At 66.5% G+C, this 47,026-nt stretch carries 55 protein-coding genes and 1 tRNA gene; 30 read left to right on the forward strand and 26 right to left on the reverse strand.

The window, feature by feature from the left end; all coding sequences use genetic code 11:
• The first annotated feature begins 271 nt into the window (after positions 1–271).
• From C464_RS11610 to C464_RS11625, 4 genes are read left to right on the forward strand one after another with little or no spacing between them, the layout of a single operon-like run.
• Positions 272–859, forward strand: a complete 588-nt coding sequence (locus C464_RS11610; RefSeq protein ID WP_006113896.1) for a hypothetical protein — start codon at positions 272–274, stop codon at positions 857–859.
• Positions 856–1,689, forward strand: a complete 834-nt coding sequence (locus C464_RS11615) for an RNA methyltransferase (protein ID WP_006113897.1) — start codon at positions 856–858, stop codon at positions 1,687–1,689. Before C464_RS11610 ends, C464_RS11615 begins: the two co-directional genes overlap by 4 nt.
• A gap of 2 nt (positions 1,690–1,691) precedes the next feature.
• A complete protein-coding gene (locus tag C464_RS11620; protein WP_006113898.1) occupies positions 1,692–2,381 on the forward strand; it encodes an AzlC family ABC transporter permease in 690 nt (229 codons plus the stop codon).
• The gene (locus C464_RS11625) at positions 2,378–2,734 is read left to right on the forward strand and encodes an AzlD domain-containing protein (protein ID WP_006113899.1); all 357 of its coding nucleotides are present in this window, start codon (positions 2,378–2,380) and stop codon (positions 2,732–2,734) included. The genes C464_RS11620 and C464_RS11625 overlap by 4 nt, the downstream gene beginning before the upstream one ends.
• 34 nt (positions 2,735–2,768) lie before the next feature.
• Here the strand turns inward: C464_RS11625 and C464_RS11630 are convergent, their stop codons facing one another.
• On the reverse strand, positions 2,769–3,101 hold the full coding sequence (locus C464_RS11630; protein ID WP_006113900.1) for a hypothetical protein: 333 nt from the start codon (positions 3,099–3,101) through the stop codon (positions 2,769–2,771).
• Between the two features lie 100 nt (positions 3,102–3,201).
• Entirely contained in the window at positions 3,202–5,133 is a 1,932-nt protein-coding gene (locus C464_RS11635; protein ID WP_006113901.1) for an aldehyde ferredoxin oxidoreductase family protein, read from the reverse strand.
• A 185-nt stretch (positions 5,134–5,318) separates the two neighbouring features.
• On the opposite strand from C464_RS11635, the gene C464_RS11640 reads away from it, so the two are divergent.
• Complete coding sequence (locus C464_RS11640) at positions 5,319–5,786, forward strand: hypothetical protein (RefSeq protein ID WP_006113902.1); 468 nt, start codon at positions 5,319–5,321, stop codon at positions 5,784–5,786.
• 21 nt (positions 5,787–5,807) lie between these two features.
• Here the strand turns inward: C464_RS11640 and C464_RS11645 are convergent, their stop codons facing one another.
• Positions 5,808–6,134 carry a hypothetical protein gene (locus C464_RS11645; protein WP_006113903.1) on the reverse strand — a complete coding sequence of 109 codons (327 nt, stop codon included), beginning with the start codon at positions 6,132–6,134 and terminating at the stop codon, positions 5,808–5,810.
• A gap of 259 nt (positions 6,135–6,393) precedes the next feature.
• Between C464_RS11645 and C464_RS11650 the strand changes: the two genes are divergently transcribed.
• Together C464_RS11650 and C464_RS11655 are read left to right on the forward strand one after the other, a co-directional pair.
• Positions 6,394–7,488 (forward strand): archaeosine biosynthesis radical SAM protein RaSEA, encoded by a 1,095-nt coding sequence (locus C464_RS11650; RefSeq protein WP_006113904.1) that lies wholly within the window; start codon positions 6,394–6,396, stop codon positions 7,486–7,488.
• 240 nt (positions 7,489–7,728) lie between these two features.
• Complete coding sequence (locus tag C464_RS11655) at positions 7,729–7,932, forward strand: hypothetical protein (protein WP_006113905.1); 204 nt, start codon at positions 7,729–7,731, stop codon at positions 7,930–7,932.
• Positions 7,933–7,959: 27 nt separating this feature from the next.
• Here the strand turns inward: C464_RS11655 and C464_RS11660 are convergent, their stop codons facing one another.
• Complete coding sequence (locus tag C464_RS11660; RefSeq protein ID WP_006113906.1) at positions 7,960–8,709, reverse strand: 5-formyltetrahydrofolate cyclo-ligase; 750 nt, start codon at positions 8,707–8,709, stop codon at positions 7,960–7,962.
• Between the two features lie 86 nt (positions 8,710–8,795).
• Between C464_RS11660 and C464_RS11665 the strand changes: the two genes are divergently transcribed.
• Positions 8,796–9,491 (forward strand): DUF4013 domain-containing protein, encoded by a 696-nt coding sequence (locus C464_RS11665; RefSeq protein WP_006113907.1) that lies wholly within the window; start codon positions 8,796–8,798, stop codon positions 9,489–9,491.
• Between the two features lie 53 nt (positions 9,492–9,544).
• Positions 9,545–10,165 carry a GTP-binding protein EngB gene (gene engB / locus C464_RS11670; protein ID WP_006113908.1) on the forward strand — a complete coding sequence of 207 codons (621 nt, stop codon included), beginning with the start codon at positions 9,545–9,547 and terminating at the stop codon, positions 10,163–10,165.
• 479 nt (positions 10,166–10,644) lie between these two features.
• Here the strand turns inward: engB and C464_RS11675 are convergent, their stop codons facing one another.
• Both C464_RS11675 and C464_RS11680 read right to left on the reverse strand, forming a co-directional pair.
• A complete protein-coding gene (locus C464_RS11675) occupies positions 10,645–11,691 on the reverse strand; it encodes an enolase-like domain-containing protein (RefSeq protein ID WP_006113909.1) in 1,047 nt (348 codons plus the stop codon).
• Positions 11,692–11,750: 59 nt separating this feature from the next.
• On the reverse strand, positions 11,751–12,458 hold the full coding sequence (locus C464_RS11680; protein WP_006113910.1) for a DUF1405 domain-containing protein: 708 nt from the start codon (positions 12,456–12,458) through the stop codon (positions 11,751–11,753).
• Positions 12,459–12,570: 112 nt separating this feature from the next.
• Between C464_RS11680 and C464_RS11685 the strand changes: the two genes are divergently transcribed.
• The 5 genes from C464_RS11685 to C464_RS11705 all read left to right on the forward strand — a co-directional run bounded on the left by C464_RS11685 (position 12,571) and on the right by C464_RS11705 (position 15,924).
• Positions 12,571–13,200, forward strand: coding sequence for an FxsA family protein (locus C464_RS11685; protein WP_006113911.1), 630 nt, complete (start codon positions 12,571–12,573; stop codon positions 13,198–13,200).
• 94 nt (positions 13,201–13,294) lie between these two features.
• Positions 13,295–13,368: transfer RNA gene (locus C464_RS11690), tRNA-Ile, on the forward strand.
• Positions 13,369–13,543: 175 nt separating this feature from the next.
• The gene (locus tag C464_RS11695) at positions 13,544–13,783 is read left to right on the forward strand and encodes a DUF7563 family protein (RefSeq protein ID WP_080510435.1); all 240 of its coding nucleotides are present in this window, start codon (positions 13,544–13,546) and stop codon (positions 13,781–13,783) included.
• A gap of 112 nt (positions 13,784–13,895) precedes the next feature.
• The gene (locus C464_RS11700) at positions 13,896–14,201 is read left to right on the forward strand and encodes a hypothetical protein (RefSeq protein ID WP_006113913.1); all 306 of its coding nucleotides are present in this window, start codon (positions 13,896–13,898) and stop codon (positions 14,199–14,201) included.
• Positions 14,202–14,307: 106 nt separating this feature from the next.
• Positions 14,308–15,924, forward strand: coding sequence for a DUF7845 domain-containing protein (locus tag C464_RS11705; protein ID WP_049911108.1), 1,617 nt, complete (start codon positions 14,308–14,310; stop codon positions 15,922–15,924).
• Between the two features lie 438 nt (positions 15,925–16,362).
• Here C464_RS11705 and C464_RS11710 read toward each other — a convergent pair whose 3' ends face one another.
• The 12 genes from C464_RS11710 to C464_RS11770 all read right to left on the reverse strand — a co-directional run bounded on the left by C464_RS11710 (position 16,363) and on the right by C464_RS11770 (position 27,244).
• Positions 16,363–17,742: a hypothetical protein gene (locus C464_RS11710; RefSeq protein ID WP_006113915.1), complete on the reverse strand. Its 1,380-nt coding sequence runs from the start codon at positions 17,740–17,742 to the stop codon at positions 16,363–16,365.
• Positions 17,739–20,012 carry an AAA family ATPase gene (locus tag C464_RS11715; RefSeq protein WP_161781678.1) on the reverse strand — a complete coding sequence of 758 codons (2,274 nt, stop codon included), beginning with the start codon at positions 20,010–20,012 and terminating at the stop codon, positions 17,739–17,741. The genes C464_RS11710 and C464_RS11715 overlap by 4 nt, the downstream gene beginning before the upstream one ends.
• 225 nt (positions 20,013–20,237) lie before the next feature.
• Positions 20,238–21,017 (reverse strand): DUF4145 domain-containing protein, encoded by a 780-nt coding sequence (locus C464_RS11725; protein ID WP_006113918.1) that lies wholly within the window; start codon positions 21,015–21,017, stop codon positions 20,238–20,240.
• 249 nt (positions 21,018–21,266) lie between these two features.
• Entirely contained in the window at positions 21,267–21,665 is a 399-nt protein-coding gene (locus C464_RS11730; protein ID WP_006113919.1) for a hypothetical protein, read from the reverse strand.
• A gap of 189 nt (positions 21,666–21,854) precedes the next feature.
• Complete coding sequence (locus tag C464_RS11735; RefSeq protein WP_006113920.1) at positions 21,855–22,946, reverse strand: P-loop NTPase family protein; 1,092 nt, start codon at positions 22,944–22,946, stop codon at positions 21,855–21,857.
• On the reverse strand, positions 22,939–23,706 hold the full coding sequence (locus C464_RS11740; RefSeq protein WP_152420932.1) for a hypothetical protein: 768 nt from the start codon (positions 23,704–23,706) through the stop codon (positions 22,939–22,941). The genes C464_RS11735 and C464_RS11740 overlap by 8 nt, the downstream gene beginning before the upstream one ends.
• Positions 23,703–24,269 (reverse strand): hypothetical protein, encoded by a 567-nt coding sequence (locus tag C464_RS11745; protein WP_006113922.1) that lies wholly within the window; start codon positions 24,267–24,269, stop codon positions 23,703–23,705. Before C464_RS11745 ends, C464_RS11740 begins: the two co-directional genes overlap by 4 nt.
• A 2-nt stretch (positions 24,270–24,271) precedes the next feature.
• Positions 24,272–24,451, reverse strand: a complete 180-nt coding sequence (locus C464_RS11750) for a hypothetical protein (RefSeq protein ID WP_049911110.1) — start codon at positions 24,449–24,451, stop codon at positions 24,272–24,274.
• A gap of 1 nt (position 24,452) precedes the next feature.
• A complete protein-coding gene (locus C464_RS18530; protein ID WP_152420933.1) occupies positions 24,453–25,988 on the reverse strand; it encodes a hypothetical protein in 1,536 nt (511 codons plus the stop codon).
• A gap of 64 nt (positions 25,989–26,052) precedes the next feature.
• A complete protein-coding gene (locus C464_RS11760) occupies positions 26,053–26,580 on the reverse strand; it encodes a hypothetical protein (protein WP_006113924.1) in 528 nt (175 codons plus the stop codon).
• The gene (locus tag C464_RS11765) at positions 26,577–26,837 is read right to left on the reverse strand and encodes a DUF378 domain-containing protein (RefSeq protein ID WP_006113925.1); all 261 of its coding nucleotides are present in this window, start codon (positions 26,835–26,837) and stop codon (positions 26,577–26,579) included. The genes C464_RS11760 and C464_RS11765 overlap by 4 nt, the downstream gene beginning before the upstream one ends.
• The gene (locus tag C464_RS11770) at positions 26,834–27,244 is read right to left on the reverse strand and encodes a hypothetical protein (RefSeq protein ID WP_006113926.1); all 411 of its coding nucleotides are present in this window, start codon (positions 27,242–27,244) and stop codon (positions 26,834–26,836) included. Before C464_RS11770 ends, C464_RS11765 begins: the two co-directional genes overlap by 4 nt.
• Positions 27,245–27,357: 113 nt before the next feature.
• On the opposite strand from C464_RS11770, the gene C464_RS11775 reads away from it, so the two are divergent.
• Together C464_RS11775 and C464_RS17485 are read left to right on the forward strand one after the other, a co-directional pair.
• Complete coding sequence (locus C464_RS11775; RefSeq protein WP_006113927.1) at positions 27,358–27,567, forward strand: hypothetical protein; 210 nt, start codon at positions 27,358–27,360, stop codon at positions 27,565–27,567.
• Between the two features lie 239 nt (positions 27,568–27,806).
• Positions 27,807–28,064 carry a DUF7386 family protein gene (locus C464_RS17485; RefSeq protein ID WP_080510433.1) on the forward strand — a complete coding sequence of 86 codons (258 nt, stop codon included), beginning with the start codon at positions 27,807–27,809 and terminating at the stop codon, positions 28,062–28,064.
• A 6-nt stretch (positions 28,065–28,070) separates the two neighbouring features.
• Here C464_RS17485 and C464_RS11780 read toward each other — a convergent pair whose 3' ends face one another.
• Entirely contained in the window at positions 28,071–28,499 is a 429-nt protein-coding gene (locus C464_RS11780) for a type IV pilin (protein ID WP_006113928.1), read from the reverse strand.
• Positions 28,500–28,700: 201 nt separating this feature from the next.
• Between C464_RS11780 and C464_RS11785 the strand changes: the two genes are divergently transcribed.
• Entirely contained in the window at positions 28,701–29,477 is a 777-nt protein-coding gene (locus tag C464_RS11785; RefSeq protein WP_006113929.1) for a hypothetical protein, read from the forward strand.
• Positions 29,478–29,494: 17 nt separating this feature from the next.
• Here C464_RS11785 and C464_RS11790 read toward each other — a convergent pair whose 3' ends face one another.
• Complete coding sequence (locus C464_RS11790) at positions 29,495–29,758, reverse strand: helix-turn-helix transcriptional regulator (RefSeq protein ID WP_006113930.1); 264 nt, start codon at positions 29,756–29,758, stop codon at positions 29,495–29,497.
• A 713-nt stretch (positions 29,759–30,471) separates the two neighbouring features.
• Here C464_RS11790 and C464_RS11795 point away from each other — a divergent pair.
• From C464_RS11795 to C464_RS11805, 3 genes are all read left to right on the forward strand, one after another.
• Positions 30,472–31,419, forward strand: a complete 948-nt coding sequence (locus tag C464_RS11795) for a tyrosine-type recombinase/integrase (protein ID WP_239640226.1) — start codon at positions 30,472–30,474, stop codon at positions 31,417–31,419.
• A gap of 392 nt (positions 31,420–31,811) precedes the next feature.
• A complete protein-coding gene (locus C464_RS11800) occupies positions 31,812–33,158 on the forward strand; it encodes a protein kinase domain-containing protein (RefSeq protein WP_006113932.1) in 1,347 nt (448 codons plus the stop codon).
• Positions 33,151–33,969 carry a hypothetical protein gene (locus C464_RS11805; RefSeq protein WP_006113933.1) on the forward strand — a complete coding sequence of 273 codons (819 nt, stop codon included), beginning with the start codon at positions 33,151–33,153 and terminating at the stop codon, positions 33,967–33,969. The genes C464_RS11800 and C464_RS11805 overlap by 8 nt, the downstream gene beginning before the upstream one ends.
• Before the next feature lie 54 nt (positions 33,970–34,023).
• On the opposite strand, the gene C464_RS11810 is transcribed toward C464_RS11805, so the two are convergent.
• Positions 34,024–35,028, reverse strand: coding sequence for a Gfo/Idh/MocA family protein (locus tag C464_RS11810; RefSeq protein WP_006113934.1), 1,005 nt, complete (start codon positions 35,026–35,028; stop codon positions 34,024–34,026).
• A 172-nt stretch (positions 35,029–35,200) separates the two neighbouring features.
• Here C464_RS11810 and C464_RS11815 point away from each other — a divergent pair, with 172 nt between their 5' ends.
• The 3 genes from C464_RS11815 to C464_RS11825 all read left to right on the forward strand — a co-directional run bounded on the left by C464_RS11815 (position 35,201) and on the right by C464_RS11825 (position 37,196).
• The gene (locus C464_RS11815; RefSeq protein WP_049911112.1) at positions 35,201–35,812 is read left to right on the forward strand and encodes a peptide-methionine (S)-S-oxide reductase MsrA; all 612 of its coding nucleotides are present in this window, start codon (positions 35,201–35,203) and stop codon (positions 35,810–35,812) included.
• A 54-nt stretch (positions 35,813–35,866) separates the two neighbouring features.
• A complete protein-coding gene (locus C464_RS11820) occupies positions 35,867–36,544 on the forward strand; it encodes an MBL fold metallo-hydrolase (protein ID WP_006113936.1) in 678 nt (225 codons plus the stop codon).
• Between the two features lie 76 nt (positions 36,545–36,620).
• On the forward strand, positions 36,621–37,196 hold the full coding sequence (locus C464_RS11825) for a GNAT family N-acetyltransferase (RefSeq protein WP_006113937.1): 576 nt from the start codon (positions 36,621–36,623) through the stop codon (positions 37,194–37,196).
• Positions 37,197–37,250: 54 nt separating this feature from the next.
• Here C464_RS11825 and trpB read toward each other — a convergent pair whose 3' ends face one another.
• Positions 37,251–38,414 carry a tryptophan synthase subunit beta gene (trpB, locus tag C464_RS11830; RefSeq protein WP_006113938.1) on the reverse strand — a complete coding sequence of 388 codons (1,164 nt, stop codon included), beginning with the start codon at positions 38,412–38,414 and terminating at the stop codon, positions 37,251–37,253.
• 113 nt (positions 38,415–38,527) lie between these two features.
• On the opposite strand from trpB, the gene C464_RS11835 reads away from it, so the two are divergent.
• The 6 genes from C464_RS11835 to C464_RS11860 all read left to right on the forward strand — a co-directional run bounded on the left by C464_RS11835 (position 38,528) and on the right by C464_RS11860 (position 42,795).
• Complete coding sequence (locus C464_RS11835) at positions 38,528–39,727, forward strand: threonine synthase (protein WP_006113939.1); 1,200 nt, start codon at positions 38,528–38,530, stop codon at positions 39,725–39,727.
• Between the two features lie 114 nt (positions 39,728–39,841).
• The gene (locus C464_RS11840; RefSeq protein WP_006113940.1) at positions 39,842–40,093 is read left to right on the forward strand and encodes an AbrB/MazE/SpoVT family DNA-binding domain-containing protein; all 252 of its coding nucleotides are present in this window, start codon (positions 39,842–39,844) and stop codon (positions 40,091–40,093) included.
• The gene (locus C464_RS11845; RefSeq protein ID WP_006113941.1) at positions 40,094–40,528 is read left to right on the forward strand and encodes a PIN domain-containing protein; all 435 of its coding nucleotides are present in this window, start codon (positions 40,094–40,096) and stop codon (positions 40,526–40,528) included.
• A 124-nt stretch (positions 40,529–40,652) separates the two neighbouring features.
• A complete protein-coding gene (gene dhaK / locus C464_RS11850; protein ID WP_006113942.1) occupies positions 40,653–41,651 on the forward strand; it encodes a dihydroxyacetone kinase subunit DhaK in 999 nt (332 codons plus the stop codon).
• Positions 41,648–42,385: a dihydroxyacetone kinase subunit DhaL gene (gene dhaL / locus C464_RS11855; protein ID WP_006113943.1), complete on the forward strand. Its 738-nt coding sequence runs from the start codon at positions 41,648–41,650 to the stop codon at positions 42,383–42,385. The genes dhaK and dhaL overlap by 4 nt, the downstream gene beginning before the upstream one ends.
• The gene (locus C464_RS11860) at positions 42,385–42,795 is read left to right on the forward strand and encodes a PTS sugar transporter subunit IIA domain-containing protein (protein WP_006113944.1); all 411 of its coding nucleotides are present in this window, start codon (positions 42,385–42,387) and stop codon (positions 42,793–42,795) included. Before dhaL ends, C464_RS11860 begins: the two co-directional genes overlap by 1 nt.
• 31 nt (positions 42,796–42,826) lie before the next feature.
• Here C464_RS11860 and ptsP read toward each other — a convergent pair whose 3' ends face one another.
• The 4 genes from ptsP to C464_RS11880 all read right to left on the reverse strand — a co-directional run bounded on the left by ptsP (position 42,827) and on the right by C464_RS11880 (position 46,535).
• Entirely contained in the window at positions 42,827–44,596 is a 1,770-nt protein-coding gene (gene ptsP / locus C464_RS11865) for a phosphoenolpyruvate--protein phosphotransferase (protein ID WP_006113945.1), read from the reverse strand.
• Positions 44,593–44,925 carry an HPr family phosphocarrier protein gene (locus tag C464_RS11870; protein ID WP_006113946.1) on the reverse strand — a complete coding sequence of 111 codons (333 nt, stop codon included), beginning with the start codon at positions 44,923–44,925 and terminating at the stop codon, positions 44,593–44,595. The genes ptsP and C464_RS11870 overlap by 4 nt, the downstream gene beginning before the upstream one ends.
• A gap of 42 nt (positions 44,926–44,967) precedes the next feature.
• Complete coding sequence (locus tag C464_RS11875; protein WP_006113947.1) at positions 44,968–46,170, reverse strand: redox-regulated ATPase YchF; 1,203 nt, start codon at positions 46,168–46,170, stop codon at positions 44,968–44,970.
• A gap of 107 nt (positions 46,171–46,277) precedes the next feature.
• Entirely contained in the window at positions 46,278–46,535 is a 258-nt protein-coding gene (locus tag C464_RS11880; protein WP_006113948.1) for a DUF5789 family protein, read from the reverse strand.
• A gap of 179 nt (positions 46,536–46,714) precedes the next feature.
• Between C464_RS11880 and C464_RS11885 the strand changes: the two genes are divergently transcribed.
• Positions 46,715–47,026: universal stress protein (locus C464_RS11885; RefSeq protein WP_161781679.1), on the forward strand; the 312-nt coding region annotated here is incomplete at its 3' end.

Here is a 47,026-nt window from a genome sequence, read left to right on the forward strand (position 1 = left end):
CGGCGTCGCCATTTCCGGTGTTCCCGTCACCCGCTCCCGCCGCGTCGTCGCCCCCGAGACAGCCCGCCGCGGCGCCCGCCGTCGCGGCCGCGGTCAGTCCGAGGAGTCGCCGCCGTCTCATACCTTCGGGGACGGGGGCCGGCGTGATAAGCGGCGTCGTCGACAGTCCCTCGGGCTCGGCGCGGTCGGACTCCGGGCCGCCGACGCGGCGTAGCGACCCCTCGTGCCGGGAAGGACGCGCTTTTATCGCCGCCGGAGCGTAGCGTGAGACATGGCGAAAGTGAGCATCGGCCTCCGCGGGTGGCGCTTCGAGGAGGACGAGATATTCACCGACGACGAGGAGCTGAAGCCCCTCGACGAGATCCCGGAAGACCCGCGAGAGCGGCTCTTGCGGCTCGTCAGCCTCGTCGAGGAGCCCTGCGACGTCTGCTACCTCGAACACGGCGACGAGGAGATCCGCCGGTGTAACGAGGCGGAGATCGTGTACGGCGAGCCCGACGGGGAGGTGCTGCTCTGCCCCGAACACGAGCCCGACCTGCTCTACTGGTTCCGCGAGGCGGGCGGCAGCGACCACAAGGGGTCCGTCGAGTTCGCCGACCGCTTCCACGAGTGGGTCGCCGCCGGCAACGAGGCCCCGGAGGGATACGCCTCGGTCGAGCACGTCGAGGAGGACCCGGACGGGCTGCCCGACCTCCCCGACCAGCAGGAGGTCCAAGAGCGGCTCGAAGAGGACTTCGATGGCGACCGGATCGACATCCTCGAACTCGCCGGCCAGGAGCGGTCCGACGAGGAACTGACCGAGGAGGAGCTCGCCGACTCCGACCTCGACCTCTCGACCGACTACCCGTCTGGCCGATGAGCGGCGACGAGGAGGGCGAAGCGGACGCGACCGGCGACGAGCCGGAGCCCGCGCAGTCGCGGCGGAAACCCGTCGTCGTGGTCGTCGAGCCGGAGACGCCGGGCAACGTCGGCACCATCGCGCGGGCGATGAAGAACTTCGGGCTCACGGACCTCAAGCTCGTGAACCCGCCGGAGATAGCGGAGGACGGCGAAGCGTACGGCTTCGCCGGCCACGCCCGGGAGGACGTGCTGCCGAACGCCGACGAGGTGAGCTTCGACGAAGTCGTCGCGAACTACCACACCGTCGGCACCACCGCGATCACCGGCGAGGACGACCGGAGCCACGAGCGCTACCCGTTCAAGACGCCCGTCGAGCTGCGCGAGTCGCTGAAGACGGTCGACGCGCCCACGGCCATCGTCTTCGGCCGCGAGGGGCGCGGGCTCAACAACGAGGAGCTGTCGCGGCTCGACGAGGTGTGTTCGATCCCGGCCGACGAGGACTACCCCGTGCTCAACCTCGGGCAGGCCGCGACGGTGCTGCTGTACGAGCTCCGCGACCTCACGGTCGACGAGACGCAACAGCCCGACACCGAGGTCACCCGCGCCCCGGAGGCGGACGTCGAGCGCTTCCACGAGTTCTACGGCGAGTTCCTCGCGGCGACCGGCCAGCGAGAGCACGTCCGCGACAAGAACGAGCTGCTGATGCGCCGGCTGCTCGGGCGCGCGCACCCCACCGAGCGCGAGATCCACACCCTGCTCGGCACGTTCCGGAAGGCGAACGCGAAGCTGGAACACGCCGACCACCTCGCGGCGAAGTACGACGAGCCGCCGTATCCCACGGAGCGGTAGCCGTGCGCGGCCCCGCCCTCGACGAGGACCTCGCGGCCGGCGTGCGCGACGTCTCGCCGCTCATGCTCGGGATCGTCCCGTTCGCGCTCGTGGCCGGCATCGCCGCGGTCGACGCCGGCCTCGGCCTGGCCGAGGCGGTCGGGATGTCCGTGATCGTGTTCGCGGGAGCCTCCCAGCTGGCGGCGCTCGAACTGCTCGGCGAGAACGCGCCGCTCGCCGTCGTCGTCGGGACGGCCGTCGTCATCAACCTCCGGATGCTGATGTACTCCGCGTCCATCGCCCCGCACTTCGCCGAGTACGGCCGCCGGCTCCGCGCGGGGCTCGCGTACCTCCTCACCGACCAGGCGTACGCCCTCTCAGTCGCCGAGTTCGACGAGAACTCGGACCGCAGCCGGTGGCGCTACTACCTCGGCGCGGCCGCGTCGCTGTGGATCGTCTGGCAGGTCGGGACCGTCGCCGGCGTCGTCCTCGGCGCGGGCGTCCCCGACGCGTGGGGGCTCACGTTCGCGGTCCCGCTCGTGTTCCTCGCGCTCCTCGTCCCCGCGATGAAGGACCGGCCGACCACCGTCGCGGGCGTCGCCGGCGGCGCGGTCGCGGTCGTCGCCGCGGGCCTACCGTACGAACTCGGCCTGCTCGTCGGCGCGCTCTCCGGGATCGCGGCCGGACTGATAGTCGAGGTGACCGGGTCGTGACGGGCGCGCTCGGCTCGGTCGTCGCCTCCCCGCGCGCCTGGGTCGCCATCGTCGCGATCGGGGCCCTCACCTACGGGATCCGGCTCTCGTTCATCCACCTCTTCGGCCGGATCGACGGCGTCCCGACCCGCGTTCAGCGACCGCTGCGGTACGTCCCGCCGGCGGTCCTCGCGGCGCTCGTACTCCCCAAATTGGTGACGCTGGGCCCGTCCGTCCCCGCGACCCTGCTCGACGAGCGGCTCGTCGCGGGCCTCGTCGCCGGCGCGGTCGCGTGGCGGACGGAGGACGTGTTCGCGACCATCGCGACCGGGATGGGCGTGTTGTGGCTGTTCCGGTTCGTCGTGTTCGCGTGAGGTCGGGAGCGGCGGAAGACCGGCGACTGGGTCGTCAGCGCTCGCGCTCCGTGCGTCGGTCCGACGAGCGCTCGCGTGCGTCCGAGTCGTCGCGGTCGACGGGCCGATCGAACCGAGCGTCGGGGTCGGCCTCGCGCTCGCGGACGGCGGCGATCCGCTGGGCGGCGTCGGCGAGCGAGTCGAGCGCGGCGAACACCCGGTACGAGACGTACGGGCCGACGGTGGAGAGGAGGACGATCCAGACGCCGAACAGGATCTGCCCGATAATGATGAGCGAGTAGACGAGCGAGAGCAGACTCACGGCCGCGAGGACGGCTCCGACGCGCGTGCGGAGGGCCTCGGCGGGCGAGAGCGGGTCGTGCGCCATAGGCGGGGCTACCGACAGAAGTCATAAAAATAAACTGCCGAGCGACGGGAGGCGGCGCGTCCCGGGCGCGGGGCCGACCGCGCTCGCGACGCGTTCTCGCTCAGTCGTCGGCGGGGGCCGCGGAGTCGCCGGTGGAAACGCCGGTTCCGGGGCCGATGTCAATGCCGAGTTCGGCGAGCTTCTCGTCCGGGACGACGCCGTCGACCCAGTCGCGGGTCTCGTAGTACTCGGCCTTCAGCTGGTCGAGTTCGACGAGTTCGCCCTCGCTGGCACCCGTGCCGGGGATGGCGTCCGGGTGCCCCTCGATGAACCGGTTCGGCAGCGTGTCGTCCGCGCCGTCGAAGCCGGCGAGGTTGTTGTAGTAGCGTTCGAGGTTGTAGACGCGCTCGCCCGCCTCGAACAGTTCGTCCTCCGAGAGGTCTTGGCCGGTCATGCCGTTGTACTGGAGCACGTACTCCTCGATCCCCTCCGCGAACGCGCTGAACTTACAGATGTCGAACGAGTCCGACACCGCGTGGAGGTCCTGGAAGGTGGCGGTGAGTTCGCCCTTCCCCTCCCACTCGTACGGGTCGACCTTCTCCGGGATCCCGAGGATCTCGGCGGCCGGCGTGTAGCCGCGCAGGTGGCACGCGCCGCGGTTCGAGGTGGCGTACGCGATCGCCATCCCCTTCATACAGCGCGGGTCGTAGGCGGCCATCGTCTGGCCCTTCACCGAGAGCTTGTTGCCGTGCGCGCCCTTCGCGTCGGCGACGCGCTCGGGGCCCTCCGCGAGGAGGTCGCCGAGGTCCGACGAGCGGTGGCCGATCTCGTCGAGGAGGTCGATCATCGTCTCGGAGTCGCCCCAGTCGAGGTGGCCGACGCCGTCGAGTTTGCCCTCCTCGCTCATCTCCATCGCCATCGCCATCATGTTGCCGGCCTCGATGGTGTCGATGCCGAGGTCGTTACACTGCTCCAACATCACGGCGATCTCGTCGCGGTCGGAGTGACCCGAGTTCGGGCCGAGCGCCCACGCGGACTCGTACTCGTACGACTCCGTGCGGACGTTCATGTCCTCGCCCTTGTGGGTGACGTCGACCTCGACTTCCTTCTTACACGCCACCGGACAGGAGTGACACGTCGGCTCGTCGACGAGGATGTTCTCGCGGACGTTCTCGCCGGAGACCTGCTCCGCCTCGACGTCAACGCCCTCCGCGTCGTGGTACGCCTCGGTCGAGGTGTACTTCGCGTTCTTCGTCGGGAGGCCGTCCATCTCCTCGGTCGCGTTCATCAGGACGTTCGTCCCGTACATCGAGAGGCCGCCCTCGTTGGGCGCGGTGACGTCGGACTCGCGGATGACCTCCATCGCCTGCTGGTACCCCTCTTGGAACGTTTCGGGGTCGGCGGGCCGGGGCATGTCGGTGCCCGACTTCACGACGACCGCCTTCACGTTCTTCGCGCCCATGACGGCGCCGGTGCCGCCGCGGCCCGAGGCGCGGTCGTCCTCGTTGATGACGCAGCCGTAGCGCACCTGATTCTCGCCGCCCTGCCCGATCGCCATCACCGAGATGTTCCGACCGACCTTCCCGTCGACCTCCTCGCCGATCTGGTCGATCGTGTCGTGGACGCCCTGCCCCCAGAGGTGGGAGGCGTCGCGTACCTCCACCTCGCCGTCCTCGACGAACAGGTAGACCGGCTCGTCGCTCTCGCCGTCGAGCAGGACCCCGTCGAGGCCCGCCCACTTGAGCCGCGCCCCGGACCAGCCGCCGTGGTGCGAGTCGGTGACGGTCCGCGTGAGCGGGGACTTCGTCACGAGGGCGATCCGACCGCTCATCACGGTCTGCGTGCCGGTGAGCGGCCCGGTCATGAACGCCAGTCGGTTCTCCGGTCCCAGCGGGTCCACGTCGGGGCCCTTGTCGAAGACGTACTTGACGCCGAGCCCGCGCGCGCCGATGTACTTCTCCGCGTCCTCGTCGTCGATCCCGCGATAGTTGACCTCGCCGCCGCTGAGATCGACCTGTGCCACACGGTCTCTGTAGCCGCCCATTTCAGTCATGTAATGCTCTATCATTATATTAGGACCGTATCGGGTTAGTTGTTGATTCGGGACCGTAACTGATACCGGTTACCGACTCCGGCTCCCCTCCCGCCCGACGGGACGCCGCGTCCGTCGGTTTCGACGCGCGGGGGCCGACCCGTCGAAGCGGGAGATTAACCCGAATCCGGACCGAGGAGGAGACCGTGAACAGCCGCGACGAGGAGGGCGACGGACGCGGGCGAGACCCGCGCGAGCGGTCGATCGACGGCGACGGACTCGGTGCCCTCGCCGGAGTCGCGGGGCTCGTCCTCGCGGCGTCGGTGGTCCCGGTTCCGGCCGGGCCGGACACCGGCGGAGAGACGCTCGCTCGCCTCCCGGCGTGGATCGGGCTCACCGCGCCCTTTCACCTGATCGGGTACGCCGCCCTCGCCGCGCTCGCGGGCCGAGCGGTCGCCGGACGGGGGCGGGCGACGGTGAGGGCCGCCGCCGTCGGCGTCGCGGTCGCGACCGCGTTCGGGTTCGGCGTAGAGCTCGTTCAGGCCCCGATCCCGTGGCGGTCCTTCGCGTGGAGCGACGCCGCGGTCAACGCCGTCGGCGCGGCGGTCGGTGCGGGGACTTTCGGAGCGTGGCGAACGGTCCGCGGAGCCGGGGACCGAGAGGGATCGCGCTGACGGGGAGCGGCGGCGCGGTCGTCAGCGCCCGGGCGGGCCGGCGCGACCGCGACCCCGGCGGCGCACCGTCGCCGCGACATCCGCGTTGAGCCGCGACCGCTCGAAGTAGATCTGCTCGAACTCGCTCGACTTCGTCCCGCGGGTCGCTTCGGGCGGGTACGCGATCTCGTCGTCGACGAGGGTCGTCGCGAGCCACGGGAACTCGGAGCCGGCCGTCACGTCCGAGACCGCGTCGAGCCCGTAGTCGAACTCGTGGTTCCCGATCACGTCGGCGTCGGGTTCGACCTCGTTGAGTACGTCAACCGGGGCGCGCCACTGCGAGACGGGGCTGAGCGCGTGCGGTCCCACCTGGTCGCCGCCCCCGACCCCGAGAGGAGCGATCCGCCGAGCACGATTCCACCCGCTCGCAGTACGTCACGCCGTCCGTAGTCACGGTCCCGTGACATCGATTTATTTCGATTACTGAAATTTATAAATCTTTTATGAAGCAGAATATATTTATCAGTACGTCTTTCCTTGATAAGAGTCCGCAACCGGTCGACCGGGGACCGACGAGCGGGTCGTCGATGACGACACCGCTTTACGCGCTCGCCCGCTTTCCTCGATAATGAGCCAGCCGAGCCCCGAGGCGTACGAGCAGGGGCGCGGGATGGACGCGCACAACAACGTGATGCGCGACATCCGCGCCGAGCGCTCGGAGACGTACGACCCCACGGAGCCGACCCGCGTCTGGATCGACGAGGACAACACGCCGGACGGCGTCGTGAACTCCCTCACGATCATCTTGAACACCGGCGGCTGTCGCTGGGCGCGCGCCGGCGGCTGTACGATGTGCGGCTACGTCGCGGAGTCCGTCGAAGGCGGGAGCGTCGCCCACGAGGACCTCATGACCCAGATCGACGCGTGTCTCGACCACGAGGCCGAGGCGGCCGACGAGCCGGCCGAACTGATCAAGATCTACACCTCCGGCTCCTTCCTCGACGAGCGCGAGGTCCCCGCGGAGACGCGGCGGGCGATCGCCGGGACGTTCGCCGACCGCGACCGGATCGTCGTCGAGTCGCTGCCGGACTTCGTCGACCGCGAGAAGATCGCCGACTTCGCGGACCACGGGATCGCGACCGACGTGGCGGTCGGGCTGGAGACGGCGACCGACCGTGTCCGCCACGACTGCGTGAACAAGTACTTCGACTTCGCCGACTTCGAGGCCGCCTGCGCGGAGGCGGCCGCGGCCGACGGCGAGTTCGCGGCCGACGTGGGGATCAAGGCGTACCTCCTGATGAAGCCGCCTTTCCTCTCGGAGCCCGAGGCCGCCGCCGACATGATCGACTCGATCCGGCGGTGCGCCGCCGTCGACGGCTGTCACACCGTCTCGATGAATCCGACGAACGTCCAGCGTTACACGATGGTCGACGAGCTGTTCTTCGAGGGCGGCTACCGGCCGCCGTGGCTCTGGTCGGTCGCGCACGTGCTGGAGGAGACCGCCGACGTCGACGCCATCGTCGTCTCCGACCCCGTCGGTCACGGCTCCGACCGCGGCGCGCACAACTGCGGCGAGTGCGACGACCGCGTCCAGACCGCGGTCAAGGACTTCGACAAGCGGCAGGACCCGAGCGTGTTCGAGCAGGTGTCCTGCGAGTGCGAGGCCACCTGGGAGTACGTGATGGCCGAGGAGACGAGCTACAACATGCCGCTGGCGCGGTAGGCCGCGACCGTCACTCCGCGTGCGACGGCCGCGGAACCCCCTCCCCCCGGGCGTGGCCCACCGATTTCCCGCCGGTCTGCGCGGAACGATTGTGAACGATGGCGATCAGGTTTTTCCTGATTTACTAAACGAATGATCGAGTATAGCTGGTATCGAGGTACACCCCGGCGTGTCAACGGCGACCATACCAAACGATCAGGTCGAACAAGACCCTTATACCTCGGACGCCTACCGCTAAACATGAACGCAGACGCCGGCGGTTCCCCGCCCTCCCGCGGGAAGTCGGTCCTCTTCTGTCCGGAGTGTCGCTTCGAAAGCCCCCTGTCGGACGGGTGGCTCGTCGTCAGCGACGGCGACGAGCGGACGATCGTCTGTCCGAAGTGCGGCCACGTCGCCGACCACCGGTCGGCGCGATCAGCGCCGACGCCGCAACACGCCGACTGATACCCGCGGCGCAGGTCGCGACTGCCGCTATTCTCGTTCCGGGGCCCGTTCGGCGAGGACCGGTATCTCGGACAGTTTCTCCGCGTCGAGCGCGTCCCAGTCGACGCCGTCGGGTCGCGCGTACGACGTCTCCGTCCGGACCGTTCGCTCCGGCGTGACGACGAGGTCGAGCGGCACGTCGTGGGCGTCGGGCGTCGGCAGGTCGGCGTCGGCCCCGACCGCCGACTCCGGGCCGTCGAGGACGGAGAGCTCGTGGACGGTCGTCGCGACCGTCGTGTCGGCGTCGACCGCGTCGATCTCGCGGAGGACCGCCCACTCCAAGTCGCTGTACCCCTCCCCCTTGCCGATCCGAGCGCCGTCGGTCGCGACGCCGACGGAGCCGGCGACGATCAGGTCGACGCGTGCGACGTCCTCGGGCGCGGTCGGCGTTCCGTACTCCGAGATGCCGGAGACGGTCGTCGCGTCGTCGATCTCGTCGGGCGGGATCTCCGCCGGGTCGAGCCGGAGGAACGGGTTCGGGTCGCGGAGCCGCGGCTGCGCGACGTAGACGGTCTTGCCGGCGCGGAGCGCGGCCCGGCGGACCGGCAGCTGCGGCGCGTCGGGGTTGGCCTTCAGCGTCGCGGCCGCGTCCCACGCCGTGGTCGCCGCGAGCCGCTCCGCCGCGGCGTCCGCGCCGGCGAAGTTGGGGATCCGGTCGTGCGGCGGGAACGGGAACCGCGCCTGGTCGCCCTCGTCGAACGCGTCCCACACCGCCTCGCGGACGGCCTGTTTGTCCATGCGAGTCGGTCGGCCCTCGCGGACAAGTAGTCGGCGACGCGGCGCACGGCGAGCAGTTATATACCCGATCGCCGTCATCACGGCGTATGCTCGAAGACGGACTTTCCTATCCCGTGCGCGGCGACTGGGTCGGGCGCGTGGTCATCGGCGGCGTACTGGGGCTGCTCTCGGTGTTGGTGATCCCGACGTTCCTCGTGCTCGGGTACCTCGTGCGGGTGTTAGAGCGGACCGTCGCGGGAGGGGAGGAGCCGCCGGAGTTCGACGACTGGGGCGACCTGCTGGCGAAGGGCGTCGTCGCGACGCTGATCGCGTTCGCGTACTCGGTCGTCCCGGTCGTCCTCTACGGCGTCGTCGTCACCGTGATCGCCGGCATCGGATCGGGCGTCGGCGGCGACGTCGGCGCGCTCATCGGGGCGACCGGCGCGCTGCTCGCGCTGGCGTTCCTCCCGGTGTTGGCCCTGATATACTACGCGGTCCCGGCGGCCCTCACGGCGTACGCGGCCCGCGGCGAGGCGAGCGCGGCGTTCGACGTCGACCTCCTCAGGCCGACGCTGTTCAGCGTCGAGTACCTCGTCGCGGTGCTGTCGCCGATCCTCGTCGCGCTCGGGGTGTTCGTCGTCTCGATCGTGCTCCTCGTGACCGTCGTCGGCGCGGTGCTCGTCCCGTTCGTCCAGTTCTACGGACAGGTCGCCGTGTTCCGGATGTTCGGCGCTGCGTTCGCGGCCCAGACCGACGGGGTCGACGCCGGACGGGAGGGCGTCGGCGACGCCGCGACCGTCTGAGACCGCGCCGACGCGACGCGCCACTTAAACCGCTCTGCCGACCACGTACGCGTATGTTCGAAGACCGGCCGGACCGCGACGCCGAGGTCGTCCTCGTTGGACGGTCGAACGTCGGCAAGTCCACGCTGATGCGCGAGCTGACGGGCCACGACTTCTCGACCGGCGGCAAGCCGGGCGTCACCCGCCAGCCGAACCACTTCGACTGGGCGAGCGAGGGGTTCATGTTCACGGACCTGCCCGGCTTCGGGTTCATGTCCGGCGTCGAAGAAGAGCACCGCGAGCAGATCAAGACCGACATCGTCCGCTATCTGGAGGACAACGCGGACTCCATCCTCGCCGGCGTCGTCGTGATGGACGGCAAGGCCGCAGTCGACATCATCGACCGCCACGCCGAGCGGGGGAACGTCCCCCACGACGTGGAGATGTTCGGCTTCCTGGAGGACGTGGGCGTCGAGCCCATCGTCGCCGTCAACAAGACCGACAAGATCGACGACATCGACGAGCGGCTCGACGCGATCTGCGACCGGCTCGGCCTCTACCCGCCGTGGCAGCAGTGGTCCGACCGCGTGGCCCCGATCTGCGCGAAGCGCGGCGACGTCGAGGCGCTAGAGGAGTGCCTCCGGACGCGCTTCCACGAGCACAACCGCGACGACCTGCTGAAGTTCGTTTCATAACTATCAGTGTGCGACGGTTGGGTCGGTCGCTCAGTGAGTTCAGTCGTCTTTTTCTGATCGGTCAACTGTAGATCGGTGGAGAGCACCTCCAAAGCCCCAGCCGCGAGGACTCGCGCACCTCGTTGCGCTCCTCGCTCGTTCGCTCCGCTCACTCGCTGCGGTGCTTACGTCGGTGTNTCCAAAGCCCCAGCCGCGAGGACTCGCGCACCTCGTTGCGCTCCTCGCTCGTTCGCTCCGCTCACTCGCTGCGGTGCTTACGTCGGTGTGCTTCGCCCTCGCGGCTGCCCCTTTGAGTCCCGCCCGCCCGACCGCACGCCACCGCACCTCGCACCTCCCCAGCCTCGTCAGTCGCCGTCGCGTTGCTCCGGCGACTGACTCCCTCGCGCGTACGACTCGCGGCCTTCGGCCGCTCGTCGGCACGCGCCACCGTAGATCGATTTATAAATCGTTGACCGAGTCACCGGCTCGACTTGCTCGGCTCAGAACTCGAAGCCGACCGCGTCGTCGCTCGGACGGAGCGGGCTCTTCGGGTACGGCGGCTCGGCGTCGGGGTCGTTGAACGCGCGGGGCGCGACGTCGTTCGGCCCGTCCGGGTAACAGAGCGCGGCGAGCGTCTGGATCGCCGTGCGGCCGCTGGCGAGCTCGAACTGCCCGCCCCCGTACAGTTGGATCCCCTCCCGTTCGCAGTAGGCGATCGTCTCGAACAGCGATTCGAGGGTGCCGAACCGCGAGGGCTTGACGTTACACCACCCCGGCTCGACCGGGAGCGATTCGAGGCTCTCGACGCCGTCGATCGGGTAGTCGAACGAGAGCCGGTCGGCCTGCGGCTCGACGAGCGCGCTCGTCGCGGGCGTGAACGCGGGGTCCTCCACGACCGCGGCCGGGAACGCCGCGAACACGTCGCGGTACAGCTCCGGGTCGGGCTCGACGTCGACCTCGGTCCCCTCGTACCACCCCTTGAGGTCGAGGACGCGCACGGCGTCGGTCTTCCGGAGCGTCTCGAACGCCGCCTCGGGCCACTCCGGCGTCGGATCGAGTTTGAACTCCAAGTCGGCGTCGCGCGCGAGCAGTTCCTCGACGCGGTCGGTCGACGGCGGGTCGCCGAGGCGCGTCGACACGACGAACCGGACCGGGTCGGGGTCGAGGCGGAGCCGGTCGCCCAGCGTCACCCCGCGCTGGCGGAGCGCGAGGTCGAGCGCCGCGCTCTCGACCGCCCAGCGCCGGTAGTTGCGTGCGGTCTCGTTCTCCGGCGGCGTGCCGTGGAAGAGGTCGATCTCGTCGAGCCGGTCGGAGAGGGCGTCGATGGTCCACTCGCCCTCGAGATCGATCGGGTCGGTCCCGGCGAGCGCGTCGTGGTCTGCGGTCTCGTAGGTCACGTCCTCGCCGCGCCCCACGACGCCGTCGCCCGAGAGGCGGTACTCCGTCGTCGTCCGCTCGAAGCCGCTCGTCGTGGCGGCGACGTGCCGCCGGCGGGCGACGGACTCGATCGTCACCGACAGGCCCGCGATCCGGTCGTAGAGGCTCATACGTGGGGGGAGGTAGCCCGATCACTTAAATCGGTGAGCGGGAATCGGGGGCGGACCGACTACGTCGCGAGGTCGCTCGCGCGGCGTCGCAGCGTCGCGATCCGCGTACCGAGCGTCCAGAACAGCGGGACCACGGTGAGCACGACCGCGCCCGCGGCCGCGACTTGGAGGACGGTCGTGGTGAACCACGGCTCGCCGTCGGCGTACGGGAGCGCGGTGTGGGTCACCTCGCCGATCACGGGGACGAAGTAGTCCATCAGCAGGTCGACGGCGTACCACGCGGTCGCGAACGCCACCGCGCGGAGCGGGAAGTCCGTGATCCGGTGAAGGACGAACGCCTGAACGACCATCGCGAGGTGGCTCACCAGGAGGAACGCGTACAGCGCCGGGCCGTTGACGGCGAGGAACTCCGGCCAGAAGACGACGAGGACGTACGGGGTCCAGAGCCCGAGCTTGACGTTGCCGAAGAACGCGAGCGCTGCGAGGGTGTCGCTCGACCGCCCGAGCGCCCACGCGCCGAGCGCGAGCGCGATGAGCAGCGTCGCGCCCGGACTGTCGGGGATGAAGAGCCACATCTCGGTCGGGAGGGCCCGAAACTGGAACCGGTAGTACCAGAAGCCGAACGCGGTGCCGACGAGGTTGATGATGACGATGACCCACGCGAACCGGAACGCGACGTCTTCCAACCGCTTCGGGAGCGGCGCGACCCACCGCGGCAGCGACTCGCGGTCCGGCGGGTCGCGTCCGAGCGCGCCGACGATGTCCATACCGCCGGCTCGGACCGGGCGGGCAAAGCGGTGGCGGTCGCGGCGGGCGCGACCGGCGACGCGGGCGACCGCGACGAAAAGGGCTATGCGTGCCCGGCGGGAAAGCAGGGGCATGCGCCCGCGAACGCTGCTCGCGCTGCTGCTCGTCGTCCCCCTCGTGGACGCGCTGTTCCTGATCGTGGTCGCGACGCGGCTCGGGTGGGCCGTCACGGTCGCGCTCGTCGTGTTGACGGCCGTCCTCGGGATGCTCCTCCTGCGCGCCGAAGGGCGCGCGACCCTCGCCCGCATCCAGCGCAAGCTGGCGCGGGGGTCGCCGCCGACCGACGAACTACTCGACGGCGGGCTGCTCATCGCCGCGGGCGCGTTCCTGCTCACGCCCGGGCTCGTCACCGACGCCGTCGGGTTCCTGCTCGCGCTCCCGCTCTCGCGGGTCCCGATCCGGATGGCCCTGAAGAAGTACGTCGTCGTCCCGTACCTCGAGCGCGAGACGGACGGCTTCTTCTCCGGGAACGTCTACGTCGGCGGCTTCCCCGGCGACGGGGAGGGGGGCTTCTCGATGGGCAACGGGTTCCCCGGCGGCGGTCCCGACGGCGGCCCGGACGGGTTCCCCGGCGGAAACGGCGCGGACGCCGACGGGAGCGTCGGCGGCGACGCGAACGCCGGCGGCGGGTCGTCGAGCGACGACGACGTCGTCGACGTGGACTTCACCGTCGAAGAGGAGGAGCGGAAGGGAACCGACTGACGGCGCGGACCCCCGTGAAACCGCCACACGGCGGGCGGCTCGCGAAAGGAAACCCTTAAAATCCTACCCGCGCAACGACTGAATGCGCTCACCTGGGCCAATAGCTCAGTCAGGTTGAGCGCTCGGCTGATAACCGGGAGGTCCACGGTTCAAATCCGTGTTGGCCCACCTTAATTGAACTCGGGCTTCGCCCGAGTAAATTGGTGGGCTGGGACTCCCCAGCCACCCAATTTCGTTCCTTTACCCCTCTAGAGATACCGTTAGCGTGTCTTGTCCGGGCTAAAATTAAGCCGGTAGTCACCTCCGTCTCCCGATCTGCGTTATCCGAGGTGGTGTCGGCATGATGTTGCTCCGATCTCACAGTAGCCGGAGCGACTGCCTTCGCTGCGACGCCCACGTGCCGGTGGACTTCCGTCGCGTCCACGGCGACGAGGACGACCGCGCGCACCGCTGTCCCGAGTGCGACTCGTGGGTGCGTATCTGTGAGGGAAGCGCGGCCGGGAAGGATGTCGACACACCGGACCCGCAGACGAGCCCCGCCCGCAACGCGGGCGAACCGTGGGACGGGGGGCTGTCGGGATGAGCCCGTTCGTCCGCGCGAGCCGGTTGTACGATCCGGCAGAGGGGCCGCGTTCGCACGTCCGTGACGCCGCCCGGCTTCGCTGGGAGCGTGACGCCGAACGGGGGCGATCGGCGTGAGTTCCGACCGGAGCGGCGAGGTCGCCGCGATCTTCACGTCGCACGGTGTTCTCGACGCGTCGACGACGATCCTCGCGGCCCGAGCGGTCGGGCCGAGCGCTGAGGCGAACCCGATCATCCGCGAGTTGCTTACGATGGGCGAGCTGCCCGCGGCGGTCGCGATGCTCGCGGTCGTCGGCTTGTGTTGCGGTATGTGGCCGGTCGCGGCCGACGCCCTGGAGGCGCCCGAGTGGGTCGGGCTCGGGATCGCGACGATCGGCGCCGCGGTCGCCGCGGTGAATCTGGTGGTGGTGTTCGCGTGACGCGGTCCTGTGAGACGTGCGGCCGTGAGCGCCCGTCAGTTCGTGTCCGTATCAACGGCCGGACCGAGTGCGCCGGTTGCTACCTCAACCGCACGGAGTGTTCGCGATGAAGGCCGTCGAGACGGCCCCGCACGAGTACATGGCGAACTACGTGTACTCCGGGCTCGGGGCGTGGTTCGGCGCCGCGCGGCTCGTCGACGCTACCGGGAGCCGGCGCGGGAGCTTCACGCTCGACGGCGAGAAGTGGCGAGTGACTCTCTCTTACCAGGAGTCGGGGCTCGCCCCGCCGGACGGCGGCGAGACGCCGGACGGGACGCGCGTTGACTTCGACACGCTCCGAGAGTTCCGGCTGAACGCGGTCGCCGACGACGAGGTCGGCGAGCGGAAGGTGAAGGCGCTCATCCAGCCGCGGTGGCGCGGGCTGGAATCTACCGAGGGTAAGTCGGTCGCGCGGCCGATGTGGGATCTCGGCGACGCCGTGAACGTTCGCGTGAACGCGTCGAACGTCGAGTTCGGCGCGGTGGAGTCGATCATCCGGCGCGCGGCGGGTGCGGTGACGCTCGACTCGACGTACTTCGAGAACCGCAACGACGAGTACAGCGTCGTGATCGACGCGGCGCGGTACGTCCGCGTTGACCGGGACGTGTCCGGGCCGATTCACGGCCGCGAGGGACCCCTCGCGCGGATGGGCCACCTGCTCGAAAGCGACCGGTCCGGATATCGGAAGATCGTTCAGGACGACACCGAGCGGGCCGGGTACTACCACACGGTGACGCTCGGGCCGAAGCGCGTCCGTGAGTGCTTCCCCGACCACCGGATCCCGAAGGAGTTCAAGCACTACTACGCCCGAAACGCCGAGTCGCTGCCGGACAAGCATCCGCTCGCGCATCCGAAGATCGAGGCGTCGTATCAATCGAGTCGGTGGGACGAGACGCTCCGGCCGGTCGACCACGACGAGATCGCCGACGAGCTCGAGGAAGCGATTCTCGCGACGCTAAACGAGGCGGGACTCCCCACGCAGCCGCTCGACGACGACGGACCGGGCGGCGGTCGCACGTTCGTCGAGGACGCGTACTTCGAGGCGGAGACGGTCGACCGCTCCCGAGTCCTGCCGCTGAACCTCGAACGCGTCGAGAGTGATCAGCGGAATGTGGTCGTGCGCCAGCTCGCGGACGGACTCTCGCCGGTCGAGTGGGACTCGCTGAAGACGCTCGTTGCGGACGGCGGCGACGTGTCACCGGCGGAGATCGCCGAGGACCACGACTGGCATCCGGACAGCGTACGCCGGGGACTCCGGCGGATCGAGGACATGGTCGTTCGCGAGCAGGGTTCGGTGGCGTTGCGGTCGCACTACGTCGCGGAGCAGGTCGTTGAGGCGCTCGACGCGGCGCGTGAGGGCGTGCGGAACGCAATGGGGGCTGCGGCGAACGCGGTTCAAAACGCCGAGCGGGAGTCGCTCGACGAGCGCACGGACGAACTGATCGCGTTCTGCCAAGCGAACGGGATCCACATCGACCAGCGCGAGGCGAACCTCCGGGTCAGGATGGGGAATCTCGCGGACGAGTCCTGGTCGGAACTGGTGACGCGGCTCAAGCGGTTCTGGGTCGGTGCGGGTCGCGATCCCGAGCGGCTGAAAGAGGCGGTGTCGCACTACCGCGACGAGTCGGGACCGAAGATCCGGCCGGTGCGGAGCGCCTGGGGGAAGGGTCAGACGCTCAGATAGCGCGGCCCATTTTGAGTGGCAACACTATCCAGAAGCTCTTTTTGCGGCCGTTCTCGCCACGATCAACCCTCTCGACCGGCGGTCCGCGACGATCTCGACCGCAACACAAGCGCGGATCCGGTCTCGACGAGCTGCTCGCCGACGCCGAACCGACACCGGGGGGTCGGTTGGCGGTTAGGGGTGTGGCTAAGGCCACACAGCTAAGGTACCACCTCTGTTTTCACGAGATTGGCCGCGCGGCGCCTCGCGACGCTCGAAAGCTTTGGCTTTGTTGAAATCCTCAACCGGTAATATGCTCCCAGCGTTCTGCTGAATAGAGAGCGCCAGTCACACATTTCTCAGTGAGATGCCCAGTCTCGCAAGAGACGGTTGTCATCTATCGTAGTCGACGTAGTTCACCCCTGGGTGAAGCGCAGACGAGCCGAAGATCCGTTTGTATCAGGACAACACTTCTTCGACAACGGTACGAAACGGCTGGTGGTCAGCTTCAGTGCTTGTGTCTAGCGCACCGATCTTTGTGAAAGATGTCCCGGCGATTTTTCCATCGGTTGTTGTACTACCGATACAGAACAGTGTACTTGCGCCGCCTGTATCCGGTAAGTAATCCGTGACGTATGAGAGGAATCGCTGTGCACCGCCGAGATCGATGTCAGTCGCATTCTGGAACTTCGCGTCAGCGATCCACCGAATGTCGCCGTCTATCTCAATCATAAAGTCAGGGGCACCCGCGCGACGATTTGGGGCAGGCCTTAGTAACGGCTTGATATAGCGACTGTCGCTCGTTTTGCTCCGGTCGTAGTGTAGCGTGATGCGGTCATCAAAAATGAACCGCTTCGGGAACGTAGTACCAGCATCCGGCCTAGTTTCTTGGCCAAATCGGCCACGGAGCGCGTTGAGGATTTGAACGAGACACCACAGCTCAAACACCTTACTTGCGGGCTTGATGGCGGCGTCATATCGCTTAGACGGATCAAGTTCCGTACTCAGCCGTTGCTTGTAGGCCGCCCAGAGGTTCGCCAAGTCGGCGATTTGGTCCGTAGCCTCATCTTGGAGTGTTGCGATTTCGTCGGCATCAAGGAACAACTCCGTCGCTGGTTGTCGAGTCAGTTGCGCTGGGAGTCGCTCTCGGCAAACACCATCGTGATAGGCGATCCGTTGACGGACTTGTGGGGTGTCAATATCGAACGTGTCGCGCAGATCTCGGAGTCGTTCACGAAGTACGTAGTTGAACTGGTACAGCAACCTGGTACCCAACGTTTCAATCGAGAAGTGTACCGACGTACTTGCGGTGACGCGGCGGCCCTGAGATCGCTTTACAACGGTCGTTGCGAAATCCGGCGTTCCACGGAGTTCATGCCCCACATAGGTCTCGGGCTCTACAGTAATGGGCAGTCTGGCCGCCAGCAGCGGCTCCGTAAGTTCGAGACAGCTCTCAGAATAGCGAAGATATAACGCCCGGGCATCTTCAAGTACATCGGGCGCAAACGGCAAGACAGCTTCAGCGGTGTTCAAGCCGATTGATTCGATGAATCCGCGTGACTCGGTTAAAAACCGATTGTACGTCTCCTCGCTGACTTTGTCAGGCACCACGTCGACGCCCCCGGGGTAGCTCCCTACCCAGCCATGTGGCATAAACCGGTTGTCCCGGCGAATGGTCGGTGGATCTTCCTCGATGCCCTGACTACGTCGAACAGCATCTACCGTGTCGCGCACGTTCGTGAGATACGACTGGAGTTGGGCCCAGTTATCGTCCGCGATGCTGTGGTTTGGCCCACTGCGTGTATGGGCACCGTACGTCTCGAAGGTGACTTGGCTCATAGTACGCTGTAGGAGTCCGCAGCTTCCTCCAGTTCTGCGTGGAATTCTGGCAGGCCCAGTGACCCGATCCACGTAGTGAAGTCGCTGTATCGACCTGCGGGTGTGCTCTCGCCGTCGGCGGTCGTCGAGAGAGTTTCTGCTTTCCGGAGTTCGGACATAAACACGTCAATCTGCGGGAGCAGATACGCGATCAGCGCTCGATCAACAGTCTGCCGGGTGATGTCCCCGTCACTGAGTAGTTGTGCTGCGGTAAGATAACGAATAATATCGATGGCGAGGGCCTGTCCGATGTCGACGATATCGTACTCGGCACCACTGAGCTGATAGGTGATGGCGAGAACGACGTCGAGCGGATCAGCGTCGTCCCACCCGTAGTCGATCGCTAGTACGTTGTCCAGTGCGTTGCTGACGACGGACTCCATCGCGAACGCCGGATCGATCGTCGCGGCATCACGGGTAGGCATACGATGACTGTCCCAGGTATCGACGAGTAGCCGTTGGCGAGTGAGATCATCGACGACGGCTCCAGTGACGATCTCGTGAATTTCGTCGTGATTGGGAATTTTTCGGGGGCTCGTTGTTGGGTCAGATTGGTCTGGGTCGCCACCACTTGTATACAATGGTGGGACTTGAACAAACGCGAACCGACGCCGAAACGCATACCCCAGCGAAAACAGCTTCGCCCGGTCGGATGTGTTCATCGTTGCGAGCAACCGGAACGATAGCGGGAGGGTCACCTCGTCAGTCCCAAATTTCAGGCGCTGGCTCGTGCGGTAGTCGAGATCGAGAAGCGTGAACACGTCGCCGAACGCTTGATCCAGATTCGCTCGGTTGAGTTCGTCAACAAGCAACCAATGCGGGTCACCGCTCAGGGTGAGTCCTTCAACACACTGTTGGGCGGCACTGGAAAGGACTCCCGCTTTAGCGGTCCACTCTTGTTCCGGTGTGTCAGGACCTGCCGGTTCATACCCACCCACCACATCGTAGTTCGACCACTCGGCGTTCGCGGTGGCCGTGTCCTGTCCAATATCCAGTGCGTCGGTCAGTTTGCTCGCTGCGCGAGTTTTGCCTGTGCCTGGGGGCCCGTAGAAAACGACGTTACGACCGGCGACAAGATGGGCAGTTGCTTCGCGATATACGCGCTTTTGTAGGTGTTCATCGCTTGCGACGCCATCCACGCGTGTAGCGGTATCACGTCCGTATGCCGCAGCTTGATACTGTTCGTACTGATCTGTTGGGAGATTTGAAATCGGTGCATCTCTCTTGTCGAACGGCTCCTCGAGGAAATCACTCAGATTACTAGAGTTGGTAAAGGCCGCAATGTCGACTTTCGGCGTCTCTCGAATATCGAAGATTGTCGCTAAATCGTACGTGGTTCCCTCGATTACCTTTCCCTCGATGTTGGCGAGGCGACCCTGCTTGACCACTGTCCCGTTGTCATGGATGAGGACCCGGGCATCGTTCTCGGCATTCTTCAATAGGTCCGAATATTCTGATCCGCGGGCAAGTCGGAAGTAGCCGATGCGTGGGTCTTGGCCTTCCTTGTACCGTTCGAAAGAAGCTGTGTCTGCGGTGATGCCAGTGACATCGGTGTACTTCGCAGCAATCGCCCAGTGACCCTGGTCGAGGATATGGTCACTGTCGAGTAGCAGTCCAGATCCGGGGTCGGGTGAAAGCGTCCGCACACCGTTTTTCGAGATCTCTTCGTGGACTGCCGCTTGGCCACCTAGTTCGGCCATTGTCTCTACAGAGAGTTGCTCAAAGTCATCTCCCATCGAGAACCAACTCGTGGGGAACGCAAAGTTCTCGTCTGCTTCTTGAATAAATGATTCAAACTCGGTCGTCGGGTAGCCTAATCGCTCAATCGGTGTTTTTGAGAGCCAAATGTACTCGAAGGAATCGTCACGCCAGATATGTTGTGACAGGTCTTTGCGGAGTTGCCGCGGGACCTCGCTCCCCAACGTCAGGTCAACCTGCATACAATGGTCCAGTTCTCCGTTACTGGTGTCGATGAAGACGGCAAGATCGCCAGGAGCCATCTGCTCAAAGTGATCTTTGTGCTTTTCTTTGGCTCCCCAGACCGTCACGGTATTGCTGTTGAGAAGTTCACAAAGGTTATCGGCCGTACTTGTAGCGAAATCTTGGTTGCGGTAGTCTTCGATGCGTGCTTGGAGTTCAGCACGAGCTGGTGCGCTGAGATAGTTTGAGAGACTAAAACCGACGTGTTGTTGGTAGGGAGCCTTCCGTCCGCGAGTAAAGAAAATCGCCATTACTGTCATTCAACGAGAGCGACCACTTGTACATTCGCATTACACAGCCGCTAGATCTAGGAGACTTGAGTCAGGCGGTCTAGTTGAAATCCACTAATCGATGGTAGGTTTCCGGAGCCGTGCTGAATACAGGGCGCGAATGTGGTACGAACCAAGGCCAGTTTAGGTCGAATAGCAATCGGTCAATATAGTCAGGGAGTTCAATGAAAGGGACAAAATTCAGGTTCAGCTGTAACTCCAGCTATACTCACGTTGATACTTTTCCCGAGGGATATCAGACCACTCCCGCTCATCCTCATCCCACTCAAATCCAAATTCATCTTCGATGACTCGGAACACGTTACCCCAGCTAAGATTTGGTTCAACCGGCCATGAAGTGATTCCTAAATCACGGAGTACATCGTCAAGTAGCGTGATGGCTACAATTCCAGCGAATTCGTGAATCACGAAGCTCCATTCAGTTTCCAGCCAAAAGTTGTGGGCCGCGTCATTCCGCACGTCTCTGAGGAATTGAGCAAGTCGCTCTTGTTGCTCAGAGAATACCTCCTCATCGCGCGCAGTTTGAATCCGATAATACAAATTAGAGTCCTGCTCGTCATTCTGCTCCTTCAGATACTGGCCGAGATACGAGCATAGATGAATATTCGCCTGTATAAACTGATTGTTGCTAACTAGACGGTCCATCTCGCAAATCTCGACCATAGTAATTATTTGATGTCGTTTGTCGGTGCCAAAATACTGGAACATATTGCCGACGACCCAGACTAACGCGAACTCAAGTCCTTTTGTCCGCAGTTCATACCGCATTTGTTCGAATATCTCGCTGAAGGAACCTGAGGCAACTATCACTTCTCCTCGGCCAACGTCGAACTGACGCTCAGCATCCTGAAGATCGTCCTCCGAATGGTGATAGCAATATACTAACGCGTTGATAAGAAATCTCTTATTGTTGGTCTCAATCCCTTCTTGTAATCGCTCCCTCAGCTCGTCTTCGTCGATGCTCATTATTACGAGTTTGAGAAAGCGAGTGTAATAACAACTGCTCCAATTTGGCTTCTTCTCGTAAATTCGCACACCTGCTTACTGGCCGTTCCACAACTCAGTACCTAGAATAAACAATAGCCACCTGCGGACTACATCCTCTGTATCTCGCACACCAACCTATCAAATCCTAAGGATTTCAATAGAGCTAATTCCCTATATTCAGCAACCGGTGCCCGTCGCTATCGGAGAATCTCGATAGAGTATAGAAAATTATATTTGAAGTCTCCTTGCGTTGATTTGCGCCTCCCGCGAGTGACTCCGATAGTGCGTCTCACCGGGATTCGTCCAGTTCGTGATCTCTAAATCCCGAGCCCGAACCGTCCGCGACGACACGACAGCTATCTCTCTGCCTTTTGCTCGGTACCATACGAACGCGTACCCACCGTCAGCGTCCGCGAGCGTCTCGTGCTGGTCCTCCCAGAACTTGAACGTCGGTCGGACGCCGTTCACCATCGACCCCTTCACGTCCCACGGCCGGCCGTTCTCGTCGCTCGCGTCGAACTTGAGCCCGTCCACCACCGGATAGTCGAGCGTGAGCGGGTAGCGGTCCGTCGCCCACAGCTCGACGAGCTTCCCGTACCGACCGACGATCGCCGGGTCGTAGCTCACGACGATCCTTGTTTGGGTTGCGGTTGGTCGCGGCGCCGACCGCCGTCGACGAACGAATCTTGACCGAATTCCGGTCGCGCAGCCCCCCGCGGATTCGGACACCCCGCCCAGATCGCACGCGTATAAACAGAGGTATGCGCCGGGGCGGGCGGCTGAATGAACGAACGAATCCCCGCCGCGTCTATCGATTCACGCGACGGCATCGTTCACTACCTCGCCGTGGTCGCCGTCCCTGTATTCAGCCATGCGGTCGGAGACCCACGCCGCGGAGTAGCCGACGAGGTCGCCCGCGTCGGCGTACGTCATGCCGTGGTTCTCCACCGCGCGGATCGCTTTGCTCACCGCTTCCTCGCGTCGGACCGAGTCGGCGTCGACGCTCTCGCTCTCGTCGTCCTCGTCGACGAGTTTGATCGCGAACTCGCTCGGCTCATGTTCCGGGTAGTTCGCGGCCGTGTCGGTCAGACCCTTGTAGTCGCTCCCCTCTTCCCAGTCGTCCTTGCCTCCCTCGCTCTCCAAGAGACGAGCGCGACCGGGGTCCGACCGCGAGGGCTTCTCGATCGCGAGCGACGCGACCCGGCGGATCGACTTCGCCGTTTTCGTCCGCGTGTGCCCGACGAGCAGCACACTCCCACGCTTCGGGTGCGGCCCGTGTTTGGACTCCTTCTTGCGGATGAAGAGCAGCGAGTCCGAGAACTGCTCGGCCGCCTTGTTCCCCGAGCCGAACCCGGAGAGTTCCTGTGCAATCTCGTCGAGGACCGCCAGCACCGGCCCCTCGAGCTCCGCCATCGCTTCGAGCATCTCGCGGTCGGAGCGCACGACGCGGTCGAAGCCGTCCCACGACGTGTTTCCGATGAGTGCGCCGCCGGTTCGAATCCGCCACGCCATCGCCACGTCGAGCGTGGTCGCGGTCTTGCCCGAGCCGGGGGCCCCGAACACGAGCCCGATCGCACCCTCGTGCGAGAGCTCGTCGGCAGCATCGCGGTAGAGGTCGCCGCCCTCGCGTTCCTGCCCGGTAAGCCCGGTCGCGGACTTCATCTGCGAGACCGAGCCGTGTCGGACCGCCTCGTCGATCGTCTCGGTCGCGGCGTTCGATATGATGAGCCGGCCGATCCGCGTCTCCTCGATCGGCTCGTCGAGCAGCCCGTCGTAGTAGTTGAGGACTGCGAGCGTCCGGCGGTCGTCGACGAGCCCGGCGTATCCGCGGACGTGTTCCCCAGGATCCTCGCCGCGGAGCGCGCTCGCGAGTTCGGCGGCCGCGTACGCGCCGGTCTTATCACCCATCGTCCACCTCCAGCGCCTCGGTCTCGTCGAGCAGCTCGAAGCCGATCGTGTCTCCGTGTCCGTTCCGCTCCGTGTCGATATCGTCTCCTTTCATGCTCTGTGGTTTCAGATCGTCTGGTAGTTCCTCGTCGAGAATCGCCGAGACGGTCGCCTCTTCACCGTCGAACGACGGCGTGAGCGTCGGATCGAGGATCGCCTCTTGATCCTTGAGCCGACGCTTGTCGAGCGTCCGGGCGATCGACCGGAGCCGCCGCTTGAGGCGTCGCGCTTCCCGTGCGTCTGGCTCGAACTCCTCGCGGAGTTCGGCGACCGCTTCGAGCGCGTCGACAACTTGGACGTTGCCAGCGAGCTCCGACCCGGCGACGGACTCCCGCCAGTTGGCGACGGCGACGTTCTCCTCGGGCCGGTACTCGCGGCACTCGTAGACGCGCTTTGCGACGGGCCACTCGAAGAGGCTCCCGGCGTGGACAACCATGTCCGCGAACTGGTCCTCGCTAAGCTCGTAGACGGCACCGCCGGTGTCGTCGTTCGCCTCGAACGCGACGAGATAGATTCCTTCCTCTTCGGGGAGCAGGTCGACCACGTAGCCGCCGGCGACATACCCACCGATCGCGATCGCAACCGCGGCGGTCGCAACGACACCAGCTCCGTCGATCTCCCACGGGTAGGGATATCGCCCACTCTCGGCACCGGCGATGAGCAGCAACACAAGCCCACCGGCGAGAATCGGTCGGTTGCGGGCCGCCTCGACCGGATTCATAGGACCCTCTCAACCGACTTCTCTTCATCCTCGCGACGCTGTCGGACCACACGGTAGGTGAGCCCCGCCCCGCCAACACCCGACAGGAGGATGAGGATCTGTGCTCGTTCGTAACTGATTGGCGGCCGATCGGGCGTTGTCTGCCCCGTCGAGACGTACGCGAACCGATTGTTCGCGATGCTGCCGGGCGTCGTCATGGTGACGGCCGCCTGTCCGGCCCGGAGTGGCACCGAGACGAATACCTCGGTCTGTCCCTCCGGGAGACGGTGCTGGTAGATTCGACCGGACCCCGAGCCCTCACCGAACTGAACCGCCTCGGTGAGGGTGATCCGCGTGGAGTCGTCCGTCTCGAAGAGCAGCCTGAAACCTTCGCGGTCGCGGTCGTAACTCCACTCGACGAGCCGCGTCTCCGCGTCGATTTCCTGTGCGTACGTCTCGGGCTCGCCGACGTTCACGGAGGTGTTTGTTTCGAGTCCGGGCTCGTCGTCCTGCGCGGCGACGCCACCTACCGCAACACAAGCTGCGAGGCTCACCGCAACACAAAAAATCAGGATACGGCGCATGGTCAGACCCCCGGAACGAACGACCGAACCATCGATTCGAACCAGTTGATCGCGAGTCCGACCGGGTCGTAACCGAGTGCGACCATGCCGATCCCAATGACGACGACTGCGAACCCGAGCTTCAGGATCGGCTCGATCGCGAAACCGAGAATCGACAGATACGGTGCGAACGGGTTGATCATGTCAGGTTCCCTCCTGTGAAAAGAGCGCGTACAAAACTCCGGCCCCCCCGACGACAGCGGCAATAACTCCTATGTCGGGCGATTCACCGTTGAGGAACCCGCCGCCTCCCCCTCCGTCGTCTAGTGCAGCCGCGTCTCTCTGTTTTTCTAGTTCTTGTCGGAGTTCGCTTACCTGCTCTAATTCTTTCTGAATATCGGCTATCTCGGTGCTGTATGTCTGCTGGTTTTTGCTCTCGTAGTTGGCCGCATTGTAGGAGTTCCCTTCCCCGTCGGTGATAGACCGGATTATGAACGGTTCTTTCAGCTCCACGAGCGCGCCACCTCCTTCTGTGACGTTCCCGGTCGTTCCGGTGGTGTTCGTGGTGTTGGTGTCTCCACCTAGATCTGCGTCTGTATCTGTGACGTTGTAGGCGAGATACACCGTCCCGTTGATATCGGACGCAGGGTCATACTGAACATCTCTCTGTAGGGAGTTGAGCGAATCATCATTATGATATATCGCTCCCTCCACAGTCACGCCCGTTTCCAGTAGCTCTACCTCTAGGGCGAATTCGGAGGTTTTCAGACCCAGACTCGCTAAGGACGCTCCGGCGAAACTGAATCCGTCTTGCGTCTGTGAGTCACCGAGAAGGTCATTAGGGGAGATAAGGTCGCTAGTAGCAATCTCCCCAGATTGATACTTTGACGCGACACCATCTACCCACGTCCCCATCTCTGACGCGATGTCATCATGAAGTGTAACGATTTGGCTCCAAATTGACTGATATTGTCTTATATCAAAGAAGTCTTGTCCGGGGCCTGTTCCTATGTCTTTAACGTAAATAGACTCGTTTGTACCGTTCGTGAATCCAGTCTTTTGATGTACACCATCACTAGTGGGCTCGATTTCTGCTGCCGAGATCTCCTTTGAGGAACCATCTACGAGCGTCTCGGTCATCGTCGTGATGGATACATTCGCTACGCCGTACGTTGCCGGGTCCACGGCTTGATAATTGATACTGAACACATCCGAGATGGCTACTCCCTCCTTAGAACTGGCCGCGTCATTCCAATTGACCAATTTGGAAGCCTGTGCTTCGACGTGAGCAATCAGATTCACCTGTTGCGTTTTGAAGAACTTACTAACTTCGTCCTTAGCAGCGGTTTTTGCTGTCGTTGCGGTTCCGTCGGACGTATTCAACTCGTCAATTGCTGCCTTCTTCGCGTTAGCGATTACGTGGTTACTGGATGCACTCAGAAGGTTAGACATATTCCCCAGAACCGCTGTGTCTGCCTGTTTGAGGCTTAGAGCATTGGTCCGGAGTTGTGAAAGGAAGGAATCTGCCGCCAAACCCGTATATTCCTCATTAGAACTCCCGGTGAAAGGCGTAATATCGTTTCTAACGATATAGTCAATCGCGTATCCCGCGGCGAATCCACCACCAACGATCAACGCCGGAGCGATGGCAAACGCTGAGCCAACCGGAGAGACGCCCATCTTAGACGCCCCACTTCCCATGGCCGCGGTCGCTCCGATACCCACCGCCGTCTTTCGCATTACCCCTCGGCGAGTCAACCCGGAATCTGCTTGTGTTGCGGTCGAGGCGTTATCTCGATCCATTCTAATCACGCCCCAGAATGAAGTAAGCACCCACGATGACTAACATCCCGAGGACGGGAACCCCACCGACGCTACCGGAGAGAATCCCGCCGCCGCCGGAGGTACGTTCGAGCGTCCCCCAGTCCGTCGAAGCGATAAGCGACGAGTCCCCGGCGGTCGAGACATCAACCCGGATTGAGTCGTAATCCCGATCCGAATCCGACACCGTGAACGTCGAACTAGAAATGTTGCCCGCGGTCACGGATAGCGTCTCTTGAGCGAGAACGGTCCCATTACCGGCCGTTTCTCCCTCTGCGAGCCCTTCATACGCCACATCTACCGACACCGGACCGGACCCGTTCATATCCGCTACCCCGGTCAGATCAACATACGCTGATTCGGTCGAATTGGTCGGTGTAAACGAATCATCGACGAGGACTCCCGTATCAGACTGTGCCGCCGCACCGCCGGAGAACGCCACTCCGGCCGCAGAGACGAACATCACCAGAACGAGCACGAGAGTCCCGATGTTGCTTGTGTTGCGGTTCATGAATCATCCCCACGAACGGAGTCGATGACATCCGTCACGTCGTAGACGCCCATGTGGTCGGCGAGCGTGACCACGCCGGCGACTGCGACAGCAGCGTAAACGACAGTCGCCGCGGTCGGCGAAGAGAGCGCGGCGGCGAGCTCGTCGACGGCGTTGTAGTCGAAGAACTCCAGTAGGCCCCAGTTGATCGAGCCGATCGACGTGAGGATCCAAATGACTCCCGCGATCGTGTCCTCTCCGTCCCAGATGGAACTCATAGCATCCACCCCAGAGCGAACTGCCCGGCCGTAACTGCGATCACGTAGAGGAGCCCCCACAGGTCGGAGGACTGAAAGAAGCTGCCGACTGTGTCCGGAAGCGCGATGAACGCAACTGGGAGCACGAGCGTCCCCACCGCCGCAGCCATATACCACCCCTGAAGGCCTTGGATATCGTCAGAGAGCGACTGAAACTCGGTGTTGTCGTTCGTCAGGATGGTCCCGACGATCGAGCCGTATCCGAGAATCCACGCGGTCGAGAGGCCGATTCCACCGATCGTGAACTGAACGGCGGAGAAATCCACGTCGAACAGTTGGAACGTTGCGATACCGACGAGCATGAACGCCGAAGCGAGGCCCGTAACCACGAGGGACGCGTCGACGGCGTCGAATTCCATTTTCGCCATGCGAGCAGCCGGGCCACGGTGATCCACATATACTCCCGCATTCAGTACGGTCTGTGCCCGTCACGTGTCACTTGGAGGTATCTTTAAGTACACCACCGTGCCCGCGAGAGTCGATGGGCTTCAAAAGTCTCGTCGACCGCGATGGCAGCGGAACCGTAACGATCGACAAACAGCACCTCGAACTCGACGGATTAGTCGCCGAAGACGGTTCGATCAAAGAGGCCGACGCTCACACGCAACGAGTCGGTGAGCGCGCGTACCTAGTGCGCTTCCCCGAGGACGGCGAAGTACCGACGCTGCTAGAACTCGTGGGGCGAGCGTGAAACCTTCGGGAAGGGGGTTCTCGACGCGAGTCCACAGGGTCCGACGTGGATGTATTCACGATCTGCGATCTATGTACCTCGCTCGGCGTGACCGGCGCGCGAGGTACATAGAAATTGGTTGGGTTGCGGGTGACCGCCGTGGTAATCGTGGTCGATCCGTGGGTGCCACTTCAATACGGACCAGTTCGGTCACTCCAGAACGACGGGATCGTGACCCCCGTACATACGATGTGGTATAAATGAGCCGTCGAACCAGCCTCAAGCTAACCGATGAACGCGAACGCCAGCTCGAAAAGGCGAGTAAGATCGTAGCGAGCGGTCCCGACGACGACCCGCCGATGAGTGTCGTGATCGACGCCGCCCTCGCACATCTGATTCAGTCAAAAGAGAACATCCGCGAGGCTCGCGAGGAATTAGATCCGGCGGCAATTCAGCGGTTCAATACAGATGTACTCGGATTGCGGTACAGAACAAGAATAGAAAGTCGTTGGAGATAGCTGTGGTCAGTCTACGAGGTCGGTAGTCCCCTCAAAGATCACGTTGCCACTCGGATCGTGAATGAGCTGGACCGTCGAATCTGAGCCGCCATTGAACGAACTGGAATTGTCAAACTGTACCGTTACCCCGGTTTCCCAATTTTCGGAAGAAAGATCTGTGCTAACTCCAGTACGCCGTTCTCCGTCAACGGATAAGACGAGATCGTCGATCGGAATTGCCTGACCACCAGTCTTTGTGATATTCACCGTTGTATCGTTTGAGCTTTCGATATCGAAACTCGCCTGCGGCGCTGTATCTCCTAACTGGTCGCCGAGTCCGAGGACGAAAGTCCCGATAACGGCCGCCAGGATGACGGTGATTGCGACCATGAGTATGACGCCGATGACGGGACTTACTGCCCTGTCGTCCGCGTTGGATTGGTTGCTTGGTTTCATAGTTTGAACCCAGCGGCCACCGACGAACGAGACGCCGAGATTCGGGCGCCGTTGTCGACGCCAGAGAAATCTTTGCCCCGTTCAGATCGGTTGCTGGTTACTCGCAGAGAGGTAGGTCTTCCTTATGTACTTACTGGCATGAGTATCAGCGGAGAAAATTGGACAAGTAGGTTCACGTTAACTGACGTATCTATCGTAATTATGGAACCCACGGCGCCCTCCCTCTCTCGGACTTACAGCGATCGCGTGTATCCGGACCCGTGGGAGAAGGTTCTCGACTATCGTCGCGTCCGCGAGTACGCCGCTGAACACCCAAACGCCGGCCGGGTCCGTGTTGGACGAGCGCTTGACCTTCCCTCCGCACGCGTCCGCGGCTGGCTCAAAGACGCTGTGCCCGATCCGGTTCGGGGAATTAATGCTGCGATCGACCGTGGCTGGCTCGACCCGGATCCCGAGAGCGAGACGGCTGCCGAGCTCGTTGACCTGCTCGCGCACGTCCTCGCCGGGGGGAGCATCGCGGCCAAGACTTACACCCCTGCGGTGACGCCCGGGAAGCGAGTGAGCGCTGCGGAGGTCCGGAAAGCCTTCGAGCGCGTCGGCGTAGAAACGCGCACCCGTAACGCGGACACGCCCAACCGGGCGACCGAGATCGTTCCCACGTGCGACGGGACGGTTCTTGGCCGTTGTCTCGTCGCAATGGGCGCACCAACGGGAGTGAAAACATCGCTCGATCACCTTCCAGCGGTCGTGTGGGACGTTCCTCAACAGGTTCGTCGGTCATTCGCACGGATCTACGTTCGACACCGCGGGCTGAAATACGCTGATAAGTCGACCACACAGGTACAAGTCGAACGACCGAGTTCGTTCATCGCGGAGCTCCGGGAGGTACTGAACGACGTACTAGATGAACGCGTTACCACGGCGGATACCGGGATCACTATTTCGGCGGCTGCTGCTCGGGAGCTCGGTGTCGAGTAGCGACGACACTTGTCTCACTATTCTTGGAGGTCGCTAGTATCGAGTTCGCCAGCGAGATAGGCGCGACCGCGTTCCGTGATCCGGTAGTACCCCCGCTTCTCGGAGGTCTTTTCGACGAGTCCATGTTCGTCGAGAATCGGGAGCCGTCGCTTCACCGTCGGATGAGAGACTCCGTCGATGTTGTGAGAAATCACCGCTGGGGGAAGATCTAGGTTGGACTCGTGGAGCAACTCCAAAATTACAGGGTCCGACTTGGTCATCCACGACACCAGCGGGCGCATACTCTCATGAATCGGTCCCGATGTGATAACACCACCTGAGATTTTCCCATATAATCCCATATGGCTCATATACAATACTGTATAGTATCAAAATATAAGTAGCCACTACTCTACATCCGGATCAACGGAAGCACTATCGCGGACCCGTCGCTCTCTGATGGGTCCGGCTCGAAGGAAAGCGGACCCCGCTGCTGGAGACAGCGGGTCCGCGTGGGCTTCCGTATCTGAGGTACGAAAGCCATGCTCGACCACTACGCGCCGGGGTTTGAAGTCCCCGATCGATCGAGGCACCGCAACACAACCGCCGGACAGGACCACTTTCAGTTTCACTCCACGCGTCTGGATCTTCTCTTTTTAACACCGGTTCTTCAGTCGAAACTGATGCCTCCGAAAGAAGTTGTGCGGATTGAAGACCGGCAGGACAGGTGGCGGTACGTGTGTCCCCGCGGCCACCGTTCGTGGGAACCGACAAATCACCACTTCTGGTGTCAGAAGTGCGCTGCGAGCAACGACTATGACGGCGTATTTCAAACCCTCCGCGACCGCAAGACGGGCGCTTCGTTGACTCGTGACCGAGTGCGACTTGTTACGTCAGTCGGTCCCTACGACCGAGATCTCGACAGTGAGGAGGGGTCGGCGTGAGTGACGACGATCTACAGGATATTCCGCCCTCGGTTGCGCGAGATCTATACCTCGACCAACGGCGCGAGGAAGTGAGTACGTCGACTCTCAAATCGCACCGGTACCGAGTCGATCAGTTCGTCGAGTGGTGCGAGGAGAATGGGATCCGGAGCATGTCGGAACTCGACGGGCTTGATCTCCACAACTACCGGATCAAGCGTCGCGAGGAGGACGGGCTCAAGACGATATCCCTACAGGGTCAACTCTCGACGATCCGCCAGTTCCTCCGTGTTTGTGCGAACGTTGAGGCGGTTGAGGAAGGGCTTCACGAGAAGATCATCCTCCCGTCCGTCCCGAAGTCGGAGCAGTCGAATGACAAACTGCTTTCGAAGGCGGAAGCAGAGGCCGCGCTCGAATACTTGGACCAGTATCAGTACGCCTCGCGAGAACACGTCGAGCTGCTACTCCTGTGGCGTACGTCGATGCGTCGAGGCGGACTCCGGGCGCTCGACTTGGGCGACTTCGACCGCGAAGAGTCGGTTCTCGAAGTTCGCCATCGCCCCGAGAGTGAGACGCCACTAAAAAACGGCGAGTGGTCAGAGCGTGACGTTCAGATTCACGACTCGGTCCGGGACGCGTTGATCGCGTTCATCGAAGGCCCGCGGAAGGATGTGGTCGACGACTACGATCGCGCTCCGCTCTTGACGACGACACATGGCCGCGTCGCTCGCGGAACAGTGAAACAGGACATGTACCGGGTGACCCGGCCCTGTATGTACGGGGTCGAGTGTCCCCACGATCGCGACCCCGACGAGTGCGAGGCGACCGAAGCGCGAAAGGCGAGCAAGTGTCCGTCCTCGCGGTCACCGCACGCGATTCGGACAGGATCGGTCACGGCCTACCTCGATGAGGGGACGCCGAAAGCGGTCCTCGGCGACCGGGTCGACATGACGGAGAAGACGATGGAAACGCACTACGACAAGGCGAGCAAGCGCGAGCGGATGTACCGCCGGACCGACTACTTGCCAGAGGATTTCTGATCATGAACGCAACTATTGACGAAACAAATCCGATCCCGACCGACGAGGGGCACCGCCGACTATTCAGCCGCTACCCGTGTTGGCCCACCTACAACGCGCGCGGCCTTCGGCCGTGCGGGATTGGTGGGCTGGGACTCCCCAGCCACCCAATTTCGTCGTTTCACTCCTCTAGAGACATTGTCAGCGTGTGTCTCGTTCGAACTCGAATCACTTCCCCTGACTGCGCATCCCGACTACACCCGAATTAACAACCACACCAGGGTCGACGAGGTCACCGACTCGGAACCCACAGGAGACGGAACTCTCGGTCGGCGGAAGTCGGAGCGATTTATGTGTCGGCCTCGCGTCGTGCGACGCAGACGCGATAGCGGCGCTTCGCCGCCCGAGTTATCATGGACCGAACCGACCGGAGCCCGGATCCCGACGACCTGCTCGAACCGGCGCTCACGGAGCCGGGCTCGTTCGACGCCGCGCGGACCGCTCGGTTGGTCGCGGCGTTGGAGCACGACGACGACGAGGTCCGACGGGCCGCGTCGTGGGCGATCCGGTTCGTCGCCGCGGAGACGCCGTCGCTCGTCGGTGCCTGCGCGGGGCGGTTCCGGCGCGCGCTCCGCGACTCGGACGCCCGGCCGGCCGCCCTCCGGACGCTCGCGGTCGCGGCCGAACACGACCGAGAGGCGGTCGCCGACATCGTCGACGGAGCGGCCGAGGAGAGGGCGATCGACGGGGCCGTCGCTCGGCGGGTCGTCGCGGGGTACCGGCCCGTCGGTCCGGCGGCCGACGGCTCGGTCGTCACGGACGAGGGAGACGAGACGGAGTCGCCGCCCTCGACGGCCGGCGGCGAGGAACGCGCCGGTTCGGAGGCGGCCTCGTCCGGCGAGGACGCAGCGGACACGGGAGACGCGGAGACGCCCGGCTACCTGCCGAGCGAACCGCCCGCCAAGCCGCCGCGGCTCGACCGGTCGCTGACCGAGTACGAGCCGGACGCGGCGAGGGGGCGGCGCGAAGGGTCCTCGGGCGAGCGGGTCCGGTTCGCCGAGGGCGGCAGGGAGTTCACCGGGACGCACTGGCGCTCGGCGAGCGTCGGCGCCGTCGACGAGGAAGAGTACCGGAACGCGCTCGACCGCTGGCGTCGGATCGACGACCACGACGCCGTCGCACGCCTCGTCGACGGCGGCACGCGGCCGACGCCGTGGCTCGTCTCCGAGCGGGGCGGCCCGGACTCGCTCGCCGAGCGGAACACCCCGTTTCCGCCGCCGGAGGCCCGCTGGGTCCTGGCGCGGATCGCGGACGCGGTCCGGTACGCGCACGCCGCCGGCGTGGTCCACGGCGGGCTCCGGCCCGCGTCCGTCGCGTTCGTGAACGCCGTTGAGGACCCCGACGCGTGGGCGTCCCCGCGGGTCGGCGGCTGGGGCCTCCGAGAGACGTTCGGCCCGAGCGAGGAGCGATTCGAACCCTCGCGTCGGTACGCCGCGCCCGAGCACGTCGCCCCCGAGCGGTTCGGCCGCGTCGACGCCGCGACCGACATCTACGGGCTCGGCGCGATCGGGTGCGAGCTACTGACCGGCGGCGCGGCCGGCGAGGGGCAGACCGCCGGCCTTCCCGAGGGGGTCGCCGCCGAGCTCCCGTCGGGGCTGTCGACGGTCCTCGCGAAGTGCCTCGCACCGGCGAAGATGGAGCGGTACGCGTCCGCGGCCGCGTTCAAGCGCGAACTGGTGACGGCGGGTGACGATGCCTGAGGCGGGGCTGGCGGTCCTCGTCGCTCGCCTCGCGGACGCCGGTCTCGCTCCGGGCGTCGGCGACGCCGTGCCGAGCGTCGTCGGCGCGGCGACCGCTCCGGTCGGCGGCGGAGTCACCCGGTTCGTGGCGGGAGTGCTCGTGTTCGTCGCGTGCCTCGGGACGACGCGGTACGCGCTGCTGAACGCGAGCCGGGAGCCCCACGACACGCTCGTCTGGCGGTACGTCGCGCTGTCGACGGCCGTCGGCGGCGCGTTCGCCGCCCTGTCGGTCGTCGAGACGGTCTCGCCGACGGTCGGGACGGTCGTGCTGGCGTTCAGGCTCCTCGCGCAGCTGTTCTTCGCCGTCTTCCTCGCGCTGTCGCTGCGGGAGCTGTACTACGCGCAGCCGGCGACGTCCACCGACGGCGACCGGCTGTCGCTGTCGACGGCGCGGCGGGTGGAGACCGCCTTCATGCTGCTCGCGCTCGTCCAGTTCCCGATCGTCGTCTGGGTCGGGCCGACGGCGGTCGCGCGGGTGATCATCGCGGTCGCGGCCGCCGCGTTCACCGTGTACGGGGTCTCGTTCGGCCACGCGATCCGGGCCCGGCGGGCGACCCGGGGGACGGTACTCGACGCCACCGTCACGTACACCATCGCCGTCCTGCTCTGCGTCGGCGCGGTCAGCGTCACGGAGGGCGCGGCCGTCGCCCCGGTGCCCCGGCCGGCCGTCGCCGGCGCGGTCAACGTCCTCCTGGTGATGGTCGGGTCGTTCCTGATCAGCCTGCTGATCCGGCTGAAACGGAGCGCGGACGCGACCGGCGGCGCGCCGTGATGACCGACGGTACGCCGTGACGCGACCGGCGGACGAGGGCCACAGGAGTCCGGTTCAGAGGTCGACCGGCGCGCCGCTCGCGGCGCTCTCGGCCAGCGCGTCAAGGACGCGCACGTTCTCGACGGCCGCCGCGCCGTCGGTCAGGGGGGTCTCGTCGGCGGCGACGCGGTCGGCGAAGTGCTCCACTTGGAGTCGGTACTGGTCCACCGCCGGGAACGTCTCGACCCCGCGACGGCCGTCGATCTCGTACGCCAGTTCCAGCCGCTCGTCCGCCGGCGCGTCGAACGCGTTCTCGACCTCGACCCAGCCGTTTGTCGCGTCCACGCGGTACCGCTCGACGTGTCGCGTGTCGAAGCCGGACGCGACCCGCGCCGACCGGCCGTCGTCGTACGCCAACACGCCCGCGAGTTCGGTGTCGACCCCGGCGTCGCGGGTGTCGCTCGCGTGAGCGTACGCCCGGTCGGGGGCTCCGAGGACGGCGCGGGCCAGCGAGACGGGGTAGCACCCGACGTCCATCAGCGACCCGCCGGCGAGTTCCGGGTCGAGCCGGACGTCGTTCGGCCGGTCGTACAGCGGGAACCGGAACGTCGCGGTCACGGTGCGGACGTCGTCGAGCGCCGACGCGGCGAGCTCCACGGCCCGCTCCGTCCGGGGGTGGTACCGGTACATGAACGCCTCCATCAGGGTGACCCCGCGGCGGTCGCAGTGGTCGACGACGTCCCGCGCCTCCGCGGCGTCGGCGGCCAGCGGCTTCTCGCAGAGTACGTCCAGCCCGGCGTCCGCGGCGCGCTTCGTCCACTCGGCGTGGAGTCCGTTGGGCAGGGGAACGTAGACGGCGTCGAGGGCGTCGTCGTCGAGCAGCGCCTCGTAGGAGCCGTGGCTGCGGGGGATCGAGTGACGGGCGGCGAACGTCTCCGCGCGGTCGGCGTCTCGGGACGCGACCGCGCCGACCGCGTGGTCGCTGGCGGCGATCGCCGGGACGACGGCCGTGTCGGCGATCCCCGCGGTGCCGAGGACGCCGAATTCGAGACGGGGCGGGCCGGTCGAGTGAGCGCTCATATCCGCGGCGACGCGGCCCCACCTCAAGTGGTTTGGGTCCCCGGCCGAGGGACGCGTTCGTCGGCGACGGCGCGATCCGGCGCGTGATATATCCGTCTACGAGCCCGAGACTCCGTCGATGCGGTCCGACCCGCGAACGGCGCTCCGGCGGCTCTACAGACAGGTGACACCCATGGAACTCACACAGACGCAGGTACGCGAGTACGACCGCCGCGCGACCGAGCGCGACGAGACCGAGACGGCGACGTTCGGCGTCGGCTGCTTCTGGGGACCGGACGCGCAGTTCGGCGCGATGGAGGGCGTCGTCCGCACCCGCGCGGGGTACGCGGGGGGCACGAAGCGCGACCCGACGTACCACTCGCTCGGCGACCACACGGAGGTCGTCCAAGTGGACTTCGACCCCGAACGGACGACGTATCGAGACGTTCTCGAACGGGTGTTCGCGTCGCACGATCCGCGGCGACAGACCCGGAAGACGCAGTATCAGAACGTCGTGCTGGCCGAGAGCGCGGCCCAATGGGAGACGATCGACGAGTTCCTCGCCGGGCGCGGGCTCACCGCCGACGGGATCGACACGCGCGTCGAGCAGCTGTCGCGCTTTTACCCCGCGGAGGACTACCACCAGAAGTACAAGCTGCGCTCCGCCTCGTCGCTCGTGGACGCGTTCGACGCGGCCGGGTACGGCGACGAGGACCTGCGCGAGTCGCCGCTCGCCGCCAAGCTGAACGGCTACGCCGCGGGACACGACGCCGATATCGCCGAAGCGCTCCCGGCGTCCGAGTGAGTTCGGCGTGGGTCGCCCCGCCCGTTTGAAGGCGGTCGGCGACCAGTTTCCATCATGGAACTCACGCCGGGCGTACACGGGCTCCCGTTACGCGTCTCGATGGACGACCGCGAGGCGATGTTCAATCCGACCGCGGTCGAGACGCCGCAGGGGCTCCTCCTGATCGACGTCTGCCTGCCCGGCGAGGTCGGCGTCCTCGAAGCCGCGCTCGCGGACGAGGGGCTGTCCCTCGACGACGCGTGGGGGGTCCTCGTCACGCATCAGGACTTGGACCACGCCGGCTGTCTGGCGACCGTAGTCGACCGGACCGACGCCGTCGTGTTCGCCCACGAGGTCGAGGCCCCGTACCTGGAGGGCGAGACGGAGCTCGTCAAGTCGACCGAGGAGCGACCGATGGCGATCGAGCCGACGACCGTCGACGTCCGCCTGACCGGCGGCGAGACGTTCGCGACCGCGGCCGGTCCGATGGAGGTCGTCCCGACCCCCGGCCACAGTCCGGGGCACGTGTCGGCGTACTTCCCCGACGCGGAACTGCTCGTCAGCGCCGACGCGCTCACCGTCGTCGACGGCGAACTCGTCGGCCCCCGCCCGGAGGTGACCCAGGATCTCGACACCGCGCGGGAGAGCGCCGCGACCCTCGCCGACCGCGACGTGGCGGAGACGTTCTGTTTCCACGGCGGACGCGTCGCGGCCGGGACGGAGCGTATCGAGGAAATCGCGGCCGAGCGGTAGCGTCGACGCCTCGGGGGCGGACGCTTTCCGGGGCGCGATCCGTGTCTTCAAGCCGAGCCCGCTGTCACGATCCGTCGTGGAAGAGAACGAACTCTCGCTCCGCTCGTACGACCCGCGGGACGACGCCGCTGTGTGGACGCTTCACGAGTGGGCGATGCGGGAGACCGGCGTCGACCCGTCCGACGTGCCCGGGACCGACGACCTGCGGTCCGTGACGGCGTCGTACCTCGACGCGGGGGGCGCGTTCGTCGTCGGCGTCGTCGACGCCGATCCGTCGTCGGGTGACCGGTCGCCAGATTCGCCGTTGGCGTCGCCGGAGCTGACCGAACTGACGACGCACGACGGGACGCTTGCCGCGATGGGCGGGTACGTGCCCAACGAGGCCGGGCACGGCGACGAGCGCGACCGGCCCGGTGCCGCGGAGCTTCACCGGATGCGCGTCGCACCGCCGTACCAGCGGCGCGGCTACGGGCGGGCGCTCCTGAGCGAACTGGAGCGGCGGGCCGCGGCCGACGGGTTCGAGACGCTCCTCGCGACGACGTCGACCCGCCAGTCGGCCGCACTCGAGTTCTACGCGAGCCGGGGGTACGAGCGGGCGGCCACGTCGGCCGCCGGCGCGTACGAACTCGTTCACTTCGAGAAAGAGCTCTGAACGCCGCTCCGGGAGGCGTCGGTCGGGGAGGGCCTCAGCCCGAAAGGGAGGGACTCACCCGGAGAGGTCGAAGTGCTCCGCCGCCGTCTGCATGTCCTTGTCGCCGCGCCCGCAGAGGTTGACTAACAGCGTGTCGTGCCGGTCCTCCTCGGCCAGCTTGGCGGCCAGCGCGAGGGCGTGGGCCGGCTCCAGCGCCGGGATGATCCCCTCCGCCTCGCTCAGTTCGCGGAACGCGGCCAGCGCCTCGTCGTCGGAGACCGCGTGGTACTCCGCGCGGCCCATCTCCTGGAGCGCGGCGTGCTCGGGGCCGATGGCCGGGTAGTCGAGCCCGGCCGAGATGGAGTGGTTCTCGGCGTCGTCGCCGATGGTCTTCGTCTTCATCCCCTGGAATATCCGTGGCTCCTCCTGTTTCGTCTTCGACAGCGGGGCCGAGTGGTTCGCGTCGTCGGTGCCGCCCGGCTCGGCGCCGTAGAACATCACGTCGTCGTCCTTGAACGCGTGCCAGAGGCCGATCGAGTTCGACCCGCCGCCCACGCAGGCGACGCACGCGTCGGGGAGGTCGCCGTGGAGCTCCTGGATCTGCTCGCGGGCCTCGGTCCCGATGACGGACTGGAACTCGCGGACCATCCGCGGGAACGGGTCGGGGCCGACGACGCTGCCGACGAGGTAGTGCGTCGAGTCGACGTTCTCGGCGAAGTCACCTAACGCGGCGTCGACCGCCTCGGCGAGTCCCTCGTTGCCGCGATCGACCGGCTCCACGTCCGCTCCCATGAGGCGCATCCGGAACACGTTCATCTCCTGCCGCTGCATGTCGTGCCGGCCCATGTACACGGTCGTGTCGAGGTCCAGCAGGGCACCGACCATCGCCGTCGCGGTGCCGTGCTGGCCCGCTCCGGTCTCGGCGATCAGGCGGTCTTTTCCGGCCCGCTTCGCCAGCAGCGCCTGCCCGAGCGTGTTGTTGAGCTTGTGCGCCCCGCCGTGGAGGAGGTCCTCGTGTTTGAGGTAGATGTCCGCGCCGTACCGTTCGCTGAGCGTCTCCGCGTAGAAGACCGGCGTCGGCCGCCCCGCGAAGTGTTCGAGCAGGTCGCGGAACTCCGCCATGAACTCGTCGTCCGCGACGGCCTCCTCGTACGCCGCCGCCAGCTCCGCCAACGGTTCCTCCAGCGGTTCCGGGACGTGTCGGCCGCCGAACTCGCCGAACTCGCCTGACGTACCCATGCGTGAGGGATGTGGCCGCGGCTCAAAAAAAGACGAGGGAACCCCCGGGAGCTGCCGCGGTCGCGGCGCCCGCCCGTGGCCAACGATATGTGTCGCGGCCGAGACGGTGGCGTATGGACCGGTTGGTCTGTTACGACTGCGGCGAGACGTACCCCGCCGGCGAGGCGGCCCGCTGCGCGTGCGGCGAGCCGCTCTGGTTCGACACCGGCGGGACCGAGTTCTCGTGGCCCGACGCGAGCGACGGCGACGGCGGTGGCGTCCGACTGGGACGGGACTCCCTCTGGCGCTACGAGTCTATCCTCCCCGCGTCACAGCCGGGCGGTCTCGCGGCCGCCGCCGGGGGCACGCCGCTGTTCCGCGCGCCGTCGATCGAGCCGTCAGACGGCCCGCGGATCCACCTCAAGATCGAGGGGACCAACCCGACGGGGAGCTTCAAGGACCGCGGGACGGCCGTCGGCATCGGTCGCCTCGACGGCCCGGTCGGAACCGTCTCGCACGGCAACATGGCGCTGAGCGTCGCCGCGCACGCGGCGGCGCTGGACCGGGAGGCCGTGATCCTCGTCGCCGAGGACACTCCGGACTCGCGGCTCGCGATGATCGCTCAGCACGACCCGCACCTGTTCCGGGTCCGCGGGGAGTACGGGCGGCTCTACGACGACACGCTCGAACGCGACCTCGGGGTCGGCTTCCTCAACTCCGACGCCCCGCTCCGGGTCGCCGGGCAGAAGACCGTCGCCTACGAGATCTGCGAGGCGTTCGCCCCCGACGCGCCCGACGCGGTCGTCCTCCCGGTCAGCAGCGGCGGGCAGGCGAGCGGGGTCTGGAAGGCGCTCCGGGAGCTTGACGCGGCGGGACTGCTCCCGTCGGTCCCGCGGATCTACCTCGCGCAGGCCGCCCGGTGCGACCCGATCGCGCGGGCGTTCCGGCGGGGCGACTCGCGCGTCGAACCGGTCGATGGCGAGCCGACGGCGGCCGTCTCCATCAACAACGCCGACCCGCCGAGCGGGACCCGAGCGCTGGCCGCCGCGCGGGCGACCGACGGCGGCGTCGTCTCCGTCTCGGAAGAGGCGATGCTGGCCGAGACGGACCGGCTCGCCGCCGACGCCGGGGTCTCCGTCGAGCCGTCGTGCGCGGTGGCGACGGCCGCGGTGCGGGAGCTCGCCGCGGCCGGCGAGTTCGGGCCCGACGACGACGTCGCCGCGATACTGACCGGGTCGGGGTACAACTACGGGCCGACCGAGGCCGACGCCTCGACCGTCCGAGAGGTCGACCGAGCCGACGTTCCGGACGCCGTCCGCGAGATCGTGTCGTGACCGGTCGGCCGATTCGATGCCGAGCAGGGGAGCGGTTCGCAGGGGCGACCGACGGGTCGGAAAGTAGTGTGACCGCACACTGAATTCATTCCGGACACCCACGTACTCGCACGTATGAGCAGCGAGCGCGTCGACTCGGAGAGTACAGTCTCGGGGAATCAGGCGAACATCCCCGCTCACATCCGTCGGGAGCTGGAGATCGACGACGGGGACACGCTCCGCTGGCGGATCGAGGACGACGGCACGCTTCGCGTCCGGATCGTTCGACAGCGCAGCGGGACGTTCGGCGACTTCGACGGGTACGACGGCGACCGGGAGACTGACGTCGAGAGCGAGCATGACGCCTGGGGCGTCGACCCCGAATAGATGCCTCGGGCGCTCATCGACACGAGCGTCCTCTTCGCGGCGGCGTACCGTCGGGACGGCGCGCACGGCGACGCGCTCCCGATCTTCAGGGGGACCGACGCCGCGGATCTCCCGGAGGCGGTGATCATAGACCACGTGCTCGCGGAGACGCTCAACGGCCTGACGACGCACGCGGGCCACGAAGCCGCCGTCGACCTCCTCGGCCGGGTGGAGGAGAACGCACAGCACCACGTCGACTCGCTGACGGCGGACGCGTTCGCGACGGCGAAGGGACTCTTCCGGCGGCACGAGGGGTTCTCGCTCGTCGACGCCTGTCTCGTCGCGTACATTCGGGCCGAGGGGATCGGCTACTGCTACGCGTTCGACGACGATCTCGACGCCGCCGAGGGCGTCTCCCGCCTCGACGTCGCGACGAATCCGTACCAGCCGGAGTGACTGGCGGGCAACGTCCGCGAGTGCGGCAGCCGCGATCCGGGGCCGAGCTGACCGCTCGCCGAGTGTGGCGTGTTCGCAAGCCCCACTACGCTTAACCGGTCCGGGCGAGATATTCCGATCGATCATGAAGAAACTGATCAACGATCCGGACGACGTCGTCGACGAGATGCTCGACGGGATGACAGCGACGTATCCCGACCGCCTGCGACGCCTGCCGGACACGCAGGTGCTCGTCCGCGACGACGGGCCAGTCGATGAGAAGGTGGGGATCGTCACCGGCGGGGGCAGCGGCCACGAACCGACGCACGCGGGGTACGTCGGCGACGGGATGCTGGACGGCGCGGCCGCGGGCGACGTGTTCTCCTCGCCGACCGCCGACGAGTTCGAGGCGCTGATCGACGCCTGCGACGCGGGCGACGGCGTCCTCGCGGTGATCAAGAACTACGAGGGCGACGTGATGAACTTCGAGACTGCCATCGAACTGGCGGAGATGGAGGGCGTCGAGGTCGAGAGCGTCGTCGTGGACGACGACGTGGCGGTCGATGACTCGCTGTACACCTCCGGCCGCCGCGGCGTCTGCGGGACGATCCTCGTCCACAAGGCCGCCGGCGCGAAGGCCGCGGCGGGCGGCGACCTCGCCGAGGTCAAGCGCGTCGCCGAGAAGGTGGTCGACAACGTCGGCACGATGGGCACCGCGCTCACCTCCTGTGTCACCCCCGAGAAGGGCGAGCCGACCTTCGACCTGGGCGACGACGAGATCGAGCTCGGCATCGGGATCCACGGCGAGCCGGGCACGGAGCGCACGGAGGCGATGAGCGCCGACGCGATCACCGAGGAACTGACCGAGGCGGTGCTCGACGACCTCGACCTCGACGAGGGCCAGGAGGTGCTCACGATCGTCAACGGGATGGGCGCGACCCCGCAGATGGAGCTGTTCGTCGTCAACCGCCGGCTCCAAGAGCTGCTCGGCGAGCGCGGCCTGGAGACTTACGACGCGTGGGTCGGCGACTACATGACCTCGCTCGACATGGCGGGCGCGTCGATCACGGTCTGCGCGGTCGACGACGAGCTGAAGGAGCTGTTCGACGCGCCGGCCGACACCCCGGCGCTGACGACGAGATGACCGGGGACGGGGCAGCGGTCGTCGCGGCGGTCGGGGCCGTCGCCGAGCGCATCCAAGCGGAGCGCGACCACCTGACTGAGCTCGACTCCGCGATCGGGGACGCCGACCACGGGGGGAACATGGCGCGCGGCTGGGCCGCGGCGGCCGAGGCCGCGCGCGACCTCGACGACCCCGACGCCGAGACCGTCGCGAAGACGGTCGGCAAGACGCTGATGAGCGAGGTCGGCGGGGCCTCCGGGCCGCTGTTCGGCGGGTCGCTCGTGTTCGCGGCGGCGGAACTCGACGGCGGGGTCGACGCAGAGACCGCGGTCGCGTTCGCCGAGACGTACTTGGAGAAGGTCGAGGACCGCGGCGACGCGCGGGTCGGCGACCAGACGATGGTGGACGCGCTGACGCCCGCGGTCCACACGTTCAAGAAGTCGATCGAGACCGACGGCCTCCCCCCGATCGAGGCGCTCGCGAAGGCGGTCGACGCCGCCGAGCGCGGCGTCGCGTTCACCGTCCCGATCCGCGCGCGGAAGGGCCGCGCCTCCTACCTCGGCTGGCGCTCCGTCGGTCACCAAGACCCCGGGGCGACGAGCGCGCTGTTCATCCTCGAGGAGCTCCTCGCCGTCGCCGCGGAGCGGCTCGGCGTCGACGCTCCGAGGGCGGACGCGACGTCGCCGACGATCCCGGACGACGATCCGGACGCGGAGGCGAGCGACGACTCCGACGCGGCCCCGGAGGGCGACTGATGGTCGGGATCGTCGTCGTCTCGCACAGCGAGCGCGCCGCCGAGGGGATCGCGGAGATCGCCGCCGAGATGGCCGGCGACACCCCCATCGAGCCGGTCGGCGGCGACGGAAAGGGGGGGATCGGCACCGTCCCCGACGCGATCGAGGCGGCGATCGACGCCGCGGCCGGCGGCGACGAGAGCGGGGGCGATCCCGAGGACCTCGACCCGGTCGTCGTCCTCGTCGACCTCGGCAGCGCGGTGATGAACGCGGACGTGGCGGTCGAACTGAGCGACGCGGAGGCCGTGATCGCGGACGCGCCCGTCCTCGAGGGCGCGGTCAACGCGGCGGTCGCGGCCACGGACCCGTCGGCCACGGTCGAGTCCGTGCGCGAGCAGGCGGAGGCGGCTCGCGACGTCGACAAGCTCTGACTACGGGGCCGCGGCGAGCGCCCGGGCGGCCCTACGCTCCGCGCTCGTCGAGCCCCAAGACGTCGAGCACCTCGGCTCGCGTCTCGCAGGCGAGCGCGTCGGTCGCGAGCGACCGAGCGGCGTCGGCGTCGACCTCGCGGACCCGCCGTTTCACGTCTGGGACCGTCACCGCGCTCATGCTGAGTTCGTCGAAGCCGAGCCCGAGGAGCAGGTCGGTCAGCGCCGGGTCGCCCGCCATCTCGCCGCACATCCCGACCCACGCGTCGCACCCCTCGACGGCCGCGGTCGTGCGGTCGAGCGCGCGCAGCACCGCCGGGTGGAGCGGGTCGTGGTGGTCGGCGACCGCGTCGTTGCCGCGGTCGGCCGCCATCACGTACTGCGCGAGGTCGTTCGTCCCGACGCTCAGGAAGTCGAGGCGGTCGGCGAGCGCGTCCGCGAGGAACGCCGCCGCCGGCGTCTCGACCATCGCGCCCAGCGCGGGGACCGCGTGGGCGACCCCCTCGTCGGCGAGGTCGGCCGCGACCGACTCGACGGTCGCGACCGCGCGCTCGACCTCCTCGACCCGCGTGACGAGGGGGAACATGACGGCCAGCCCGTCGCCGTGGTCGGTCGCCGCCGCGCGGAGCAGCGCCCGGACCTGCGTCTCGAAGAGGTCGGCGTGCTCGTCGAGCGACAGGCGGATCCCCCGCCGCCCGAGGAACGGGTTCGGCTCGTCCGGCAGGTCGAGGTACGGGACGGGCTTGTCCCCGCCGACGTCGAGCGTCCGGACGACGACGCGGTCGTCGGGGAACGCCGACAGCGCGGCCGCGACCGCCTCGAACTGCTCGTCCTCGGTCGGGGCCGCCTCGCGGTCGACGAAGAGGAACTCGGTCCGGAACAGCCCGATCCCGTCCGCCCCGCGCTCGGCCGCCGGGGCCAGTTCGGCCTCGCCGCCCACGTTGGCCGCGACCTCGACCGGGCGACCGTCGGCCGTCTCGACGCGCTCACGGATCGCGTCCGGACCCGACTCCAGCGCCGCGGCCCGGCGCTCCTCGTCGGGGTCCACGACGACCGTTCCGGCCTCGCCGTCAACGAGGAGGGTCTCCCCCGCCGCGATCGATTCGAGGTCCGCGCCGACGCCGACGACCGCAGGGATCGCGAGCGACCGCGCGATGATCGCGGCGTGGGAGGTACGGCCCCCCTCGACCGTCGCGATCCCGGCGACCGCGTCCGGGTCGAGCGCGGCGGTGTCGCTGGGAGTGAGCCGCTCCGCCAGCAGCACCGTGCCCTCGGGAAGCGCGGCGAGGTCCGCGGGCGAGCGGGCCGCGACCGATCCCGGTGACTCGCCGGAGTCGGAGTCGGACGTCGCGTCCGCATCGCCAGTCCCGACGAGGAGCGCGCGCAGCAGCCGGTCGCGGACGTCGCGCAGGTCGTCGGCGCGCTCGGCCATCCGGCCCTCCATCCCCTCGAACTGGGCGACCGCTTCGTCGAACCGGTCGGCGACGGCGTGTGCCGCGGGCGTTCCGTCGCGGATCGCGGCCTCGACGTCGTCGATCATCGTCGGGTCGTCGAGGAAGCCCTCGTGGGCCTCGAACACCGCGGCCTCGTCCTCGCCCACGCGCTCGGCCGTCCGGTCGCGGGCGTCGCGAAGCGCCTCGCGGACCGCGTCCCGGGCCGCCTCGTATCGCTCCAGCTCCGCGTCGACGTCGACCGACTCGGGGTCGGGGCGGTCGGGCAGCGTCAGGTCGGCGTCCGGGCGGTACCAGCGCGCCGCGCCGACGCCCGACCGCGGCGTGCTGCCGATCCCGTCGAGCGTCCTCACGGCGCGTCCTCCGCACCTTCCGCGTTTTCGGTGTCGTCCCCGTCGGCACCCTCCGCGGGCTCCTCGACCGGAGTCGCGAGCAGGTCACAGACCGCGTCCAGCGCCGCCTCGGCGTCCTGCCCCTCGGCGACCACGCGGACCGACTCGCCGTGTTCGACGCTGAGCCCGCTCACGGAGAGCATGCTGTCGGCGCGGACGAGCCCGTCGTCGCCGTCGTCGGCGCGACCGATCGACACGTCCGCGTCGAATCGGTTCGCCGCCTGTACCAGCTTCGAGGCGGGTCGCGCGTGGAGTCCGGCTTCGGGTTCGACGGTGACGGTCCGTTCCATACGGAGCCGTTCGACGCCGGTCGGTAAGAGCTGATCGGGCGTTCAGGGAGCGGCCTGCTTCGTCGAGACCAGTTCGATCACGTCGCGGTGGGAAAGCTCGCGGTCGGTCCCGACCTGCCGGCCGCTGCGGCAGTCGGTGCCGTGGAGCAGCCCCTCGCCGATGTCGGAGTGGATGTGGTACGCGAAGTCCTCGGTGGTCGACCCCTCGGGGAGGATGAAGCAGTCGCGGAAGACGCCCTTCTCGTCTTTGCTCCCGTTCGCGGAGCCGGGGAACACGGCGATACAGCCCAGCACGTCGAAGACCGCGGCTTCGAGCGCGCCCTGAACGCCGGTCCCGTCGTACTCGTCGACGAAGTCGGCGATCTGATCGAGGCCGGCTTTCTGCTCGCCGGAGACGTCGCCGACGACGTCGAACTCGGCGTCGCCGGGCGTGTAGTCGACGACGCCGCCGTCGTCCGCGTTCTTCAGTGCCTTCTCCGCGTGGGCGCTCGCGGGGACGAACGAGAGGTGGTCGTAGTCCGGGTCGGTCGTGATTTCCGCCCAGTTGGCCTGCGCCTCGGGCGTGTCCATCTTGTTGGCGGCGATCACCATCGGTTTCGTGCGCTTGCGGATCTCGCGGGCCAGTTCGACCCTGTCCGTCTCGTCCCACGTCTCCGGGTCGAGTTCGAGGTCCTGCGCGAGGATGGTGCGTTTCATCCGGTCCTTGTCCGTGCCGAACGCGGACATCTGGTCGGCCAGTTCGGCCTCGATCGCCGCGTCCGCGCCGTGGTAGCGCGTCTCGAACTTCTCCAGACCCTTCTCCAACACGTCGAGGTACCACGCGTCAAGCTCCTCCTCTAAGAAGTCGATATCCTCGCGGGGGTCGTGACCCTCGGTCGCCTCGCCCTCGATGTCGGTCTTGCCCGAGAAGTCGACGACGTGGATCAGCACGTCGGTCTCGTTGAGGTCGGTGAGGAACTGGTTGCCGAGGCCGCGCCCCTCGTGTGCGCCCGGGACCAGCCCGGCCACGTCGACCAGCTTCACGGGGACGAACCGCGTCCCCTCGCGGCAGACGCCGACGCTCGGCGTACACGTCTCGTTGAACTCGGGGGCTGCGCAGTCGACGCGGACGTACGCCTCGCCGACGGTCGGGTCGATGGTGGTGAACGGGTACGCGCCCTCGGGCACGTCGTTCATCGTCGCGGCGTTGAAGAACGTCGACTTCCCCACGGAGGGTTTGCCGACGAGACCGATCCGGTAGCTCATTACCACCGCTGCGCGACGCGGCGGCAAAAGCGATGCGAGACGCGGCGTGGCGTGGGGATCGGTGACGGGGACGGGGAGCCGGCGGCGAGTCGTCGCGGGGGCCCGAGTTACGCGTCGCCGTCCGACTGGCCCGGTTCCCCGAGCGCCGCTATCGGGAGGACGTTCTGGAGCGCGGCGTACGCGTCGGCGGCGCTCTCGAACGCCTCCTGGTCGACGTCCGCGAGGAGGTCGCCGAGGTCCGCGTCGCCGTCGGCGAACAGCACCGTCGTGCCCGCGAACGAGGCCGCGAGCGCCTCGCGGTCCGCGGGGTACGCGTGGTCGCCGAGCGTCGGTTCGAGCCGTGAGAGGGTGATCTGGTCGGACATACCGTCCCCTCGGCGGGACGGAGGTTAAGTGCGCGCCCCGTGGGTGGGCCCGCTGGGTCCGCGCGACGGGCGCTCGCCGCGCCGACGCGCCGGTGAGACCCGGACCGGAGCGCGGACGCCCGCGAGAAACCGGCAAGAACAAAGGGTTATCCGTGGCCATCTTCATGGTACACGTGAACATGCCCCTATACGACCGGATTCTGGTCCCGACCGACGGCTCCGACGAGGGGGAGCTGGCGGTGTGTCACGCGCTCGACCTCGCCGCGGTCCACGGGGCGTCGGTCCGCGCGATCTACGTGGTCGACACCGCGCGGTACGCCGGGATGCCGATGGAGACAACGTGGGAGGGCGTCGGCGACCTGCTGTACGACGACGGCGAGGCGGCGCTCGAAACGGTGCGGGAACTGGCCGCGGACCGCGGCGTCGACGTCGAGACCGCCGTCGTCGACGGCTCGCCGAGCCGCGAGATCATCACCCACGCCGAGGAGGCG

Source organism: Halorubrum coriense DSM 10284, from assembly GCF_000337035.1.
Classification (GTDB): domain Archaea; phylum Halobacteriota; class Halobacteria; order Halobacteriales; family Haloferacaceae; genus Halorubrum; species Halorubrum coriense.

Excerpts from the sequence above, each read along its gene's own strand:
- C464_RS11750 (WP_049911110.1), bottom strand. The coding sequence starts at position 24,451 with ATGATCAACCCGTTCGCACCGTATCTGTCGATTCTCGGTTTCGCGATC.
- C464_RS11710 (WP_006113915.1), bottom strand. The coding sequence starts at position 17,742 with ATGAGCCAAGTCACCTTCGAGACGTACGGTGCCCATACACGCAGTGGG.
- C464_RS11760 (WP_006113924.1), bottom strand. The coding sequence starts at position 26,580 with ATGAACCGCAACACAAGCAACATCGGGACTCTCGTGCTCGTTCTGGTG.
- C464_RS11805 (WP_006113933.1), top strand. The coding sequence starts at position 33,151 with ATGCCTGAGGCGGGGCTGGCGGTCCTCGTCGCTCGCCTCGCGGACGCC.
- C464_RS11695 (WP_080510435.1), top strand. The coding sequence starts at position 13,544 with ATGTTGCTCCGATCTCACAGTAGCCGGAGCGACTGCCTTCGCTGCGAC.
- C464_RS11875 (WP_006113947.1), bottom strand. The coding sequence starts at position 46,170 with ATGAGCTACCGGATCGGTCTCGTCGGCAAACCCTCCGTGGGGAAGTCG.
- C464_RS11735 (WP_006113920.1), bottom strand. The coding sequence starts at position 22,946 with ATGGGTGATAAGACCGGCGCGTACGCGGCCGCCGAACTCGCGAGCGCG.
- C464_RS11870 (WP_006113946.1), bottom strand. The coding sequence starts at position 44,925 with ATGGAACGGACCGTCACCGTCGAACCCGAAGCCGGACTCCACGCGCGA.
- C464_RS11815 (WP_049911112.1), top strand. The coding sequence starts at position 35,201 with ATGGAACTCACACAGACGCAGGTACGCGAGTACGACCGCCGCGCGACC.
- C464_RS11790 (WP_006113930.1), bottom strand. The coding sequence starts at position 29,758 with ATGCGCCCGCTGGTGTCGTGGATGACCAAGTCGGACCCTGTAATTTTG.
- dhaL (WP_006113943.1), top strand. The coding sequence starts at position 41,648 with ATGACCGGGGACGGGGCAGCGGTCGTCGCGGCGGTCGGGGCCGTCGCC.
- C464_RS11740 (WP_152420932.1), bottom strand. The coding sequence starts at position 23,706 with ATGAATCCGGTCGAGGCGGCCCGCAACCGACCGATTCTCGCCGGTGGG.
- C464_RS11680 (WP_006113910.1), bottom strand. The coding sequence starts at position 12,458 with ATGGACATCGTCGGCGCGCTCGGACGCGACCCGCCGGACCGCGAGTCG.
- C464_RS11685 (WP_006113911.1), top strand. The coding sequence starts at position 12,571 with ATGCGCCCGCGAACGCTGCTCGCGCTGCTGCTCGTCGTCCCCCTCGTG.
- C464_RS11770 (WP_006113926.1), bottom strand. The coding sequence starts at position 27,244 with ATGGCGAAAATGGAATTCGACGCCGTCGACGCGTCCCTCGTGGTTACG.
- engB (WP_006113908.1), top strand. The coding sequence starts at position 9,545 with ATGTTCGAAGACCGGCCGGACCGCGACGCCGAGGTCGTCCTCGTTGGA.
- C464_RS11785 (WP_006113929.1), top strand. The coding sequence starts at position 28,701 with ATGGAACCCACGGCGCCCTCCCTCTCTCGGACTTACAGCGATCGCGTG.
- C464_RS11810 (WP_006113934.1), bottom strand. The coding sequence starts at position 35,028 with ATGAGCGCTCACTCGACCGGCCCGCCCCGTCTCGAATTCGGCGTCCTC.
- C464_RS11840 (WP_006113940.1), top strand. The coding sequence starts at position 39,842 with ATGAGCAGCGAGCGCGTCGACTCGGAGAGTACAGTCTCGGGGAATCAG.
- C464_RS11860 (WP_006113944.1), top strand. The coding sequence starts at position 42,385 with ATGGTCGGGATCGTCGTCGTCTCGCACAGCGAGCGCGCCGCCGAGGGG.
- C464_RS11820 (WP_006113936.1), top strand. The coding sequence starts at position 35,867 with ATGGAACTCACGCCGGGCGTACACGGGCTCCCGTTACGCGTCTCGATG.
- C464_RS11610 (WP_006113896.1), top strand. The coding sequence starts at position 272 with ATGGCGAAAGTGAGCATCGGCCTCCGCGGGTGGCGCTTCGAGGAGGAC.
- C464_RS18530 (WP_152420933.1), bottom strand. The coding sequence starts at position 25,988 with ATGCGAAAGACGGCGGTGGGTATCGGAGCGACCGCGGCCATGGGAAGT.
- C464_RS11615 (WP_006113897.1), top strand. The coding sequence starts at position 856 with ATGAGCGGCGACGAGGAGGGCGAAGCGGACGCGACCGGCGACGAGCCG.
- C464_RS11725 (WP_006113918.1), bottom strand. The coding sequence starts at position 21,017 with ATGAGCATCGACGAAGACGAGCTGAGGGAGCGATTACAAGAAGGGATT.
- C464_RS11655 (WP_006113905.1), top strand. The coding sequence starts at position 7,729 with ATGAACGCAGACGCCGGCGGTTCCCCGCCCTCCCGCGGGAAGTCGGTC.
- C464_RS11630 (WP_006113900.1), bottom strand. The coding sequence starts at position 3,101 with ATGGCGCACGACCCGCTCTCGCCCGCCGAGGCCCTCCGCACGCGCGTC.
- C464_RS11880 (WP_006113948.1), bottom strand. The coding sequence starts at position 46,535 with ATGTCCGACCAGATCACCCTCTCACGGCTCGAACCGACGCTCGGCGAC.
- C464_RS11765 (WP_006113925.1), bottom strand. The coding sequence starts at position 26,837 with ATGAGTTCCATCTGGGACGGAGAGGACACGATCGCGGGAGTCATTTGG.
- C464_RS11745 (WP_006113922.1), bottom strand. The coding sequence starts at position 24,269 with ATGCGCCGTATCCTGATTTTTTGTGTTGCGGTGAGCCTCGCAGCTTGT.
- C464_RS11650 (WP_006113904.1), top strand. The coding sequence starts at position 6,394 with ATGAGCCAGCCGAGCCCCGAGGCGTACGAGCAGGGGCGCGGGATGGAC.
- C464_RS11775 (WP_006113927.1), top strand. The coding sequence starts at position 27,358 with ATGGGCTTCAAAAGTCTCGTCGACCGCGATGGCAGCGGAACCGTAACG.
- C464_RS11845 (WP_006113941.1), top strand. The coding sequence starts at position 40,094 with ATGCCTCGGGCGCTCATCGACACGAGCGTCCTCTTCGCGGCGGCGTAC.
- C464_RS11665 (WP_006113907.1), top strand. The coding sequence starts at position 8,796 with ATGCTCGAAGACGGACTTTCCTATCCCGTGCGCGGCGACTGGGTCGGG.
- C464_RS11715 (WP_161781678.1), bottom strand. The coding sequence starts at position 20,012 with ATGGCGATTTTCTTTACTCGCGGACGGAAGGCTCCCTACCAACAACAC.
- trpB (WP_006113938.1), bottom strand. The coding sequence starts at position 38,414 with ATGGGTACGTCAGGCGAGTTCGGCGAGTTCGGCGGCCGACACGTCCCG.
- C464_RS17485 (WP_080510433.1), top strand. The coding sequence starts at position 27,807 with ATGAGCCGTCGAACCAGCCTCAAGCTAACCGATGAACGCGAACGCCAG.
- C464_RS11835 (WP_006113939.1), top strand. The coding sequence starts at position 38,528 with ATGGACCGGTTGGTCTGTTACGACTGCGGCGAGACGTACCCCGCCGGC.
- C464_RS11635 (WP_006113901.1), bottom strand. The coding sequence starts at position 5,133 with ATGACTGAAATGGGCGGCTACAGAGACCGTGTGGCACAGGTCGATCTC.
- C464_RS11800 (WP_006113932.1), top strand. The coding sequence starts at position 31,812 with ATGGACCGAACCGACCGGAGCCCGGATCCCGACGACCTGCTCGAACCG.
- C464_RS11660 (WP_006113906.1), bottom strand. The coding sequence starts at position 8,709 with ATGGACAAACAGGCCGTCCGCGAGGCGGTGTGGGACGCGTTCGACGAG.
- C464_RS11675 (WP_006113909.1), bottom strand. The coding sequence starts at position 11,691 with ATGAGCCTCTACGACCGGATCGCGGGCCTGTCGGTGACGATCGAGTCC.
- dhaK (WP_006113942.1), top strand. The coding sequence starts at position 40,653 with ATGAAGAAACTGATCAACGATCCGGACGACGTCGTCGACGAGATGCTC.
- C464_RS11780 (WP_006113928.1), bottom strand. The coding sequence starts at position 28,499 with ATGAAACCAAGCAACCAATCCAACGCGGACGACAGGGCAGTAAGTCCC.
- C464_RS11705 (WP_049911108.1), top strand. The coding sequence starts at position 14,308 with ATGAAGGCCGTCGAGACGGCCCCGCACGAGTACATGGCGAACTACGTG.